The following is a 57,671-nucleotide window of genomic DNA, read 5'->3' as shown; positions in this document are numbered from 1 at the left end:
GGATCTTAAAGCCAAAGAATGGTGCAGTATTCTTAAGCGGTGAGGATATCCGTACCATGTCTACGAAAGGAATTGCTAAGAAAATGGCAATTCTTCCACAGACACCTACGGCTCCCAGCGGCCTTACAGTAAGTGAACTTATCGCATATGGACGATTTCCTCATCAGCGGGGGTTTGGAAAGATGACACCGGAGGATAAGAGAATTGTTGAGTGGGCTCTTACCGTCACCAAACTCACAGAATTTAAGTACCGGGAGGTTGATACTTTGTCCGGTGGCCAGCGTCAAAGGGTATGGATTGCGATGGCACTTGCCCAGCAAACCGATCTAATCCTGCTGGATGAGCCAACAACTTATCTGGATCTTGCCCATCAGCTTGAGGTGTTGGAACTTCTGCAGGATTTAAACAGGGAGCAGGGGTGTACCATTGCTATGGTACTTCACGATCTGAATCTGGCAGCCCGCTTCTCGGATTATATGATAGCAATCCGGGATGGACAGATCATTAAATGCGGGACTCCTGAGCAGGTAATGACACCTGCCGTACTTCAAAGAACATTTTCTATTGATGCAGAAATTGTCAGGGATCCCCGTGGAGGTCATCCGGTATGTATCACCTACGACATAATTCAGACCGGGGCAGTAAAAGACAGAGAGGTGATTGCCATATGAAGACAATACTGCGGGTTTTAAAAGGTGCGAGACGGTATCACATGCTTCTCATTCTGGGTTTTTTGGCAATCGTTGTGTCTACTCTTGCAGGCTTGTATACACCCTGGGCTCTCAGAGAATTGACCGATCTTGTAATATCAGGTAAGGATAATGTTGCCGGAGAAGCATTACATATCGGACTCCTGTTGCTGGGAGCAACAGCCCTGCAGGCATTGGGGAGTTCAGCCTCCGGTTATCTGAATCATTACGGTGCATTGCATTATGTGGCAGACTTAAGGACCTTGCTCTATGGAAAGATGCAGCATATGAGTCTTCGGTATTTTAACAAAAGCCGGACCGGTGATTTAACGGGACGAGTGGTGAATGATGCTATGGAAGCAGAAGTACTGATAGCCCATGTACTGCCGGATTTTGTGGTAAATATTCTGACCTTTGCCGGTGTGGGTATCCTTCTCTTTACTATTAATGTAAAGCTGGCATTGGTTAGTATTATTATGATTCCTTTTCTGGTCGCCATTACATTATGGCAGAGCAAAAAAATTGCACCTGTCTGGAAAGAGAATTCCAAGGTACGGGGTGAGCTATCCGGAACGGTGCAGGATAATCTGTCAGGCATCAAGGAAATTCAAATATTTAACCGGCAGGATTATGAAAGGGAACGGATTGCCCGACTGTCACTGAGACATACAAAAGCATATCTGCGTGCCAGCTTCTTTTTTGAAACAACCTATCCGCTTCTGGCCTTTATTACAGCACTGGGAACGGTAGTGGTTATTATTTATGGAGGAAAGCTGGTTGCAGTAGGAGAGGTAACGATTGCGGACATCGTTGGTTTTGTGATGTATCTGGGAATGTTTTATACTCCGGTGAAGACCTTTTCACGACTTGTGGAAATGGCTGGTGAAGCTTCCGCCGGATGCAGGCGTGTATTTGAGGTTCTGGATGAGACATCCGATGTAACAGAGAAACGAAATGCCATAACTCTTCCCCGAGTACGCGGAGAGATAGAGTTTCGAAATCTGTCCTTTGCGTATAATGAAGAGAATCAGGTATTGAAAGATATTAATTTGAAGATTCTTCCCGGGCAGACGGTGGCACTGGTAGGAACTACGGGAGTTGGAAAGACAACCTTTGCCAGTCTTCTTAACCGTTTCTATGATCCCCAGGAGGGAGCTGTGCTTATTGATGGAATCGATATCCGGGAAGTGACCCTGGCAAGCCTTCGTAATAATATTTCTATGGTATTACAGGATACCTTTCTTTTTAACGGAACGGTGTATGATAATCTGGTATATGGCTGGCAGGATGCGGACAGGGCAGCTGTGATAGGGGCGGCAAAGGCGGCAAAGGCCCACGAATTCATAGAAGAGTTGGAAGATGGTTACGATACGGTTATCGGCGAACGTGGAGTGCGTCTTTCCGGTGGACAGAAGCAGAGGCTATCTATTGCCCGGGCCATATTAAGGAACTCCCCAATACTGATTCTGGATGAAGCTACCTCTGCTCTTGATACTAAAACGGAGAAAGACATTCAGGAAGCCCTGGACGAGATATCCAGGGAACGTACCACACTTGTAATTGCTCATCGGCTTTCTACAATTCGTTCTGCAGACTTGATTGTGGTACTGGACGGCAACACAATTACGGAAATGGGTACCCATGAGGAACTGATCAGGCTTGGCAGAGTTTATGCAAGACTTCATGGGAAACAGGAAGCTTCTTAGTACAGACTATTTAGAGTGACTTATATTAGAAAGGCAGACAGCTGTGGTTGTCTGCCTTTTTCTGGATGTGTGGCTGTGCTAGACCACATTAACTAATGGGGTTTCCTAAGTGTATAAAATAAGAAATTACTGCATTACAGCTGGATATCATTCCTATTTCATTTAATGGTCGTTATGGGTAGAAAACCCTGTCTTAAAATGAAAATCAGAAATGTTATATATTATTATATTTTTTATTTGTTTACTATATGGTAAAATAGGATGATTTCTTAAACTCAAACACTTTAAGAATTTTAAGAAATAATAAAAACATGACGAAAAACGAGGGAAAAATTGAAAATGACAAAAACGAAAATGCGAAAGTTTATTCTCGCAGGGACTCTTTTATATACGGTGTTAGTTTTATATTTCTTGTTCTTTGCCTTTAACAGAGCAAATAATGCAACCAGTATCTATGGATACAAATTTATGCTGATTCCGGAAATGGTCCCCCTGAGATTTCCACAGCTTACTTTTTCATGGTTATATGACTTTGGGAACATAGCGGCGTTCATACCTTTCGGTATACTGATACCGATACTGTTTCGTATGGATTTTAAAAAATTCATAGCCTGTTTTATCCTGGTAATTCTCTTTTTGGAAACAGTGCAATCATTAACTTTTCTGGGTACCTTTGATATCGATGATATTATATCGAATGCATTAGGTGCAAGTATAGGATATGCTGGATATAAAATAGGCTTCTCTTCAAAAATTACTGCTAAAAAGCTAATTGCTTCTATGTTATCCATGTTTTTACTAATCATTGGTATTATAGTTTCCTCTGAAGCAATTCATTTTGTATTACAGAAAAGAGAAGGAGCAATTCAAACATTGACTGCCTTTGAAGAAGCAAATGATAGTATAGTGCCAGTTAATAATATTCCGGGTTTTACTGTATCAGGTAATAAGGTGGAGCCCGAATTGAACTTGTATAGTAGTGAAGATGGAAGAAGCAAAGAATATACCTATCAATTAGGAAATAGAAAAAATGCAACGTTTTATGCCTATTATGGCATACCTGACAAAGTCGATTTTAAAGGTGAGGTCTCTATCATAATAGACGGAAACTTGATATTTCAATCCAGCGAGGAATACGAGGATAATATAGCACCTGTACAGATGCAGATGGACCAAATAAATGAGGTTAAAATCATAGTAAGGGGAAATGCTAAAGTATGGGATGCCGGAATTACAGAGAATAAACACTGGTGGGAATGAATAAACACTGAGAATGAAAAATGTGTGATTTCTTAAGCTTAAAGCGGAGTACGGCTATTTAGGAGGCAAGATAAAATGGAAAATATGAAACAAGAAAATAGGAAAGATGAGCTTGTATATTTACAAAATCAGATATTACAGTGCCGGTTATGTCAGGATTCATTGGGATTTGAACCACGTCCTATTGTGCTGGGTAATCACAATGCAAAAATCATGCAAATTAGCCAGGCTCCGTCTAAAAGTGTACATGAAACAGGGAAGCCCTTTAATGATGCCAGTGGAAGAAAACTTCGCAGGGAATGGTATCAAATATCCGATGAGGATTTTTACAATCCGGCTAATTTTTATATTGTGTCAATGGCACATTGCTATCCCGGAAAAGCTCCCGGTGGAGGAGACCGCCGTCCACCTAAGATTTGTTCAAAACAATGGCTTCTAAAGGAAATGGAACTTATAGACAATGAAATTTACATTATAATTGGTGGGATAGCAGCAGAATTTTTCTTTCCGGGAGAGAAAATTACATCTTTAGCTTTTGAAGATAAACAAATAAATGGAAAACCTGCTTATATTCTACCTCATCCGTCACCATTAAATATGAAATGGTTTAAAGATTATCCACAGTTTACGGAAGAAAGGATTAAAAAAGTACAAAAGGAAGTTCATAAAGTATTAGGCCTTTGAGAGGTTTACTGCTCTTGCAGAGAAATGAGCAAAGACACACAATAAATACCAAGTTAGTACAATATTTTTTAGCAATCCGAACAATATGATTATAGTGAAATCCTTTCTGGGAACCAACTCTTTTATCTTACGTGCTGAACTTAATCTAGAATTTTTACATTTTATTTGACTAACATCAATTAAGAATCCTAAAAGTTTTAGAACAGGAGGTGAACCTAAATAAGGCTATAACTATATTTGCAGTGCAGATTGTCCATATAAAACCAGAAATTCAAGGCATTGGATTTAATCTTGATGTTATGTTGCACACGGATTAATTAAGGGTATGTTACCTTAATCAACCTTAATCAACCTAAATCAAGTATTTAAGGAGTTTAAGTGTATGAAGAAAGTATTGAAAAGAGTTTTACATGTTACTTAAATCTATGTCATTATATGGAGGTATTTATTGTGAAAGGTAAAAAAATACGGGCGTTTCTTTTAGTGTGTGTGATGATAGCGGTAACTATTGGAAGGGCTCCAGTTACTTCAAATGCAGCCAGTGGACTGCCCACTCATCTTCTGACCGGTTATTGGCATAACTTTAATAATGGTGCAAAATGTCTGCGTATTAGTGATGTTCCTGCTGCCTATGACATTATTGCGGTTGCATTTGCTGATGCTACAAGTACTCCGGGTACTGTGGATTTTACTTTAGATTCAGGGCTGTCATCAGCACTGGGTGGCTATACGGAATCTCAGTTTATATCTGATATAGCTGCAGCAAAAGGGCGTGGGCAGAAGGTTATTATTTCTGTTGGCGGTCAAAACGGTACTGTCAGAGTTGAGGATTCAAATTCTGCTACCAATTTTGCCAACAGCGTCTATTCACTGATGACAAAGTATGGTTTTGATGGAGTTGATATTGACTTAGAGAATGGAGTAAACTCAACCTATATGGCATCTGCTTTACGCTTACTATCGTCAAAAGCGGGATCCGGTCTGATCATTACCATGGCTCCGGAAACCATTCATATGCAGTCACCTAGCAGTTCTTATTTCCAATTGGCTTTGAATATTAAAGATATACTTACCATTGTTAATATGCAGTACTATAATTCCGGTACAATGCTTGGATATGATGGAAAGGTATACGCACAGGGAACGGAGGATTTTCTTACTGCACTTGCAACTATTCAGCTTGAGAATGGACTGCGTCCGGATCAGGTAGGTCTTGGTCTGCCTGCATCACCATCCGGAGCCGGTGGTGGATATGTATCGCCATCCGTTGTAAATGCAGCTCTAGATTGCCTGTATGATGGCTCCAATGCAGGAACATTTATGCCTCCTCATACTTATCCCACTATTCGTGGTGCTATGACTTGGTCAATTAACTGGGATGCTTCCAATGGCTATAATTTTGCCAATACTGTAAAACCACATCTTAACTCGCTAGGCGGCGGCGGTCAACAGCAGACGGCAGCAGCACCAACCTTTAGCCCGGCAGGTGGAACATATAATTCAGCCCAGAGTGTATCTATTTCCTGTGCTACCAATGGTGCAACCATCAGGTATACAACGGACGGAAGCACACCGAACGCCAGCTCACCTGTTTACTCAGGAGCAATCAATGTATCCTCAACCACTACTATTAAAGCATATGCTACGGCACCCGGAATGAATGCTTCGGCTGTTACCAGTGCTGCTTATGTTATTGATAATGGTGGCAATTACCAAACATGGGCTCCGAATACTGCATATAAAGCAGGAGATATGGTTTCCTACGGTGGTAAAAATTATAGATGTATTCAGTCACATACTTCACTGCCAGGCTGGGAGCCTTCCAATGTTCCTTCTCTTTGGCAAGTACAATAATGTGAATTTGGAGTTTGGTTAATGATGTAAATAATGTAAGAAGACCGCTTGTTTTCATATCATTGAAAGCAAGCGGTCTTCTTATGACTTGTTATAAGATAGGAATTCAAATAATTAAAACCAAGAGTCTGCTGCAATTGAGGAATTTGGTAATTAATTTTTGACTTATTGAAACACATGTTGATTGGCTTATTAAAACATATGTAGCTTAGTTGATTTGGCACCTAATCTGTGTTATACTGCATTCTAAATATAAAATTTTGGAGAAATCCACCATGTCTATTTCATCTTCAATTTCTCCGGCTTCCACAGCTATTGAATACTAAAATAGAAAGTAATAACCAGGAGTATTGTATGTATAAATATTATTATATATTCGATTTAATTTGTTTGGCACTATTATATTTCAGCTGCCTTTTACCAAGGTGGAAAAGTAATAAAAGATATTTATTCTTAAAATCAACCTTATATATTTATATTTGTTTTGTTCTATATTTTACTTTGATGCCATTTATCATACCAATTCCACTTATTAATTTTAATATGTCATCAGCAAATATAAATTTAGTTCCTTTTAATGACTTTCTCCAAGGACATGGTGGGGCAATGAGAGAATTTGTTTTGAATATTGTTATGATGATTCCTTTTGGTATAATGGTTCCCTTTATATTTGAGAAGAAATTTCTTACAAGTGTTAAATATGCCTTGTGCTTTAGTTTAACTATCGAACTTTTGCAGATATTTTCATACGGCGGGTCCAGAAGTTTTGATACTACAGATTTGATTTCCAATACTATTGGGGGCATTGCTGGCTATTGCTTATATCTGATATTTTGTCCATTAGCCACTTCCGTAATAAATAAAATATTTAAAGACAGCGAAAAGAGAAATAAGAAACCGGCAAGGGCAGTGAAAAGAGAAAAAATTGTATTTGGTATTATAATAATACAATTACTTGTGAGGTCAGTGTTGGTAAAGTATATATAATTTTTAACAGGTATGTTATTTCTACGACATAAAACTATGACCACCAGCTGGTGGTCATAAGTATAATATGCAATAATTAAGCTATTCAATAATAGTTATTCAATAACTAAGTTATTCTATAATAAAAGTTTCAGAACTAAAATTTGCATAATATCTGCCGGACTGTGCAGTGAATTTTAATACACAATAATCAGGGTCAGTAACACCCTTGTGGTAGTACATTGTGTCGCCCTCCTGCCAGATCATTTCTTTGCTTTTACTGTCTTCCAGTACTTCCATGGTACCTTTTAACATAATTCCACGAAAAAAACGTTTGTCACAAAAATAAATGCATGCCTTAGAATTTTTGCGGTATTGAGCTACACGCATAGAAGATGTGTTGGTGGTGAAATAAAAAGTCTTAATACCTTCACGTTTTCTTGGAGGCAGCATAGCTTTGGTATTGGGAAAGCCATCTTCATCTACCGAACTTACAAAAGATACGCTTTGCTTATCAATCAAGTTTCCAATGGTTTGTTCCGGGTTCCTTAACATGTTACATTCCTCCTAAATGGTAATGGTTTGTTTCTATATATTCCAATTGTAATATATTAAAGTCTTGGAGTAAATTACCCACTATTTTGTGGGTATTGGTTAATCAGGAAACCGCTGGCTTTTAGCACATCCTCCATACCGTTTTCTCTCATAAGTTCAATACCTACACTTTGCATAATTGTAACTGCTTCTAATAATTTTCTGCCCCGGTCGGTTAAGAAATATTCTACTTTTAAAGGGTATCCATCAAAAGTGGTTTTGGAAATCATTTTATAGTCAAGAAGCTCTTTAAGCTGTTCCAGCAGCATTTTCTGGCTGATACCTTTAATATCCCGTTCAAGTTGGGATAAAGACTTTTTCTCTTTCCCCAATTGCCATTGCCATAAAATAATTGGTTTCCATTTGCCCTTAGTAATATCGTGGGTTAACTCCAAAGGACAGGTATATTCTTCTCTTATTTTCATTCTTACCCCCATTATATATATGAAAATGATTCATATTCACACTTTCAGCTGCTAATATAAATAGTTCATATCTACATAAAACCACACCAATATTTGTTAAGAATTATTATAACATGGAACCTTGTTAAAGTGAATCATTTGTTTACAAACTATCACAATAGTAACTTTTCTATACCCTAACCAATTAAGGTTTATATAATATATCAGGGAATGTGTGGAAATAATGCTGGAATTTACATGATGAAAAAGTGGGTGATGCGTACCGTATTTTTCAGAGAGAAAGTTGCTGGAATCGACCAAATAATGCAGAATTTAGCGCAGTTGGCGTGGTTAGCTGCCGTTTTGTACTGATTTTTTGAGAGTTCGTTTTGCAGGATCAATACGTCAGAATTAACTGGTAAAAATTTGATAAAATATTATCCCTTTGCCTCAAAAGGACAGCAGTAATATTGAAATATCAAAATGAGAGCGTTAAAATTAATTAGAGAGCAAGGTGAAAAAATTTATATTTTAAAAGAAACTTAAAATAAATTTAAAGGAGGACTATTTATGACTTATTCAGATGTGATAATAAGAAGATCAACAGAATGATGTAATGAAAGAAATATAACTACTAAAGTTTGTCGTAAATCATTGTGATTACTTGTTGACAAAATGTAATGAACTGATTACAATACAAATGTAACTACTACATTACATTTTGGAAAGGAGCAATGATCTTGATATGGAATAGAATTAAAGTCTTGCGTGCTGAAAGAGACTGGACACAGGCTGATTTAGCAATGAAAGTTGGAATTTCACGACAAGCGGTTATATCAATAGAAAAATACAAATATACTCCATCACTAGAATTGGCATTTAAGATTGCGGAAACCTTTGGAGTTTCGATTGATAAAGTTTTTGAACATAGAGAGGACGAATAATATGAACGAACAAACTATTATCTTGATTTTTCTTATTTTAGGATTGGGAGCAACCCTTTGTCTTTATGTTTTGAAAGCCATGAAACAGGTAAAATATAAAGGTGATGAGCGTTGGAGACTGATACAATTAAAAGCAAATAACATTGCGAATATTACTAATTTCATTTTGATTATATTGTTGGTTATTATACCGCTTATTGCGGATGATCAAACCACATTTACACTTCAACGAGTAATTATTTTTGGTTTAATTTATATCGGGATTCGGAATTTGATTGAATTAATCGGAATTATATATTTTGACAGGCAATTATAAAATGTCAGTTTGCAGGGCGGTATTTTTATTTTAAATAATAATAAAGAGTTAAAGTGATAGTAAGAAAGAAGTGGTGATAAAAAAGAGAAAGTTGAAAGAAAATAACTTATAGAAAGAATGCCACAACGTGATTCTTTCAACTTGATTTTTTGTGGCGGTATCACATCTATAAAGCAGAGTGTCGTTTTAAGCAGTAATATATCTGCAAGCAGAATATTAGATTTACAGAAGAATATTATTTGTAAGCAGCATTTATCAATACCAGGTGTGAGTGGATAGGTAGAAATATGAAAAAAATTTATTTAACAGTCGTTTTGTTTACAGCTTTATGTATGCTTTCAGCATGTAATATTATTTCAAATCAACCTCAGGAACCTGACAGTTCAGTACAGCCAAGTAGTCCTGCTGAACCAGAACCAACTCAGCCAGAACCAACGGAACCAGAACCAACCCAGCCGGAATCAACGGAACCAGCGCAATCCGATCCAATTCCGTCGAATTCAGATGAGGAACTTCAATCGAAGGCGGAGCAATTGTTAAAAAATATGACATTGAAAGAAAAAATAGGACAACTACTGGTAATAAGACCGGAGGCTCTTAGTACGGAGTTAACCTTTGCGCAAATCAATGATACACGGGAATACGGAGCTACGGAATTCAATACCAAAATGGCTGAAACTTTGGATAAGTATCCTGTTGGCGGAGTTGCCCTTTTCGGAAAAAATATTCAGACCCCGTCTCAATTGAAAGATTTTATTAATGAGATGCAGCAAAATAGTGAAATCCCCCTGTTTGTGGGAATTGATGAAGAAGGTGGCAGTGTTTCAAGGGTTGCAAAGACCCCGGGATTTGACGTCCAAAAGTTTGAAAGTATGGAGGCAGTAGGGAAAACCAAAGATCCTGGAAAAGCGCGGGAAGTTGGTTCCGTGATTGGTTCTTATTTGAAAGAATATGGATTTAATTTGGATTTTGCTCCGGTTGCCGATGTGAACACAAACCCTGATAATATTGTAATAGGTAACAGGTCTTTTGGAAATGATCCGAATTTAGTTGCAGAGATGATTACTGCTGAAATTGAAGGCCTGCATAAGGCTGGTATAATGAGCAGTATAAAACATTTTCCCGGTCATGGTGATACAAAAGATGATACACATAGTGGTTTTGTATCAATCGAAAAGAACTGGGAGGAGCTTAAGGAATGTGAATTGATACCATTTAAAGCAGGTATTGATGCACAGACTGACATGATCATGATTTCCCATATTACAGCAGAAAATGTTACAGATGACGAGCTTCCCTCCTCTCTTTCTTATGAAATGATAGAAGGAAGATTACGTAAAGAGCTTAATTACGACGGAGTTGTTATTACGGATTCCATGTCTATGGGAGCTATTGAAAATCAATATTCCTCAGGTGAGGCCGCTGTTTTGGCAATTTCAGCAGGAGCAGACATTGTACTTATGCCGGGGGATTTTATAAAGGCTTTTGAAAGTATATATGATGCAGTAAACAATGGAACATTAAGTGAGGAACGAATTGATCAAAGTGTTTTGCGTATTTTAACTTTAAAGGAAAAATATGAAATTCTTAAGTAAATATATTTTTCTTAGTGATGGATACAGAATAAACAAGGTGTATAACAGCAAATTCGGAATGAAAAAATAGTAACTCAGTGTAAATACGCTATTGCAAAAGAAATTAAAAAGGATAAAAAATAAAAATTCTAAAAGAATAAAAAAATGATTGACAAAAATATTTTTTTGGAATATAGTGGTAGAAAGTAAAACCGTTGAGCAAGAGAAGTAAGAAAAATTGGGTGTATCCAGAGAATCGCTGATTGGTGAGAAAGCGGTAGCATAGATTTTTCTGAATGGACTTGTGAGGGCAGCCCGAAAAGATAGTTCTCAGATTCCTATTATAAGAATTCTGCTTACAGAACTAGGAAACAGGATACTTGGTAAATAAGAATCCTGTATAAGTAGGCGCTGACGGGAACCCTGTCCGTTATCAGTAGGGTGCATATGATGGTATGCAAAAGGAGTGGGCGTATAATACGCCAATTTGGGTGGTACCGCAGAAGTAATAAGCTTTTGTCCCTGTGTAGAACAGGGGCAGGAGCTTTTTTATTGCATAAATGACTAAAACATATGCAATAAAGGCGAAAAAGTGCCTAATGGAGTAATACAAAATATTGTCCCGCTCAATCAAATAAAAAGAAAGGAGTTTTTCATCCCATCTATAGATGAAAAAATGGTGAGAACTATGATAAAACCAAATTGTAATGAAATTGAAGCATTTGCAAAAGAGTACAGTGTTATTCCAATCTGTAAAGAAATTTACGCAGATATTATCACTCCAATTACACTACTTCGAAAAATCTCTCAGATCAGTAAGAAATATTATCTTCTTGAGAGTATTGAAGGCGGTGAGAAATGGGGAAGATACTCATTCCTTGGATTTAATCCTACCGTACATGTTACATGTAAAAACAATGAGATTACCATCCTGGATGGAGAAAAGAGAACTCTTTATTATGATAACCCTTTTGATGCGGTCAGAGACTTATTAAAAGAATATAAAGCACCCCAATTAGAAGGAATGCCTCCGTTTACAGGTGGATTTGTAGGGTACTTCGCCTATGAGATGATTGGATATTCAGAAAAAAGATTAAGGTTAAAAAGCAATGACTGTTATGATTTTGATCTTATGCTATTTGATAAAGTAATTGCTTATGATCACCTGAAACAAAAAATTAATATTGTGGTCAATATGCGGACGGATAAAGTTATGGAGAATTACGGAAAGGCAATTGGAGAGATTGAAGCGATTGTGCGGCTGATTCATGATCTGACCCCGCTTCCTAAGTCAGCTGCCAAAAGCAGTCCTCATTTTACCTGTAATGTAACCCGGGAAGAATATTGTACCATGGTGGAAAAGACCAAAGAGTACATAAGAAAGGGAGATATATTTCAAGGGGTAATCTCAAGGAGATTTGAAACAGAGTATAAAGACAGCCTGTTCAACGCCTATCGGGTGCTTAGAACCATCAATCCCTCTCCTTATATGGTATTTCTCCAAAGAGATGAAACTCAGATTATCAGCACCTCACCGGAGACTTTGGTAAAGCTAAAAGACGGCAATCTTTTTACATTTCCCATTGCAGGTTCCAGACCAAGGGGAGAAACTTCAAAGGAAGATAGGGAATTAGAGCAGGAGCTTTTACAAGACGAAAAAGAACTTTCAGAACACAATATGCTTGTTGACCTTGCAAGAAATGACATAGGAAAAGTTGCTAAAATCTCAAGCGTACAGGTGGCCGATTATAAAAAGATACAAAAATATTCAAAAATTATGCACATTACATCAGTGGTAGGAGGAAAAATACAGGACGGAAAAGATCCATGTGATGTTATTGAAGCAATTCTGCCGGCAGGCACTTTATCCGGGGCACCCAAGATAAGAGCATGTGAAATTATAGGAGAACTTGAAAAAGAACCCAGGGGAATCTATGGAGGTGCAATTGGCTATATTGATTTCTCTGGCAATATGGATACCTGCATTGCCATACGCATGGCGGTAAAAAAAGACAACAGGGTCTATGTACAGGCAGGAGCAGGAATTGTGGCGGACAGCATACCGGAGAAAGAATATGAAGAAAGCGAGAATAAGGCAAAAGCAATTATGGAAGCAATACTGAAGGCAAGGGAGGTGGATGAGATATGATATTAATCATAGATAATTACGATAGTTTTACTTATAACTTAGTACAGCTTGCAGGAAAGTTTCAAGATGATATCACAGTAATCCGCAATGATGAGATGACTGTTAAAGAGGTTAAGAATCAAAAACCAACTCATATTATCATATCTCCCGGTCCCGGGTATCCCAAAGAGGCGGGTATCTGTAAAGAGGTAATCTATGAGATGAGAGAGGCTGTTCCGATTCTGGGAGTATGCCTTGGGCATCAGGCTGTTTGTGAGACTTTCGGCGGGAATATATGTACAGCAAAAGTATTGATGCACGGAAAACAAAGTACCATTCATATTGCTAACGGCAGCCGCATATTCCATGGTTTACCTCCAATGATAGAGGCAGCAAGGTATCATTCTCTTATTGCAAAGAGAGATACTTTACCCGATGAACTACTGGTAATCGGAGAGGATGAAGAAGGAGAAGTTATGGCGGTAAAGCATAGGGATTATGAAATCTATGGTCTGCAATTTCATCCGGAATCCATCTTAACACCACAGGGAGAAATAATCATGAAAAATTTCTTAGAGATGGGAGGTGGGGCAGGATGATACAGGAAGCAATCTGTCAGTTGGTGAAGGGAGAAGATCTTGCGCTGAATGAGGCTGAAGCTGTTATGGATGAAATTATGAGGGGAGAAGCAACGAATTCACAGATATCTGCTTTTGTTACTGCAATGAGAATGAAAGGAGAAACCATTCCTGAGATTACGGCTTGTGCTCTTAGTATGAGAAAGCATGGAACGAAACTAAGCACAGATCAGGATGTACTTGAGATTGTAGGCACCGGAGGGGACGAAACATTTACATTTAATATCTCAACGGTATCCTCCTTTGTAGTATCTGCTGCCGGGATAACGATTGCAAAACATGGAAACCGGAGTGTCTCCAGTAAATGCGGAAGTGCAGATGTGTTAGAAGCATTGGGGGTTAACATCGACATTCCTGTTGAGAAGAGCCAACAGATATTAAAAGAGATTGGACTGTGTTTTTTGTTTGCACCCAGATATCATTCCTCTATGAAACATGCCGCACCGGTAAGAAAAGAACTGGGGATCAGAACTATATTCAATATTCTTGGTCCACTTGCCAGTCCTGCAAATGCCAGTCTGCAGCTATTAGGAGTATATGATGAAAATCTGGTGGAACCCCTTGCCCAGGTATTAGCTAATCTTGGTGTAAAGAAAGCAATGGTAGTGCATGGGCATGACGGAATGGATGAGATTACATTGACTTCATCTTCCACCGTATGTGAAGTAAATCAAGGAAGGCTGAATAGTTTCTTTTTAGATCCCCGCCGGCTGGGATTTGAATATTGCAGGGCCGAAGAGCTTGTGGGAGGTGATCCCTTGGAAAATGCACGAATTGCAAGAGGAATCTTAAATGGTGAGAAAGGGCCGAAGAGGGATATTGTATTGCTGAATTCAGCGGTATGTCTGTATCTGAATTACAATTATATGACTCTTAGGGAATGTGTCAAGATGGCGGCAGAAATCATTGACAGCCAAAAGGCGCTAAAGCAGCTGGAGCAGTTTGTGAAATTATCCAATGAGGTTATGAGCATGTAGCATAAATAGATTGCAAATATCCGCTTTGACTATAGTTTAAAAAGTGCCGAGCAGCAGGCTATCCTAAAAAAGAAGACTGAATCAGAGAAAGGGCGGTGCCAATATGATTCTTGATATGCTTGCAGAATCAAGCAGGAAACGGGTTAATGGATTAAAGATGAAGATATCCTTGGATGAACTGAAAGTCTGCATTTATGATGGGAATCAGGTCAAAAAGTTTCATCATAGAGAAGATTTTGCATTGGAACGTGCTTTTAAAGAGAACAGGGCAGTTCTTAAAGGAAAAAATGATCTGGGAGAACAAGGATTTTCATTAATTTGTGAAGTGAAAAAAGCCTCTCCTTCCAAAGGTGAGATTGCAAAGGACTTCCTATATATGAAAATAGCAAAAGAATACGAAGAAGGAGGGGCAGCAGCCATTTCTGTTCTGACAGAGCCGGAATATTTTAAAGGAAGCAATCAGTATTTAACCGAGATTAGTGGCTCAGTATCAATTCCGGTATTGCGAAAAGATTTTACTGTAGATGAATATCAAATCTATGAGGCAAAATACATTGGGGCAGATGCAGTGCTGTTAATCTGTGCTTTACTGGATAAAGATACTTTAAAGGAATATATAAGCATCTGTGATGAACTTGGTCTTTCTGCCCTGGTGGAGGTACATAGGGAAGAAGAAATTACCATGGCATTAGAAGCCGGAGCAAGAATTATAGGAGTGAACAATCGGAACCTGCAGACTTTTCAGGTGGATTTCAATCACAGCATAAAACTAAGGAAACTAATTCCGCCTGAAATTATTTTTATTGCCGAGAGTGGAATTAAAAATACGGAAGATATTGCAGCTTTAAAAGCCGCCGGAGCAGACGGAGCCTTAATTGGTGAAACATTAATGAGAAGCAGAGATAAGAAAGGGATGCTTGCTTATCTACAAGGCAAAACTCCGTCTTAAGGAAAACATACCCTATTACTGCTAAGGAGAGAGCAGAAAATAAGGGTAATTTATAGAAAGCAGCAGCCTGGAGGAAGAGAGATGACTAAGATTAAAATATGCGGTCTTACAAGGTTAGATGAGATCAAAGTAGTCAATGAAGTTTTTCCGGACTATGTTGGCTTCGTTTTTGCAAACAGCAGAAGAAGGGTAAGCTTTGATAGGGCGGTAGAATTAAAGGGAAACTTGAATCCTTTGATTAAGGCAGTAGGGGTTTTCGTAAATGAAGAACCGGAGAACATGATACGTTTATGTAAAGAGCAGGTGATTGATGTTATTCAGCTTCATGGAGACGAGAAAGAAAATGATATCTTAAAACTAAGACAATATCTGGAGAATGACATTATAAAGGCAGTCAGAGTCAAAGAAACGGAAGATATTATCAAAGTGGCAGGGTTACCATGCGATTATGTTTTATTAGATACTTACCTGGAAGGACAATATGGAGGAAGTGGAACTGCTTTTAGCTGGGATCTCATTCCCCAGGTAAGCAAGCCGTTTTTCCTTGCAGGAGGAATCCATTCCGGCAACATATTACAGGCTGTGAAACAATGCAATCCTTATTGTATTGATGTAAGCAGCGGGGTGGAGACGAATCATTTAAAAGATCCCTATAAGATAAGAAAGGTGATAGAAAAAATAAGAGGAATATAGGAAAGAAGCTATTGCCAGATTACTTTATTGTAATTAGGAGTGGAATCGCGTATCAATGAGAATTTGCTTGGAAGAAGTTTATTAAACGATTTAATCAGAAGAATAAGAAAAATTTTCTAAAGGAAGAAATGGAATAATCATAAAGGAGAGTGAAAGTTATGGCAGATGGAAGATTTGGAATACATGGAGGACAATATATTCCGGAGACACTGATGAATGCAGTAATTGAATTAGAGGATGCGTACAATTACTATAGAAAAGATGCAGAATTTTGCAGGGAATTAGCAGAGCTTTACAAAAACTATGCAGGGCGCCCTTCATTATTATACTATGCGGAAAAAATGACACAAGATCTTGGTGGAGCTAAGATTTATCTAAAGAGAGAAGATTTAAATCATACCGGTTCCCATAAAATCAACAATGTATTAGGTCAGATGCTTCTTGCAAAAAAAATGGGTAAAACAAGGGTAATTGCAGAGACCGGTGCCGGCCAGCATGGAGTTGCAACTGCTACAGCAGCGGCACTTATGGGAATGGAATGTGAGATATTTATGGGGAAAGAAGATACGGATCGACAGGCACTGAATGTATTTCGAATGGAACTCCTTGGTGCAAAGGTTCACACGGTAACCAGCGGTACGCAGACTCTAAAAGATGCTGTGAATGAAACTTTGAAAGAATGGACTGCCCGTGTGGAGGATACCCACTATGTACTTGGTTCCGTTATGGGGCCTCATCCCTTTCCGACCATTGTCCGTGACTTCCAAAGTATAATAGGCAAAGAAGTAAAAAAGCAGATTATGGAGTTAGAAGGAAAGCTTCCAGATGTGCTGCTTGCCTGTGTAGGGGGCGGAAGCAATGCCATGGGATTGTTTTATGAATTTATACAGGACCGGGAAGTCGCACTAATTGGCTGTGAGGCAGCAGGACATGGTGTGAACACTGATAAAAATGCAGCTACTATCACCAATGGAAGCCTGGGAATCTTCCACGGCATGAAATCTTATTTCTGTCAGGATGAATATGGGCAGATTGCCCCTGTTTACTCTGTTTCAGCAGGACTTGACTATCCGGGAATCGGGCCGGAACATGCATATCTTCATGATACAGGAAGAGCATCTTATGTTGCGGTTACAGACCAGGAAGCCATAGAAGCTTTTGAATACTTATCAAAAATGGAAGGAATTATCCCTGCAATTGAAAGTTCCCACGCAGTAGCTTATGCCAAAAAGATTGCTCCTGACATGGGAAATGATAAAATTATGGTAATTAATCTATCAGGCAGAGGAGACAAAGATGTAGCGGCCATAGCACGTTTTAAGGGGGTAGAGATTCATGAATAGAATTGAAAAAGTATTTGCCAAAGGAAAAGCCTTCATACCTTTTATAACAGCCGGTGACCCATCCCTGGACACTACAGGAAAGCTGATTATAGAAATGGCGAAAGCAGGTGCAGATCTGATTGAGATAGGGATTCCTTTTTCGGATCCTGTGGCAGAAGGAATTGTAATACAGCAGGCAGATGAAAGAGCTCTTGCAGGAGGCACCACTACAGATAAAATTTTTAAAATGGTGGAAGAAATAAGAAAACAATGTGACATTCCCCTGGCCTTTATGACCTATATTAATCCAATTTTTGCTTATGGCAGGGAAAAGTTCTTAAAAAATTGTCAAAGTTGCGGCATTGAGGCCATTATTGTTCCTGATCTTCCTTTTGAGGAAAAGGGGGAATTAAAACCTTATTGTGATAAATATGGGGTCGAACTAATCTCCTTTATTGCACCTACTTCTCAGGAACGCATCCGGAGGATTGCCAGAGAAGCCAGAGGTTTTGTGTATTGTGTTTCCTCAATGGGAGTTACCGGTGTAAGAAATGAACTTACTGATAATGCCCGTGAAATGATAAGACTGGTAAAAGCAGAACAGAATATTCCATGTACCATAGGATTTGGCATAGCCACACCGGAACAGGCAGAAGAGCTGGCTTTGTACGGAGATGGTATTATTGTAGGAAGTGCAATTGTTAAAATGGCAGGAGAATATGGAAACGACTGTGTAAAACCTATCTGTGAATATGTGAAAAGGATGAAAGAAGCAATTTGTTCTCATTAGAATAGTTATCTGTCGAACAAAGGGGCTGTGCACTATTTATCTAGTGCACAGCCCCATGTTGACAATTTATTTATAAATATGATAGTAATTCTTTAATACTCGTTTTGTTATATATATCTTACCAATCTTCTGGTTGCGATTTTGTGATTGTAAAAGCTGATGATGTTTTACAATGATTATAATCCTTTTTTTTACAATGGAACCATTTCTTCTTACATTTACAAACCCTTACATCTACTGTTGATGTGTTGTTGCATAAATCAGGATCCGGTGTAGTGGAAGAAATTTTCGCAGTATTAGATATAGTGCCCTTAGCAGATGAGGATACTGTTCCTCTAATTAAAATAGCTTTTGAAGTTCTGCTTGGCAAGGTACCTATGGTATAACTACCGGTCCAGGGATTCCAGATTGCTCCCCCGTCTGTAGAGAATTCTGCGCCTGTAATACTGGATGGAATAACATCTGTTAAAACAACATTTTGTGCATCGGATGGACCTGCATTGGATGCTACAATTGAATAAATTACGGTCTGCCCTTGCATTACCGGACTAGGAATTACCGATTTTGTAACTGAAACATCAGCAGATTCCGTCGGTTTCACTTTTGTAACTACGGTAGAGGTATTGTTGTTTTGGTTAGGATCCGGTGTAGTGGAAGTAACAGTTGCAGTATTTGTTATGCTGCCTTTACATGATGACGCTACGGTTCCTCTGATTAAAATAGTTCTGGAAGATCCGGCTGGTAAGGTACCTATCGTATAACTACCGGTCCAAGGATTCCAGGTTATGCCTCCGTCTGTAGAGAATTCTGCTCCTGTAATACCGGATGGAACAGCATCTGTTAGGACAACGTTTTCTGCATCGGATGGACCTGCATTTGATACGATAATTCTATAAGTTAATACCTGACCCTGTCCTACCGGATTAGGACTAGCCGATTTTACAACTGAAACATCAGCTGATTCAGCTGCTTCTACTGTAGTAATTGCTGTAAATGTGTTGTTACATAGATCAGGATCCGGTGTAGTGGAAGTTACCTCAGCAGTATTAAATATTTGTCCTCCTGCAAAAGATGCTGCCGTTCCTCTGATTAAAATAGTTCTGGAATCCCCATTTGGTAATGTGCCAATATCAAGAGCTCCATTCCAGGTATTCCAGGTTAAGCCACCATCTGTTGAGTATTCGGGGTTAAGGATCTCCGGTGGAATATTGTCTGTCAAAACAACATTTTGTGCATCGGATGGACCTGCATTGGATACGGTGATTGTATACGTTAAGGTCTGGCCTGGCTCTACCGGATTTGGAATTGCTGATTTTGTAACCGAAATATCAGCTGATTCAGTGGGTACCACATCCGTAACAGTTGTAGAGGTGTTGTTGTTTGGATTCGGATCCGGTGTTGAGGAAGTAACATTTGCAGTATTTGTTATAGTTCCTGTAGTATTTTGATTTACAGTTCCTCTAATGAAAATAGTTCTGGAATCTCCACTTGGTAATGTGCCAATATCAAAAGTTCCATTCCAGGTATTCCAGGTTACCCCACCGTCTGTAGAGAACTCTGCTCCTGAAAGTTCAGGTGGAACGTCATCTGTAATAACAACATTTTGTGCATCGGCTGGACCTGCATTTGACACTTGAAGTTGATAGAACAGCATATCTCCCGGTGCCACTGGATTTGGAGTTGAGGTTTTTATAATGGAAACATCTGCTTGTGCATTCACTTCTGTAGTTATTGTGGAACTATTATTGTCCGGATTTGGATCCGGTGTAGTGGAAGTAACATTTGCAGTATTGGTTATCGGACCTGTAACAGATGAATTAACAGTTCCTCTAATTAAAATAGTTGTGGTAGCTCCACTTGGTAATGTGCCAATTGCATAATTTCCGGTCCAAGGATTCCAGGTTACACCTCCGTCTGTAGAGAACTCTGCTCCTATAATTTCAGGTGGTATAGCATCCATTAAAAGAACATTTTGTGCGTCAGATGGCCCTGCATTTGTAATCTGAATCGGATAAACAATCATTTGCCCCGGTGCCACTGGATTTGGAATTGAGTCTTTTATTATGGAAACATCTGCTGATGGACTAACGTTTGTAATTACTGTGGATGTGTTGTTGTCTGGATTCGGATCCGGTGTAGTGGAAGTAACATCTGCAGTATTGGTTATCGGTCCTGTAGCGGATGGATTCACAGTTCCTCTAATTAATACAGTTGTGGAGGCTCCACTTGGTAATGTGCCGATAATATATTCTCCAATCCAAGGAATCCATGTTGTTCCGCCGTCCACAGAGTATTCTGCTCCTAAAAGTTCAGGTGGAACAGCATCTGTTAAAACAACATTTTGTGCATCTGATGGCCCAGCGTTTGATACTTTGACCTCATAAACCAGCATTTGTCCTGGTGATACAGGATTTGGGCTTGAAGTTTTTACAACAGAGACGTCTGCCAGTGCACTAACATCTGTAATTGCTGTAGATGTGTTATTGTCCGGATTCGGATCCGGTGTAGTGGAAGTTATATTTGCGGTATTAATTAAAGCCCCTTCTGCGGATGGATTCACAACTCCTCTGATTAAGATGGTTCTTAATTCACCACTTGCCAGTGTTCCTAAATTTAAACTGCCGGTCCAAGGGTTCCAGGTTATACCACCATCTGTAGAGTATTCCACACCTAAAAGTTCAGGGGGAACAGTATCTGTTAAAACAACATCTTGTGCTTCCGATGGTCCAAAATTAATAGCATCAATGGTGTAAACCAACATTTCTCCCGGATTTACAGGGTTTGGTACAGCTGTTTTCATTATGGCAACATCTGCTGAAGACACCACAACCAGTGGAACGGTATTGGAGTTCACGGTGAAATTATTTGCAATTCCTCCTTCAACAGGAGTATAGGAATAATCTATCGTTGCCGTATTCAGAGCAGGATTAGGAACCGGAATGGTATCAACTTTAGCGTCAAAGGTTATTGTAGTTGTGGAACCTCCCGGAATGTCAGGTACAGTAAATCCGGCATTAGGGTCTGCCCCTGAATCCGTTGCACCATTAACCGTTACGGTTCCAGGTACAAAGGATAAACCATTTGGTACAAAGTCCTGGAAAAATACATTTGTCAGCGGGCTGGTGCAGGTATTGCTTAGTGTTACTTTATAGGTTACTACCTGACCAACATTAGCAACAGGTGTACTAACCGTTTTAACAGGTGTAAATTCAGGCACCTGGATCTCTCTTAAGGATATATCATCGATGGCATAATCATTTCCAATAACAGCAGGTCCTTCACTTAAAAATTCTACTGTAAGATTTGTGTTGTTTTGTGAGTTGATTACAGTTCCTATTTCTTTCCATTCCGGAGCGTTTGTATTAACCGGAATTTGATTACCTAATGTAGCACTGTATATTACATTACCATTTTGATCTAATATTCGTACACCAAGTTCAGGATTGGGATAACCAGTTACTTTAAATAGATTTAGAATCCACGAACTAAACAAGTAGTTTGTATTTGGTTGTACCGTAACGATATCTCTGAAGAAAACAGCACCTGGATTAAAACCGTTTACAACCATCATTCTTCCTGTTTCGTTGCCTGTGGTGTGATCTGCAATACGCCACCAGGCTCCTATTGTATTGCTATATGCATCATTCATTATATTTTGCACCGTATATTCACCATCAGTAGGAGTATAGGTACTTGGATCGGGTAACACATAGGTAAAGTCGGGTGTTACACCTGGATAAGGCTCAACCGGAGCACCGGTATTGGCAGGGGTGCCGGGAGGGAAGGAACCGAAAGTTCCATTATCGGCAACATTAATAAGATTCGTATCGGAAACGGACGCACATTGATCTAGTATACTTTCTATGGGAGTATATATAACTGGGCCATCTAAAAAGTCCTGATCCGTTATATTTTCTCCGGATACAGTTACAAAAAGGGTGTCCGGAGTAAGAGAATCTAAGTTAGTAGCCCCTGTGGGCGGATTTGTGGCAAAACTTATGGGTGGATCTTCCCCTGTAGGAACTGGTCCAACTGTCGCATTGTTAAAATCTCCCGGTGTGGAAACACCGCCGGTTGTTCCGTAGGATTCTACAATTCTATAATTACCATTTGGGACATTTATAAAGGAATAATTACCATTGGCATCGGTAAGAACAACAAGTCTGGCGTTTGTTGCAGTATTTTGCAATACTACCGGTACATTAGCCAGTCCAGTGTCTCCGCCATTAATTGTAGCACTTCTGTCTCGGTCGAATACAACCCGACCTGATATTGTAGCCATAACATCACTTCTTTCATGAAAATATTGTCATATAATTGGTTATTTTATGATTCACAATATAATATGCTGTATAAAAATTTTGGTTCACTTAGTCAGTCATATTGGGCAGATAAATGTAAATACACAGCCTATTATGTCATAGTCTGTCTATGGGATTTTTAAAATATTGCATGATAAGACGCTGTTCTTAATAATTCCTTGTAAAAACACAGTATTATTGAAAAGATTAGGCTTTGATAAAAAGGGATTCATTCTGTTCATAGATGAAAGCTATAAATAGTGATTCAATATTGATACTATTTATTAGACTATAAAAATAAATGCGGGTAAGATAAAGGTATATGGACGGAATATTAGATTTACATATAGAGTTTTACTGTAGGATTAATAGATAATAGCTGCTATTAATGCGGTTTTTATAATAATAAAATGGAGGTATTTTCAATGGGAGATTATTTACAGATGTGGAAGGACTTAGGAATGGATGTTGAAACACATGATCAATTATGTCAGGTGCTGCCACAGGCTTTTGGAGATGTGTATTTATCACAGGATAACCGTCCGGAGGCTATGGACTATTTTAATTTTGTAGTTTCTGAGATTCATGGAGTACGTCCTGCGGAACTGATTGAACATCAGAAAAAAGGTGGAAAAGTTTTGGGTACATTTTGCCTTTATGTACCGGAGGAAGTTGTATTTGCAGCAGGAGCCATTGCCACAGGTTTATGCGGTGGTTCTCAGTTTTGGGTACCCGGCGGCGAAAAGGTTTTGCCGGTTAATACATGTCCATTAATAAAAGCTTCCGTGGGAGCAAGATTAGACCGTACATGTCCATTCTTCCGTATTGCGGATATGTTTGTTGGGGAAACTACCTGTGACGGTAAAAAGAAGGCATATGAGATTTTAGGTGAAGATGTACCTCTCCATGTTATGGATTTACCACAGATGAAACGCCGTAAAGATATTCTGGCCTGGGCAGAAGAAATAAAAGAGTTTGTAAAGGTGGTTGAGGAGTTTACCGGCAATTCTATTACAGTGGAGTCTCTTCAAGAAAGCATTCAGCTGATTAATGAAAAGAGAAAGGCTTTGGCAAGATTATATGAATTGCGTAAAAATGAGAATGTTCCAATCAGCGGAAAGGACGTTCTACTGGTTTCTCAAATCGCTTTTTATGATGATCCGGCACGTTTCACTCAGATGACCAATAAATTATGTGATGAATTAGAAGAGCGTGTAAAAGAAGGCATCAGCGTATTCCCGAAAGGAACTAAGAGAATCCTTTTAACCGGCACACCGTTAGCTATTCCAAACTGGAAGATTCATCATATTATTGAAACTTCTGGCGCAGCTGTTGTTGGTGAAGAAATGTGTACTGGAATTCGTTATTTTGAGAATCCGGTGGATGATTCTGCTAAAACCATCGACGGACAGGTTGAAGCTCTGGCTGAGCGCTATATGAAGATTAATTGTGCCTGTTTTACACCAAATGATGCTCGTATTGACGATATCCTCCGTCTTGCAAAAGAGTATCATGCAGATGGTGTTATCGATCTTAATCTTAAGTTCTGTAATCTCTACGATACGGAAGGATACAAAGTTGAACGTGCATTAAAAGAAGCAGGAATCCCGGTTCTTGGCATTGAAACAGACTATACTGACAGCGATACACAGCAACTAAGTACAAGAATCGGTGCATTTATCGAAATGTTGGGTTAATAAAATGGAATTAAAGCATTACATATTATTTCATAATCATACCAGTGGTATGGCTTTGTATCAGGGATTAAAAGAAGAGAATATTAAGACGGTTATTTCACCGGCACCCCGCAGCGTTAGTACTTGCTGCGGGATGTCATTAATTTTTTTAAAAGAAGACGAAGAAAGAATCCGAAACTATATTGCACTACATCATATAGAAGTACTTGATATAGTCCATATTGAGCAGAACTTTGATATAAACAGACATAGGTTTTGCTGAGCAGACGCAGCATGCAAAGGGAGATAGTATGTATTATATTGGAATAGATATAGGATCCACTGCATCAAAAATTGCAGTTTTACAGAATGACTTCACCAACTTTTCCATACCAACGGGTTGGAATAGCAAAGAAACTGCAAAAGTCATTCAAAAAAAATTAATGGAAGATGGAATTGATGTTTTTAGTAATAATGTATCTGTGGTAGCTACCGGTTATGGGAGAATTTCTGTTTCCTATGCAAATGCAATTGTTACAGAAATATCCTGTCATGGAAAAGGCGGTATATACCTTTTTGGGCAGGACTGTAGTGTAATAGATGTGGGAGGGCAGGACACCAAGGTAATTACCATGGAACAGGGAGTAGTATCAGATTTTCTTATGAATGATAAATGTTCTGCAGGTACAGGTAAGTTTTTGGAGATAATGGCAAACCGCCTGGGAATTACCATTGATGAGTTATTTGATATGGCACAAAAAGGCAAGGTGATACCAATTAGTTCTTTATGTACCGTATTTGCAGAGTCTGAGATTATAAATTATATGGGAGAAGGACGGGATAAAGAAGATATTGCTGCTGGCGTAGTAGATTCCGTTGCAAATAAAGTTGCCTCTTTGTGTCAGAGACATAGGCTTTCTAAGAATGTAATAATCACAGGGGGTATAAGTCATTGTATATATTTTGCTAAACTTTTATCTCAGAAATTAAAGAAAGATGTGATTCCAATGGATCAAGGCCGTTATGCAGGTGCTATTGGTGCGGCTTTAATAGCACGAGAGAAGTTTTCAAACCCTTCCTTAATGTGAAAGATAAAGGAAGGGCTTGGGCAATTCTATTGAGTCCTTAATAATGATCGGACTTTAATAATACCTATTATATCCGCAAGTCCCCAGCCAATGGGGATTGCCCACCATATACCTGCAATTCCTATTGAAGATACAGGGGAAAGGGCATAAGCTAATATTACTCTGGTTCCAAGGCTGACAATAGTAAGTACTATAGAAATTCCGCTTTTTCCTATTCCCCGGAATAAACCATAGAACATAAACAAGTAGCCAATTAAGCAATAAAAGCTTGCTACAATGAAAAGATATTGTCTTCCAATATGTAAGATTTCTGTTTCCTTTGCATCAATAAAAATATGCAGGAGAGGTTTGGCAAATGCTAATACCAGAACGGAGATTATGACACAATAAATGGTAATAATTTTAACTGCCGAGCGTATTCCCCTGCGAATACGCTCATTCTTTTCTGCCCCTTTGTTTTGTGCAATGAAAGTGGAAAATGCATTACCAAAATCCTGTACAGGCATATATGCAAAATTATCGATCTTAACTGCTGCTGCAAATGCAGCCATTACCGAAACTCCAAAGCTATTTACTAATCCCTGTATCATTAAAATACCAAAATTCATAATGGACTGTTGAATACTGGAGAGTACCGAGTAATTTGCAATCTTTTTTATCATATTTTTATCTAAATATATATGTTTTCTATTCAGACGTATCTGAGGAACCTTTGCGAAGGAATAAACAGCTATGCCCACACCAGAAAAACATTGAGCAATAATAGTTGCATAAGCAGCACCTTTAACCCCCATATCAAGTGGTACTACAAATATAATGTCCAGTACAATATTAATTACAGTTGAAATAATAAGAAATATAAGAGGCATTATAGAATTACCCATACTTCGAACCACTGCTGCAAAATAATTATAAATAGAAGTAAATGTAATACCATAAAAGATAATCTGTATATAAGCTTTGGTATCAACTAAAACTTCTGCAGGTATATGTATAAAAGAGAGAATCTCATCAATAAATATCAATGCACATATGTTAATAATCAATGAGATTATTCCTATAAAACAAAAAGAAGTAAACAAACTATTTTTTAGGTTGTCTGTTTCTTTAGCACCATAAAAAAAGGAAAACACAGCACCGCTTCCCATACAAAGACCAAGTATAATAGACGTTAAAAACACCATAACTGTAAAAGAACTCCCTACCGCAGCAAGTGCACTGGGTCCGATAAATCTTCCCACAATAATCGAATCTGCTACGTTATATAATTGTTGGAACAGGTTTCCGATAATCATCGGTATGGCGAAACTAAGCATTGCTTTGGTTTCATTTCCATATATTAAATCATTGGTTGTTTTCATAATTAACCCCGTTGTATCCCACATCTGCAAGCAGATATCATATTCTGTTTCCAGATGTGATACAGCCACATAAAAATCAAGTTGAAAGAGTCATTTTGTGGCATCCTCTCCATATCCTTATTTTCTTTCAACCTTATTTCTTATCTTTTCAAAACTTATGAATTGGATTATTTAAAGTATGTATATTCATAAGTTTCATAATGCAATGGTAAACTTTACTTATGTAACTTCATCTAGGGTACCATTATACTTACCTTTTGTCAATATAAACATAACAACAGCCCCATGTAAACAGATTGATTACATGGGGCTGTAGGAGTTCAGAACATTTATTTCTTTTTCACTTTAATTTTAATAAAATCAAGAATATCTTCCTGATCCTTTGTTTTTAATTTATCAAAATAATAAAGCAATTCTTTTTCTTTTACACTAAGAAGCTTTAATTTCTTTTCATTTTCAGGGGCGTTTATATATTCTAAAAAGTCAGACACCTCATTTACTACAGAAGCATGGTCAGTGGACATCTGATAGGAAAAAGGGTGGTCACCGGTCATTATTAATTCAAATAAACTTTGATATGGTATGCCATAAAAGGCTGCAATATTATAAAGGGTATCCGTACTTGGTGTATTTCTGCCCGTCTCATAATGAGAATATGCCTGACGTCCGATATTCAAATAAGAAGCAACATATTCCTGAGTATAATTATTTGCTTTTCTCAATTCTTTTAATCTCTTGGCTAAAAGTTCATTTTTCATCATTTCACCACCTATTCATAGTAAAGTATAGATAAAAAATGTCTGCCTGTGGATATTTGTAATAGCATTTATAGTAGAAATGTGCTATTATATAATAGCAAACAAGTAAAGGGGGTGTTAAAAGTTGAACCATAAATCAGAACTTGAAAATAAAGGGAAAGAACATAGTGATCATCCGTAATTTGCCGACTTAAAATATTAATATATGGAAAGTGAAGAAGTAATATGCAAAAATTATCTGAACGAAAGCCGATATTATATGTATGCAGTCCGCTTACCTCTCTGTGATATTAAAAAATTATCATCGGGGGAACTTAGTAATAAGATGCTATGGCTCTAAGTATTTTATTTACTTTGTGCCCTAAGTAAAGCGAAAGGAATGGATAACAAAGTGAATGAGCGAAAGATAATTGCACAAATGGAACACAAATGGAGAACTTTTCGAATCTTGCGGAAGATACTGCACTGGATGATAAGATATAGGGTAAAGTATACATCACCTGGTGTTTGTTATATCAGTAAAATTATAAGTAACTATTATGTGGATCTGATAGAACTTCAACAAAAATATGAAAGATGTACCGGTAGTTCAATACGATATTATAAAAAATATGAGATATAAACAAAGGAGAAATAAAATAAAACTATAAGCCTGTTAAAAGCAACAGGCTTATAGTAAAATAGCTTTTCCTTATCGAAGAGAAGGATTTAAGATAGCTTTTTTATCAGTTTTCACGGTTTCTCTTGCCGATATTTCCCTGGCCTTTAAATGTTTTGAAAAGACAAGTAAAAATACGGTGCTTGTAATGCAGGCGCAAATTATATCGGACAAAGGTTCCGCATAGAATGCATGTTTTGCTGTAAATAATGTAGGAAGCAAAACAGTAAAAGCAACATAAGAAGATTTTCTGAAAATGGATAGAGCCAAAGCTGTTTTGGTACGTCCCAGGGCAGTTAATCCATCTACAAATACATACTGCAGGCTTAATGGAATAATTCCAAGGGTAAAAGTTTTAATTCCCCAAATAGATAAATTTATATGAGCTTGTCCTCTTGTAAATATCTTAACAAAGTATAATGGGAAGATACGTGACACAAGGAACATACAGCTTGTAAATACAAGGCTTAGAAGCAAAATAAGACGTTCCGCCTGTTTCACCCTTGCAGAATTTGCTGCACCATAGTTATAACTAATAATAGTTTGTGTTCCGCCGGTAATCCCAATCAATGGACCTGTGATAAGCATCATATAGCTTTGAACAATGGTAGCGCAGGAAATAAGCAGATCCCCTTGGGAAGGACCGCCATATTTTTGCAGTACTGCATTCAATATAATAATAATCAGGCTATCTGTTGAAAGAATAATAAAAGGACATAAACCGATGAATAAAATTTTCTTCATAACAGAGATGGAATAATTTCCAAAAGTAATGCGAATAGGAACTCTTTTACCGAATAGGAAGGATACAGCAAAAGCACAGGAAAGCATTTGCGCTATAACAGTTGCCCAGGCAGCTCCTGCAATACCGGTATGAAATATAAAGATAAATACAAAGTCCAATATAATATTGGTAACTGCTCCAATTAATACAGTAGACATGCTAATTAGGGAAAATCCCTGGCAAGTAATAAAATAGTTCAACCCAATACTTAGTAAAGCAAAGAAAGTTCCAAGTGTGTAAATGGTCATATAGGTGTTGGCATAGGTAAATGTAACTTCACTGGCACCAAATTTTATTAACAGATAATCTTTTATTAATAAGAAAAAAACGGTTAACGCAAGAGAAAATAGGACAAGCAGTAAGAAACTGTTGGATAGTATTTGTTCTGCCTCCTTCTTTTTCTTTTCACCTAAACGCATAGCCATTAAAATGGAACCGCCCAGACCAACTAAAGTACCAAAAGAGGAAAGGAGAGTGACAATGGGACCGCATACCCCTGCTCCAGCCAAAGCTACATCACCAATTTCCGGAATATTTCCTATGTACATGCGGTCAATAATACTGTAAAGAACGTTTACCAGTTGTGCAATCATAGAAGGAATTGCCAGTCTTATTACTAAAGAACGAATAGAATCATGTCTTAAATCATTAACTTTTTTCATAGTTATTTAAGTCCTCTGAATGTATAATGTTTGTATTTTTAGCTTAACTATATAGTATAATAAATTTTATGAATACAACATCATTCAGGGTACCATTGCACTTTATTTTTGTCAATATAAACAGGACAAAAAATCAGTATTCTTGTCTTTTTTTATTATAGGTGATATGATTAAAAAAATAATATATTTATGGGGGATGATTTATGTACCTAAAAGGATTGGATGAAATTGATAGAACGATTATTACGTTACTAACAAAAAATGCCCGAATGAGTTACGTAGATATTGGTGAAGCAGTAGGACTTTCTCGAGTTGCTGTTAAATCACGGATTTGTTCATTAGAGAATAGGGGTATCATTGAAGAATATACAACCATTATCAATCCCCAAAAAATCAGCAGTACAGTATCCTCTTATTATGAGATTGAAATAGAGCCCAGCAGCTATAAAAAGGTAGTTGATATTCTGAATTCCAATGATACAGTAACCCAAATTTATCAGGTATCCGGTAAAAACAAGCTTCATGTTCATGCGGTGACTGAGGATAGTAAAGGAATGGAAGCATTTCTAAATGATATAATGTATAAATTGCCGGGGATTTTATCTCTGGACTGTAATATTATTATTTCAAGAATTAAAGATATTAAAGGCTTAAGATTATAAAGAGCAATAAGCTTATAAAGAGTAATAAGATTATAAAGGGCAATAGGAGAAAGAATGAAGAATAAATATGAATTTTCGATTCGGCAACCGGAACTTATTGGTGAAGAACAGTTCAGAAAATATGCAGTACTGGCACCCCTTATAAAGACTCCGGAAGGAATTTTTATGTTATTCGAGAAGAGATCGGATAAATTGCGCCATCAACCCGGTGAAATATGTTTCCCGGGTGGTAAACTGGAGCTGGATGAATCCTTACAGGAATGCGCTGTACGTGAAACAGTGGAAGAATTACTTATTCAAAAGGAGCAGATTGAGATAATAGGCCCGGGCGATATTTTTGTATCTCCTTTTAACTTAATGGTGTATCCTTTTTTAGGAGTTATTAAAGAGTATAATAATACCTTTAGTACAGATGAAGTGGAGGAAATCATTAAGATACCTTTGGAGTTTTTCCGTAATCAACAACCGGCTCATTTTGAAAGCAGACTAATTAACAAGCTGTCTGAAGATTTTCCTTATGAATGGATTCCTGAAGGTGAAAAATATCCATGGGCACAAGGAAGTTATGATATATTATTTTACCGGTATGAAAAGCATGTAATATGGGGAATGACAGCACGCATGGTTGAATCCATTGTTAAACTGATTGATCAATATAGCTTATATTAATAGGCTAACGTACTAGGAAGATATAGGTTGAAAAAATAATTTGTCAACTGGAGATTTGTGGGGCACAATTGTGAGGCGCAGTTGTGCCTGCGTACAAAGAATGGTTTCGTTATTAAATGGTGTTAAAGCACCGGAATTGAGGTTAATATGACAACTTGTGATGAACGTAGATTAAAAGATAAAATAGATACTTTTGCAACCTTTGGAGCAGTGGGTAATGGGGGGATTACCAGATTATCCTTATCACTGGCTGCACTGGAGGCAAGAGAAGAATTTTGCAGAAGATGCAAAGCTCTTGGAATGGAAATTAAAACCGATGATATGGCTAATATCTACGCCACTTTAAAAGGAACGGAAGATATTCCTGCAATTATGATGGGCTCCCATATGGATTCGGTGGTACAGGGTGGAAATTATGATGGTATATTAGGAGTATTAACTGCACTGGAAGCAGTGGAGACAATTGTAACGGAGAATATTCCCCACCGCCATCCAATTACAGTAGTTGTTTGGACTAATGAGGAGGGGGCAAGATTTGACCCCGCCATGATGTCCTCTGGTGTTATAGCTGGTAAATTTGATAAAGAACTTATGTTGGAATCAAAAGATACAGAAGGAGTAACCTTTAGAGAAGCGTTGGAAGCCAGCGGATACAAGGGTGAAATTACAAATCGTTTGAACGCAGAGGATTATGGGGCATTGGTTGAATTGCATGTGGAACAAGGACCCGTATTAGAAGCAGAGAATAAGAATATTGGCGTTGTCGAAGGAGTTGTAGGAATGGTAAATTATGAATTTACCATTTTGGGGCAGGCAGATCATGCAGGGACAACTCCTATGAAATATAGGAAAGATGCATTGTTTGCGGCTTCTAATGTAATACGGTATTTACATGATGGACTGGATAAATTGGATAGTAAGCTAGTCTATACAACTGGAAGAATGAATGTTTCCCCTAATATTCATACCGTAATCCCTGATCTTGTTAAATTCACTTTGGACGTGAGACACCAAGATTCTAAAGTTATAGACCAGGCAGTTAAAATCATCAAAAATGTTCCTGGGGAAGTTGACAGATGCAGCGTAAGTTACAAGGAATTATGGTCCCGTAAAACAGTTGCATTTTGCAAAGAATATGTAGATTTTGTGGAAAAGAATGCAGATAATTACGGCTATTCTTCCATGAGAATGTATAGTGGTCCAGGGCATGATGCACAGTTTATTGCTGATATGATACCAACCACAATGATATTTGTTCCAAGCCGGAATGGACACAGTCATTGCGAAAAGGAATTTACGCCTTTAGAAAATTGCCTTAAAGGTGCTAATGTACTATTACAAACCATATTAGATATTGATAAGAAGGAGATATAGGAGGGAAATCATGATTGCACAATTTATATGGTATTCAAAATGCAGTACTTGTATCAAAGCAAAAAAGTGGTTGCAGAATAACAATATTCCGTTTGAAGAAAGAGCAATAAAAGAAAACAACCCACAGGAAAGTGAATTAACGGAATGGATATCAAAAAGCGGATTACCAATTAAAAAATTCTTTAATACAAGCGGTAATTTATATAAAGAACTGAATCTAAAAGATAAGCTGGCCTCAATGTCAGAAGAGGAACAGATTAAACTTTTGGCATCGGATGGGATGCTTGTTAAAAGACCAATTATAATAAGGGATGATGTAATTCTGGTGGGATTTAAGGAAGCAGAGTGGGATGTATTAAAGTAATAATCATAATAAAAGAATATTAAAAGCCTTTTATTAAAAGCAGGCTAATGAGATTAAAAAGTGAAGAGTAAGGAGCCGTTTTTACATGCAATTTTATTTTGCACCATTGGAAGGTATTACCGGATACATGTATAGAAACAGTTATAGTACCTTTTTTCCTAATGTAAACAAATACTTTGCCCCATTTATTGTACCCAGTACAAGGGGAGAGTTTAAAAATAGAGATTTAAATGATATTTTACCGGAAAACAATCAAGGTCTTGTTTTAATACCGCAGTTATTAACCAATCAAGGAAAAGATTTTATTCTTGCTTCAAAGAAAATAAAGGAGTTGGGATATAAGGAAATAAATTTAAACCTCGGATGTCCTTCTGGAACGGTTGTTTCAAAGAACAGAGGCTCTGGATTTCTTGCTAAAAAAGAAGAACTGGATGCATTCTTAGACGAAATTTTTTCCGCTTCCATAACCAAAATATCAATAAAAACAAGGATAGGAAAAGACAGTCCGGAGGAGTTTTATGAATTAATCGAAATATTTAATAAATACCCTTTGGAGGAGCTTATCATACATCCCAGAATTCAAAAGGATTTTTATAAAAATCATCCGAATCTGAAGGTTTTTAAAGATGCCCTGAGTTTAAGTAAGAATCCTGTTTGTTATAATGGTGATATTTTTACAGAGAAAGATTATAGAACTTTTACAGAAGAATTCTCCGTTGTAGATAAGATAATGTTAGGCAGAGGACTTATTGCAAATCCGGGATTGTTAATGGAGATAACAGAACATAAAAAATTGAATAAGAAATTATTAAAAGACTTCCATGATAAAATATATGAAGAATATCAAAGAATTTTATTCGGAGACAGGAATGTTTTGTTCAAAATGAAAGAATTGTGGTTATATTTGATTACGCTGTTTCCGGATAACGAAAAATATGCAAAGAGAATAAAAAAAGCCGAAAGATTAAGGGATTACGATGAAGTGGTTTCCAGTTTATTCAGGGAACGTGAAATAAAGGAATAAAAAGTCCTAAACTTTTGATTATGAATTTATTGTACTATATGATACAATAAATACGGAATGGGAAAATGTTTTTAAACAGCTATTATTTCGTGTAAATGGGGTGTTATCTTGCGTGTCTTTGATTCAATAAGTTTTTTTATACTATTCCTTGTTGCAGTTATTTCCGTATATGAATATATACTGCTTTTAAACCATAAGAAACTTTTGAATAGATATGAAAAAATGAGAAGAAAGCTATACGAAACCAGTGATAGAATATCAAAAACAAATGATGAAAATGAGATTTATTCTATTGTTTTAGACACTATTATCGAATTAATCCCAAATGCAACCAATGGCAGTGTACTTTTAATTAATGAAGATGGCGATTTTAATTTTAAGGTAGTGAAAGGATTCCAAAAAGAATTAAAAAGAATTTCTCTTAAAAGAGATGAGACATATTTATATAGAATAAACAGGTTTGAAAAGACAGCCATCATAAATAACCCGGAAGAATTTGATAGAAAACATGCCAGTAAGGATACTATCGAAGGATTTGAAAGATTAAATGCGTTGGATATCAGCTGTACTATATCCGCACCAATTTACATTGATAATAAGTTAATAGGATTAATCAATGTGGATTCCAATAAAACAAATCATATATTTACTCAAAAAGATTTAGATTTAATGGATCAAATTAAGTGTGAATTGGAATTGGCAATTAAGAATGCTCTTGCACAAAATAAATTAAAATACCTTGCGAATTATGACGAACTTACCGGAGTCATGAACAGGAGAACCTTAAAAAAAGAATATGATAATGAAATAGCAAAGATGAAATACAATAGAAAAAGTATGACTTTGATTATGATTGATGTAGATAATTTCAAATGTTTCAATGATACATACGGTCATTTTTTTGGGGATATGGTGTTGAAGCACTTTTCCGAGGTTTTAAGTAATTCAGTTGGCGCTTCTGATATAGTAGCAAGATTTGCCGGAGATGAATTCATTATTTTACTGAAAGGATTGGACTTAGCCGGTGCAGAAAATAAAATGAAGTCAATTGAAGAAAGATTATTATCAGAAAAGCTGGATGGAATCATTTTAAAATTCAGCTATGGAATATGTGAAATTGGACCGGATGCTAATATGAATTTCGAGAAAGCATTAACACTTGCAGATGAAAAAATGTATGAATACAAGAAAAGGGAAGTCTGTGATCAGGAAATGCAGGAGATATAATATATAAATCAAGGGCTGTTGCTTAACTAAGAATAAAAGTTTTGCAGCAGCCCATTTATTATATTAATTTAGGACATATCTTAATTTGATTACAGTATGCATGTGAATATAGAACAGTTAATAAGGTCAATGTTTGTGTTTTTCAGCTGCTTCTGCATCCGCTTTCGTTCTATGAACGGTACCATGTGGATGCTGGGGCGGTGCATAAATAGAATATAATTTAAGTGGTTTATCCCCTGTATTAACCAGGTTGTGCCATTTACCTGCCGGTATAATGAATGCATAATCTTCGCGAACCCGTTCCTGAAAATCCAATCTATCCCTTCTGTCACCCATTTGAACAAGACCCTGGCCTTCTTCAATGCGTATAAATTGATCATTATCGGGGTGAATTTCAAGTCCAATATCTTCCCCTGGGTTAAGGCTCATTAAGGTTACTTGTAAATGCTTACCGGTCCATAAAGCAGTACGGAAGTTGTTGTTAGTTTCTGTGGCTTTTTCTATATCAATTGCGAATGGTTCCGGGCCATAATCTCTTTGTCGGGTATTTTGTCCTCTATAGGAAGAACCATAAACATATGAATTCTTGTAATACATAGTAATTATTCCTTCTTTATTTTCTTATATTAAGATATGCTTTTTGTATACAAAAAGTGACATAAATATGGGATGCAGAAAAGGGGAAGCAGATAAATCTTTAAAGGATGGCATTCTGCATATTTACATTCGTTAAAGGAAGTGATACATTACAATTATATACCATATCTTATAAAGTATCTGCAGCGGAGGTGTAAGAAATGTCTATCCGTATTATTTTAATTATATTTATGTATCCTGTATTACCAATTATATATTTTTTGCTGAAAAATGAGGTAAAACCAAAAAAGAACATAGTACTTGGAGTAACGCTGCCTTATTCTAAAATAAACGATCCCAGGGTGGATGAATTATTAGCAGCTTATAAAAAGGAACTGAACATATTAACTATAATACTTGCTCCAATACCAATTTTACCAATTTTTATTAAATGGTTTTCAATTTATTATGGGATCATGATTCTATGGATTTTGTTGGTTATTTTGGTACCTTATATTCCTTATATAAGATATCACCATAGATTGAAAAGCATGAAAGACGAAACAGATAATATAAAGGGAGTATTAGAGGAAGCGTCGGAAAATGCTAATATAAATGAATTTTCTAAAAGAGCATTAAAAGAAACAACTGAATTAATGAAATCAGAAAAAATGGTGAATCATTATTGGTTTCTTCCCCCAATTATAATTAGTTTATTTCCCCTTGCATATGAAGCGTTTACGTCCATTGGACAGCCGGAATACTTAGGGATATTACTAGGGTGTGGTACATTTACTATAATTACACTTTTAGGGGCCATATTCCAAAAGGTTATCTATAAGCAGGAAGCAGAAATCGTGGATGAAGATTGGAATATCAATGTAAGGATTACACGAATCCGCAGACAGTGCTGGAGAAAGTTTTGGTTGGAAATGACATGGGCTTCAGGTATATTCACCGTTGTTTTTTGGATGTTTATAACCAGTAAGATATCATATTTTGCAGGTATGATTTTAACACTGATTTATTCGGGGATTATTATATATATTGCGGTGAAAGCGGAGTTTACCACACGATATGTTCAGGAAAAATTATCAGAAGAAAGTAAGCGGCCTATATATCTGGATGAAGATGATCACTGGATATATGGATTATTTTATTATAACCCTGATGATAAAAAGATATTGGTCAACGACAGGGTTGGTATTGGAACGACAATGAATCTGGCACATAAGACCGGTAAAATCGTTACGCTTATAGCAATAGTATGTATGCTGACATTGCCAATATCTGTAATATATGTAATAAAAGAAGAGTTTACCCCCTTAACAACAAAAATTTTAGATAATCGCATTGTTGTAACTCATATAGCAGAAGAACTTGACCTACCTACAGAAGAAATCAGATCCGTAGAGGTTGTAGAACATTTACCGTCAACCGTAAAAGTAGTTGGAACCGGTATGGAACACCTGCTAAAAGGGACATTTAATGTATCAGGATATGGGCGATGTAAGCTTTATTTAAATCCTGAGAAGCCTCCATTTCTGGTTATGACAACAGAGGATGAAAGGATTATAATTAATGGAAATGATAATTTAATTGAAGAAATGGCGGAGAAGAATTTATTGAACCGATAGTAAAAAAGTAATTGGACGTTAATATTTTTAAAACTATATGCCTTTGTAGAAAATAATGATTCTACAAAGGCATTTTTATGTATGAAGAAAGTATAATCTAGCAGTAAGGATTACGAAATTTGGAAAACCTATAGCTTACATATAAATAAATATTTGAGAAAAATGCTATAGAAGTGGTTCATTAGATAACGTTGTAATAATTTTTTTATTACATAATTGACAGGGATAAAATATCTGTGTTATTATACAATCAAGAGCAATTTAGCTTGATAAACTGTTAGAGTGCTAATAAGGTAGAGGAGGAAAGTATGAAAAGATACATAATACTATTTGTAACATTAATTTTATTTGCCGGTACTTTTGCCGCATGTGGCGGGAAACATAAAGAATCTGGAAAAGAAAAATTTGTAGTGGGCTTTGATGCTGAATTTGAACCCTATGGGTTTAAAAATGAAAAGGGAGAATATGTAGGATTCGATTTGGATTTAGCACAAGAAGTCAGCAGCCGCAACAATTGGGAGTTGGTTAAGCAGCCAATAGACTGGGATGCTAAGGATATGGAACTATCCTCCGGTGCTATTGATTGCATTTGGAATGGATTTACCATCAATGACCGTGAAGAACAATATACCTGGAGTTCTCCTTATGTAAACAATAGCCAGGTATTTGTAACTGCAAGTACCTCCGGAATTAAAAATCAGGCAGATTTAGCGGGAAAACTTGTGGCAGTTCAAAAAGATTCCTCTGCTTTGTCTGCATTAAATAGCGATGAGAATGAGCAATTAAAAAGCTCATTGTCTGAACTTTTAGAGTTTGGTGATTATAATACTGCGTTCATGGAATTAGAAATGGGAACAGTAGATGCTATAGCAATGGATATCGGTGTTGCAAAAGCGCAAATGTCTTCCCGTAATCAGGATAAATTTACTATTCTGGATGAATATCTTTCCGGCGAGCAGTATGGTGTGGGATTTTTATTGGGTAATGAAGAACTTAGGGATAAAGTAGAAAAAACTTTAATGGATATGATGGAAGACGGAACATTTATGGAGATAGCAAAGAAATGGGATTTAGAGGACAGCGTTTGTTTCGGCAAGAAGGATTAAGTCTGATAGTATGCGTGTTATCTATTTACTCTGTTATCTCATTGAATTCGTGGTAATAGACTATTAATAACCGGGATAAATGGAGGAATTATATGAATATAGCGGTTATGTTTTTTGAATTAGGGAAGGGATTTATTACAACGGTTGAAATATTTGTGCTAACCTTAATTTTTTCTCTTCCTTTAGGGTTAATTATATCATTTGGCAGAATGTCTAAAAATAGTATTCTTCGTACCATTACGAAGTTCTATATTTCTGTTATGCGTGGAACACCTTTAATGTTGCAGCTTATTGTAGTATATTTTGGACCGTTCTATGTTTTCGGTCTTCAATTAGGCCGTTCCTATCGTTTTATAGCAGTAATTTTGGCATTTGTATTAAATTATGCAGCTTATTTTGCAGAAATATACCGTTCCGGAATAGAATCCATGCCAAAAGGACAGTATGAAGCTGCTAAGGTACTGGGATATACAAAGGGACAGACTTTCTTTAAGATTATTCTGCCGCAGGTCATTAAACGTGTTATGCCTTCTATAACCAATGAGACTATTACATTGGTGAAAGACACTTCTTTGGCATTTGTATTATCCATTGTAGAGATGTTTACAACAGCGAAACAGATTGCGGCTTCCGAAACCACGATTATACCTCTTATGGTGGCAGGTTTATATTACTACATATTTAATTTGGCTGTCGCACTGGGAATGGAGCAGATTGAGCGAAAATTAAACTATTATAGATAAAAATGTGAAGAAAGGCATCTTCACAGATGCAAGAAATGGTCTCCATTATTATTACAGGAAAGGACACAATATAAAGTGAAAGAATATAAATTATGAAAGAATGCCATCAACTGATTCTTTCACTTATTTTTATTTGTGGCAGTATTCCAGGCCCGCCTGGGATATGCAATGGGTGTGAATATGAAAATATTAGAGATTAATCATATGAAAAAATCCTTTGATGATTTGGAAGTAATCAAAGATATATCTTTAGCTGTAAATGAAGGTGAAGTACTGTCTATTATCGGTCCTTCCGGTTCTGGAAAATCTACTGTACTTCGTTGTGCAGCTATGCTGGAAAAAATGGACAGCGGAGAGTTGATTTATCTGGGTGAATATGCTGCCCATAATACAGAGGGTAAAAGTACCTATATATCAAAAAAAGAATTAAGAAGGTTTCATAAATACTATGGGCTGGTCTTTCAAAACTTTAACCTGTTCCCACATTATACAGTACTGAAAAATATTACAGATGCCCCTATGACGGTAGAAAAAGTCAGTAAAAAGGCAGCAGAAGAACGGGCTATGGTATTGCTTAAGAAATTAGGTTTAGAAGATAAAAGGGATGCATACCCCTATCAATTATCCGGCGGGCAGCAGCAGCGTGTATCCATAGCGCGGGCTTTAGCCCTCCAGCCTAAAATACTGTTTTTTGACGAACCTACTTCAGCCCTGGATCCGGAATTAACAGGCGAAGTGCTAAAGGTTATTAAAGAACTGGCGAAAGAAAAAATGACTATGATTATAGTTACTCATGAAATGCAATTTGCTAAAGAGCTATCAGATCGCATTATTTTTATGGAAAATGGAAGAATTCAGGAAGAAGGTACACCGGAACAGCTATTTTCTACAGAAAATACCCGTGTAAAAGATTTTATCGGTAAATTTGCAATGTAAAGATTCGTGCAGTTATTTCTTCTGATAGAAGTGGTAATGTAAGGATTCATATAGTCATTTCTTCTGGTAGAAGTTGCAATGTAAAATTCATACAGTCATTCCTTATAGTAGTAGTTGCGCTGTAAAAATTCATACAGCCATTCCTATAGTAGAAGTTGCAATGTAAAATTCATACAGCTATTCCTTGCAGTAGAAGTTATATTGTAATAACTTCTACTGCAAAAAAATATATAAGAGGAATTGAAGATTATATATGCTTATTGTCAAAGGTATTCTAGTTATACTTCCACTTCCACATTGTAAATCTTTTTGTTTTCTATTAATGGTACAAGAGTACCTGTAATCTTTTCTCCGTCGGCCACAATCTGTACTTTACCTGTTTTATTATTATGGATATGTATGTTAAACAGAGCATTTCTGAATTTACGAATAATAGTAATCTTATTTAATTCATCCGGCAGACATGGTTCTATTCTCAACCCATCATAGTCTGCACGTATTCCCAGGATATATTGGCTTACATTGACAAAGGACCAGGACGCAGTTCCGGTTAACCAGCTGTTTTTGGCTTCGCCATAATTCGGGGCTTCTTTTCCCGCAATCATCTGGCTGTACACATAGGGCTCTGTTTTATGTATATCACTGATTTCTTCTGTAAAAGCTGGTGAAATACGCCTGTAGCTTTCGAATGCTTCATTTCCCTGACCAATTACAGTATGGGCAATACTGATCCAGGGATTATTGTGGCAAAAGATACCGCCATTTTCTTTATATCCCGGAGGATAGCTGGAGATTTCTCCTAAGTTAATATGGTATTTTGTATAGCAGGGATTTAGCAACTGAATACCGTAGGTTGTTGTAAGGCGCTTCTCAACACTGTCAAGAGCTTTTTTAGCATTTCCGTTCTGAACCCCGATACCTGCCATAACACAAAAACCCTGAGGTTCAATATAAATCTGACCTTCTTCGCATATATGGCTTCCAACCGGGTCACTAAAGCTGTCATATGCACGTAGAAACCAGGAACCATCCCAGCCGGAGGTTTCTATAGCTTCTGTCATTTTTTGAATCTCTGTGTATACATAAGCTGCTTCTTCTACATCACCTAACCGGCTGCATAGTTCCGCATATTCGCCGGCATACTTAACAAACATAGCCCCAATAAATACACTTTCAGCTTTTTTACTGTCCATATTTTCGCAGGTTTGAAAACTTTCCCCCGGTTCCTCTGAAAAACAATTCAGATTTAAGCAGTCATTCCAGTCTGCACGTCCAATTAAAGGAAGGTTGTGAGGACCTTTATGATTTATGGTGTAATAAACACTTCTTTTTAAATGTTCCAGTAATGGTTTCTCTGTACCTTCCACATTATTAAAAGGTACCATTTCATCTAAAATAGACATATCCCCTGTTTCACGGATATATGCAGTTGTACAGCCAATCAGCCATAAAGGATCATCATTAAAACCGCCGCCGATATCCCCATTCCCCTTTTTCGTTAAAGGCTGGTACTGGTGATAAGTACTTCCATCCTCGAATTGAATAGAAGCAATATCAATAATCCGTTCTCTGGCATGTTCAGGAATCATATGAACAAATCCAAGTAAATCCTGACAGCTGTCTCGAAATCCCATACCACGTCCTGTTCCGGTTTCATAATAACTGGCACTTCTGCTCATGTTAAAGGTTGCCATACACTGATATTGATTCCATATATTCACCATTCGGTCCACTTGAGGAAGAGCAGAATGAATCTGATAATTACTTAATAACCCCTCCCAATATTGAGCTAATTCTGAAAAGGCTGCATTTACAGAAGAAATAGTTTCATATTTTGAAATCATCTCTTTTGCTTTCACCTTATTGATTGTATTAGGCGATTCCCATTTATCATTTTTCACGTTCTCTATATATCCTAAAACAAATACCAGTTCCTTAGTTTCTCCCGGTTCCAAAGAAATGGAAAGCTGGTGCGAAGCTATGGGATACCAGCCGCTTGCTATGCTGTCTGCTGATTTACCGAGTCTTACACCGTCGGGTAAGGACCAGTCATTATCTGCACCAAGAAATGTCTTACGATCGGTATCAAAGCCACAGGTACCGCCATTAACACTGTAAAAGGCATAATGGTTGCGGCGTTCCCTGTATTCTGTCTTATGGTATATCACAGAATTTTCCACTTCCACTTCCCCGATACTTAGATTTCGTTGATAATTCGTGGTATCATCAACGGTATTCCAAAGACACCATTCCACTACACCAAAAAAATCAAGATTTTTTTTACAATCGCCTTCATTTATTAAGGTAACATGCTGCAATTCACAGTTATCCTCCAAAGGAACGAAAAAAGTGATGGAAGCTCGTATCGAATTACGGCTTCCTGAAATAGTACTATAACCCATACCATGCCTGCAGCTGTAAGAATCCAGTTTTGATTTAACTGGTTTATAACAAGGACTCCATATATCCTCCTGATCCTTAATATAAAAAAAACGGCTTCCAATATCATTTGGAACGTTGTTATAACGGTATCTGGTAATGCGTCTGAGTTTCGCATCACGGTAGAAAGAATAACCGCCCCCTGTATTAGATAGAAGACTAAAAAATTGATTGCTGCCCAGATAATTAATCCAAGGCAGGGGAGTATCCGGTGTTTGGATCACATATTCTCTTCTCCTATCATCAAAATATCCATACTTCATATGTATTCCTCGCTTCCTGTTATTTACCATAGGGTACTAAAACGATTAAGTTACGAATATAATACTATTATATGAGAAAAAAAGCAATATATAATCCAAAATTTAGTAATTTAAGTAGATGTTACTAAAAAAAGAGATAGTAAATATGCATATTAAACAAAAATAAATAAAAGTATTGCAATTTGTTGTATATTATTTTATAATAAATACGAAAACGATTAAGTAAAGCCTCAAATACTTAATCTAAACTATATAAATAGAGAGGAAGAAGATGAAGAATGGCTTCTTTAAAAGATATAGCAGCTAAATGTAAAGTGTCCGTTGCAACCGTAAGCAAAGCATTGAATGATCAAAGTGACATCGGAAAAGAAACAAAAGAAAATATTAGAAAAGCAGCAGAAGAGATGGGGTATTTTCCAAACTCGGCGGCAAGAATGTTAAAGACGAAGCGAAGTAACAATATTGGAATCCTTTTTATTGATAAAATGCACAGTGGGTTGGCACATGAGTATTTCTCATCTGTTTTAGAAAACTTAAAGGCTGAGGCTGAAAAAAGAGGATATGATATAACTTTTATTTCTCAAAACATAGGACAACAGAAAGTAAGTTATCTGGAGCATTGCAGATACCGTAATTACGATGGTGTAGTGATTGCCAGTGTAGATTATACAGATCCTATGGTTGTTGAGCTGGTAAGCAGTGAACTGCCAGTTGTGACCATTGACCATGTCTATAATGGTAAGACAGCAATTCTTTCAGATAATGTAAAAGCGGTGGAGGACTTGGTAAATTACATATATCAGAGAGGCCACAGAAAGATAGCCTTTATTCACGGTGAAGATACTTCTGTTACTCGAAAACGTTTGGCCAGTTTTTATAAAACCTGTATGAATCTTGGAATAAAAGTTCCGGAGGAATATGTAAGAGCCTCTTATTACCATGATCCCAAAACAACAGGCAAGCTTACAAGAGAGTTATTGGAATGTGGGGACCCGCCTACTTGTATTATGTTTCCTGATGATTTTTCCTTCATTGGAGGAATGAATGTAATAGATGAAAAAGGTTTAAGGATTCCGGAAGATATTAGTGTAGCAGGATTTGACGGCATTCTTTTATCCCAGGTGCTAAAACCTAAACTAACTACAATAAAACAGGATTCAGAATCTATAGGCAGAGAAGCGGCAGGTAAACTAATTGATTGGATTGAAAATCCAAAGACTAGTTTAGCTACACAGGTATTAATTCAAGGTAAGTTATTAGAAGGAAAAACTGTGAAAATGATAACTGTTAATTAATTATGATGCAATGCTGGAAATTCCAGTAGAACATAAAAAAATTATTTAAGGAGGGAGTGTTTTATATGAAAAAGAAATTTATAGCAGCTTTGTTAATTGGCAGTATGGCAATATCCACGCTGGTTGGATGTGCAGGAAAAGGTAAGGATGAAACAAAAGATCCTGACAAGGAAGTAGCAAAGGAGGTAACGGAAGCTCCAAAAACAGAAGATAATAAGGAGAAAGAGAATGCTTCCGGTGATACGGTTTCTCAAGGTAAAGTACTTAACATCTATTGCTGGAATGAAGAATTCAAAAGCCGTTATACGGATTATTTTGAAAAAGCAGGAAAGCTGCCGGAAGGTATTGAAGTGAATTTCGTTATTACGCCAAATGAAAATAATGCTTATCAAAATGCATTAGACCAGGCATTATTAAACCAGGAATCAGCAGCAGATGATGACAAAGTTGATATCTTTTTGGTAGAGGCTGATTATGCCTTGAAATATGTTGATACAGATTATGCTTTGGATGTAAAAGCAGATGTAGGCTTAACCGATGAAGATCTGGCGGAGCAGTATCAATATACAAAAGATATCGTTACGGATTCCAATGGTGTTCAAAAAGGTACCACATGGCAGGCTACACCAGGATTATTTGCTTACAGACGTTCCATTGCTAAAGATGTACTTGGAACAGATGATCCTGTAGAAGTACAGGCAGCTTTAAGCGACTGGAACAAATTTGATGAAGTTGCAGCAAAAGCAGCTGAAAAAGGATATAAGATGTTATCCGGTTATGATGATGCCTATCGTACTTTCTCCAATAATGTTTCAACGCCTTGGGTGGATGGTACTAAGATAGTAATTGATGACAATATCATGAGATGGGTAGATCAGACAAAAGCTTATACAGATAAAGCCTATAACAATAAAACCTCTCTATGGGCTCCTGAATGGTCTGCAGATCAAGGTCCGGAAGGAAAGGTATTTGGCTTCTTTTACTCTACATGGGGCATTAACTTTACTTTATTAGGAAATGCATTGGCAACACCTGTATCAGAAGGCGGAAAAGAAGAAGTAGGTAATGGTATTTATGGTGATTACGCGGTTTGTCAGGGACCTGAAAGCTATTACTGGGGTGGTACCTGGATCTGTGCAGCAGCAGGGACAGATAACCTTCCATTAATTAAAGAGATAATGAAGACATTAACATGTGATGCAGATACGATGAAGAAGATAACAGAAGATACGCAGGATTACACTAATAATATGAAAGCTATGAATGAACTTGCAAACAGCGATTTCCAATCTGCTTTCTTAGGCGGACAAAATCATATTAAATTATTTGCAGAAGCTGCTCCAAAGATTGATATGAGCAACATTTCCCAGTATGACCAAGGTTTAAATGAATCTTTCCAGGGAGCTTTTAAAGATTACTTTGATGGTTCAGTAGATAAAGATACGGCATTAGAGAATTTCTACACATCAGCTATAGAAAAATATCCGGAATTAACCAAATAGACACTGGGTTACAATAGAAGCTGATTAAACTTTCTATTGTCATGAATAAGGAGGTTGTTGTAAAACAATAAACACACTTGTGAGCAGTCGAAGAAGTTGGGACTAGTAGATTGGTTACAAAATATGGACGGTTTTGCAGCAGCCTCATTTTTAAAATTCTAAAAGGGTATTTTATAGGGAGGAAAATCCATGAAAGCAGAAGGAAATCAAGCAGTAAAGCATAAAGGAGTTAGTTATGCCAAATGGGGTTATATCTTTTTAATTCCCTTTTTTGTGGTTTATTTCATATTTTCATTTGTTCCATTAATATCAACGTTTTATTACAGCTTTTTTGAAAACTATATGTCAGGCCTTAAACACATTGGGCCAAGTTTTGTCGGATTTGAAAACTTCAAGACCATATTCAATGGTGATTTGTTAAAATATATTAGCAATACAATTATTATCTGGCTTATGGGCTTTATTCCACAGATTCTTTTTTCACTTTTATTAGCGGTTTGGTTTACGGATTTACGTTTGCGGTTAAAAGCAACCGGATTTTTCAAAACAATCATTTATATGCCTAATTTAATAATGGCAGCAGCTTTTGCCATGTTATTCTATGCTTTGTTTTCAGACCGGGGGCCTATTAATAACATATTGATGAATACTGGAATTCTAAAAGAAGAATTCCGCTTCATGACCTCTGTGTGGGCAACAAGAGGATTAATTTCAGGAATGAACTTTCTAATGTGGTTTGGTAACACAACAATTATTCTAATGGCAGGTATGATGGGTGTTGACACAGCACTTTTTGAATCAGCAGCAATAGATGGTGCAAATACATTAAAAATATTCACAAAGATAACCATACCTATCATTCGGCCCATCCTTGTATATGTATTTATCACCTCCCTGATAGGCGGCATCCAGATGTTTGATATTCCGCAGATTTTAACAAACGGAAAGGGAACACCTAATAGAAGCAGCATGACATTGATTATGTATTTAAACAATCATCTCTTTAGTAAGAATTATGGCATGGCCGGTGCTTTATCTGTTATTTTGTTTATTATTACAACTATATTAAGTATTGCGGTATTTGCAACTATGACAAAAGGTATTATGAAAAAGAAAGGGGGAAAATAACATGGATAAAAAAGATAAAAAAGCAAAATTAATTCTTAAATCAGAGCGGATTATCAGCTACATTGTATTGTTACTTTTAACATTTCTATGTTTATTGCCTTTCTACATATTACTAATCAATGCAACCCGTTCTCATCCAGATATACAAAAAGGTTTTTCTTTCTTACCAGGAAAATCTTTTATTACAAATCTAAAGAATGTACTTAGTAATGAGAATCTTCCAGTTATCAATGGTATTGCCAATAGTTTATTTATATCCGGATGCAACGCGATCCTTACTACATATTTTTCATCTCTTACGGCATATGCAATACATGCTTATGAATTTAAGTTTAAAAGAGCTTTGTTTCTATTTATACTGATGATCATGATGGTACCTGTACAAGTGTCTACTTTGGGATTTATTGATTTAATGCAAAAATTAAAATTGCTGGACAGCTTTATACCTTTAATTGCTCCGTCCATAGCAGCACCGGTGGTATTCTTTTTTATGAAGCAATATATGGAGAGCAACCTTGCAATTGAGATTATAGAAGCTGCACGAATTGACGGTTCTGGGGAATTTAGAACATTTAATAATATTGTGCTGCCGATTATAAAACCTGCAATAGCAGTACAGGCGATCTTTGCTTTCGTAAATACCTGGAACAATTATTTTGTTCCTTCTCTGATTATTAAAACCAATACAAAGAAAACCCTGCCCATATTAATTGCCCAGCTTCGAAGTGCCGACTTTTTAAAATTCGATATGGGTCAGTTATATATGCTTATAGCTATTGCGATTTTTCCGGTTATAATTGTATATATATGTTTGTCCAAATTCATTGTTCGAGGTGTGACTGCCGGAAGTATAAAAGGATAAAGTGGGAAACAGAAAGTTGTTTTGCACAGTATTATATTGGTTTATAGATTTGACATGCAATTCCTATTACACAAAAGTGTATTATGAATTGCATTTTTTTTGGTAATATATAGTTGAACAATTGGGGGTGTTAGTATAAAATATACTTACGTTATATTGTTAATAATATAACGAAAAAGTTTTGGAGATCAGTCTGCTTATTTAGCCAGGGAGGAGGCAAGCGTGGCGGCGGTTCTTATATAACAGAAGAGGCAAAGGAGTTAATAGATAAATATGACCAATTCATTAGACGATCAAATCAGACAATTGAAGCAATTTATCATGACATCTTTTTGTGAAAGCGGGAAAAAGCATCTGTTGATTACAGGCAATAGAAAGAGCGGGAAAACTACAGTTCTAAAAGAGATTTTAAAAGATTTGGTTCCTATAGAGAAGCTTCAGCTTGAAAATCCTTTAAATGAAGAAAGTATTTATGAGAAAAAATCAACACAGAAAGAGGATTTTTTTTATAAAGACAATCATATGATGGAAGAAGAGACCAACCTTGGTGGAATCATTACCTATGCTGTCCGAGATGATGCTTATATGCCCAAATATGTAGTACTTCGTGATATCAATAATCCGGATATAAAGGGATTGATAGCGAAAAGAGATATAGAAACGAATTCATTTCGTCCTATTCCCGAAACTTTTGAGCATTTAGGAGTTAATATACTAAGGGCATATAATAATAGCGGGGTTGATCTTATTGTTATAGATGAAATTGGGTATTTGGAAGTTAACTGCCTACAGTATCAAAAGGAAATAATCAGATGTTTTGATAGAAAAGTTATTGCGGTTATTCGAAAAGAACTAAATCCATTTACGGAAATATTAACTCGAAGACAGGATGTTTTCTTAATTGATATAGATACTAAAAATAAATAAATCAAGAAGTAGAAATGGAATACAAGCTTACTACATTAAAAAGCAATTAAAAATTTGGTTCTTTTATTACGGGATTTTAACGGAAAGTTAAGAAAATCTTAAAGTTTAATACAGAAGAATTTGGTAGAATATAGCATGTTAAGCTTTACATTTAAATTATACTACATGCAAAGGGGCAATAAAAATTAAGAAAGAAGGGCAATTATGAAGAAAAGAGTTTTATTTCTAGTTACTGCAGTGTGTTTATTTTTAACAACTGTTTTAGGATCATCCCAAATGGTATCTGCAGCAACTACTGGGGAACCAAAGACTGGTGATGTAATTCATGGCTTTAAAGTAAAACAAACTGCTTATGATTCATCAACTAAATCAAATGAAATGTTATTTGAACATGTTAAGACAGGAGCAAAATTACTGGTTATTAAGAACAGCGATATAAACCGCGGATTCTCAATTAAATTTAATACTCCTGCTGACAATGATAAGGGTATTAATCATATTATTGAACATTCTGTTCTGGGGGGAAGTAAAAAATATCCCAGCAGTAACATCATTTTTGATGTAATGAATACTACATATGTTTCTTTTGCCAACGCATTTACATTCCAGAACATGACTATGTATCCAATCTGTTCTGCCAATGAAAAGCAGCTTTTTAAATCAGCGGATATTTATTTAGATGCTGTATTTAATCCATTGTTATTATCAGATTCAAGAATATTTGAAAGAGAAGGTTTGCGTACGGAATTAAAGGATGCAAAGTCTGATTTAGCTTATAATGGTATTGTATATAGTGAAATGCAGGGAAGTATGAGCAGCATTGAGGCTCAATCTATGAGTAATGCTAAAAAAGCTGTTTTCCCTAACAGCAATCAGGGTAATATTTCCGGAGGTAATCCAAGCGATATCCGTACTTTAACTTATAAGGAAGTAATTAATACATATAAAAAGAATTATCATCCATCCAACAGTTTTATGGTTCTATATGGTGATGTAAATTATGAAGCATTTTTGAAAATGGTAGATGAGAATTATTTATCCTCATACAGTAAGAAAAAAGTAACCATAGACAGAGGAACTCAGAAACCGTTTAAAAAATTGTCTAAAAAATCCTATACAGTACCGGTTGCAGCAGGAACAGATACAAAAAATAAATCGGTTATTGATCTTGTATTTGCAACCAGTGATATAAAAGAATTAGGAATGGATAATTACGTCGCACTTAGTACGGCCATAGCCTTATTAAACATGGATAATTCCAGTTTTAAGCAGGCACTGATGAAAAGTAAAATAGGTGAATCTTATAGTGTATCATTTGATTCCACCACATATCAGCCATCTATTCATTTTATGGCTAATAACGCAGATCCTTCTAAGAGTAATGAGTTTTATCAATTGGTACTAAAAGAATTAAAAAATACAGTAAAAGAAGGATTAGATACTGAACTGATAAAATCCTCCGTACGCTCCATGGAGTTTGAGGAAGCATTAGGAAGTGATCAAAACAGTGCATTAAACAAAATGATGACAGCAAGTTTGTTCGACAACCTGATGGGTAATCCTTTGGTGGATGTTAGCAGCTATTATAGAAAATTGATTAATAAGCTGGATGATAAAGTTTTAGAAAAATTAATTGAGAAACAAATCATTAAAAATAAATTAGCTGCTCTTACTGTATCAACTCCAAAAGCAGGATTACTTGAGAAAAATCAAAAAGCTGTAGCCAAAGTTCTTGCTGATAAAAAAGCTTCTATGGCAAAAAAAGATATTAACGCACTTGTGAAAAAAACAGCAGCATTTCAGGAGTGGAACAGTAAGGAAACTCCGGCGGAAGTAATAAAATCCTTAAGAGCGGTATCTTTAAAAGATATTAATGTAGAATTAAAGGACAGAGAAATTAAAGAAACAAAAGTGGATGGAGCAAATCTGTTAACTGTAAAAGCAGATGTTGACAGGATTAGTTCCATAGACTTAAGGTTTGATTTAAGCCATCTGACACCGGAAGAACTTTTATATTTAAACTTCTATAGCGATATGATAGGAAATGGAATGGCAACATCCAATAAAACGGAAAGTCAGGTTTTAAATGAAATGGCCCTTAAGACCAATACCATTTCAACCTCTGTTTCAGCAATTATGGGTAATGAGGATGATTCTTCAGCACATCCGGTATTTTCAGTAAATTACTATGGCTTTAAAGATGAATATGCAGATACCTTTGCTCTGGTATCCGATGTACTTTTGAATTCTAAAGTTGAAGATGTTGCCATGTATGGTACCCGTACCATAGCTAATTTAAAAGCTGATTATCAGAGTCAATTTGCAGAGCCATTAAATATTGCCACATTAAGAAGCATGGCATATACAAGTCAATTATACAGATATGCTAATTATTTAACCGGACTGGATTATTATAAGTTTATATTAGATATAGAAAAGCAAATAGCAAATAATCCTGCTGAAGTAGTGAAAAAAATTACAGAAGTTCGTACAAAAGCATTTAACAAGAACAATTTAGACATATTATTTGCCGGAGATGAAAGTGCACAAAGCTTATTCAAATCCTCTATAACAGATTTAACTGGTAAACTGCCGGATACTAAATATGAAAAAGCGGTATATTCCTTACCAAAGCCGGCTAAGAGAGAAGCACTGGTAATTAATTCAACCGTTCAATACGTTTGTGTGAATGCCTCTTTATCAGAGAGTAAGGTTCCTCAAAGCGGTAAAGGAAATGTAATTATGAACCTGTTAAACAATTTATTACTAACTCCTGAAATCCGTTTAAAGGGAGGCGCATATGGTGCTTCTGCAGCTATAATGGATGATACTTATCTTGCTTATACCTTCAGAGATAATAATTATGTGAATTCTATGAAGATTATAGGAGCAACAGATGAATTCCTGAAAGCCTTAACACCATACATGACAGATGAAACATTAGAAAGTTATAAACTTTCCACATATGCAGCTGCAAGTCCAATTGTCGGCGAATTAGACGATGCTTATATGCAACTGCTTTATCATGTACAGGGTATCAGCACTCAGGACAGGATAAACGGATTAACAGAAATCAAAGAATCAGGTATTGCAGATATAGAAACTTTCGCAGGATATATGGGTAAATTAAATGACAACCAGAATTATGTTATAGTTGCCCCATCAAGTGAAATTAATGCAAATAAGGATATGTTTGATTCTATTATAACTTTACAGTAATTAAACTCAATAATTATTATTAAAACTAATAAAGAAACAGCCTGGAGTATTATGCTTGCAGGCTGTTTCTTTTTCTTTAGAAACTTTTTTAATAATGATATTCACAGCTATTAATGTTATACCTATCTACATACTTATAATGTTAAAATAATGGAAAGCAAATAAAAGGTTTATTTTTTCTTAGCTTTTCCAAGATAAGCAGCCTTAACAGTTTCATCATTTAACAATTCCATACCAGTACCTTCCATGGTAATGTTACCGGTTTCGCATACATAACCATGATGGGCAATTCTTAATGCAAGGTTGGCATTTTGCTCTACCAGAAGGATGGTTACACCTTCCTTATTAATTGTTTTAATAATGTTCATGATTTCATTTACAATTATGGGTGCAAGTCCCAGGGAAGGTTCATCCATCATAATTAGTTTTGGTCTGCTCATCAGCGCACGGCCTACAGCTAACATCTGCTGTTCACCACCGGAAAGGGTTCCTGCAAGTTGCCAGGAACGTTCCTCCAGTCTGGGAAAAAGTTTATAAACTCTATGAATATCCTCCTCCAGATTGTCTTTACGTAAATAAGCGCCAATCTTTAGGTTTTCTAAAACGGTAAGATTAGGGAATACCCGACGTCCTTCCGGTACTAAAGTGATACCTTTTTCTACAAGAGTGGTAGTTTGTGCACCGGTTATATCTTCTCCGTTATAAGTGATTTTACCGCTTTCTGATTTTACAAGACCGGATATGGTTCGAAGAATGGTACTTTTTCCGGCACCGTTTGCACCGATTAAGGTAACAATATCACCTTCCGGTACAACAAGACTAATACCTTTCACCGCTTTAATACCACCATAGGATACACATAGATTTTCAATTGTTAATAAATTATTCTTCGCCATCTTCCTGTACCCCCAAATATGCGTCAATGACCCGCTGATTGTTCTGAACTTCCTCTGGAATTCCGGAAGCTATTAATTTGCCAAAGTCTAAAACATAGATACGGTCTGAAATCTCCATAACCAGATCCATGTGGTGTTCAATCATGAATACAGTTAAATTGAATTTGGAGCGTATATCATGTATGAAAGCCGTTAATTCCGCAGTTTCTTGTGGATTCATTCCGGCAGCAGGTTCATCCAGTAATAGAAGTTCCGGTTTTGTAGCAAGGGCACGGGCAATTTCCAGATGTCTTTGCTGTCCATAAGGAAGGGAACTTGCTTTTTCATCTTTTACATCGGTTAGGCCAAGGATGTTAAGCAGTTCTAAGGTTTCCTCTCTCATAGTATCTTCCTCTTTGTGATTCAGACAAAGTGTGGCTGAAAGGAAATTGGCTTTTGCACGCATATGTTTGGCAATAAGGACATTTTCAAAAGCCGTCAGTTCTTTAAAGAGCCTGATATTTTGAAAAGTACGGGCTACACCAAGTTTTGTGATTTGATCCGGTGTCTTTTCTACTCTGGAAGTGTATTTGCCATTATTTTGTCCGGCATACAGTTTCTTCATAGAACCTTTTGGATAATTACTGGTTATTATATTATCCTTAAAATAAATGGCTCCGTTGGTGGGTGCATAAACACCGGTTACAACATTAAATGCGGTGGTTTTTCCAGCACCGTTTGGACCGATTAGAGAAACAATTTCATTCTGGTTTACTTCCAGAGACAAATTATCTACAGCTACAACACCGCCAAACTGCATGGTGATATCTTCTAATCTTAATATATTATTTGACATGACCAGAACCTCCTTTAGAGGTTTTTTTTACAATAAAACCTTTTAATCTTGAAGCACCTTTTCCAATTTTCTCCCAGGAAAATTCACTCTTACCCATAAGCCCTCTCTGATAGAAAAGTACCACAACCAGCAGAATCACAGAGAAGATTACCATACGGAATCCCGTACGGAAAAATGGAACCTGAAAATTACCGATATGAAGGGGGTTATCAAAGAAACGTAACCACCATTCCTTACTTACGGTTACTAAAAGAGCTGATATTACGCTGCCTGTTACACTGCCGATTCCTCCAATAACAACAATTAGCAGAATGTCATAGGTTAAGGAAACACTGAAAGTTTTGGAATCGATGGAACGCATAAACATGGCAAGCATTCCTCCGCTGACACCTGAGAAAAAAGAACCCACCACAAAGGATAATTGTTTATGTTTGAACAAATTAATACCCATAGCTTCTGCGGCTGTTTCGTCTTCCCGAATGGCTTTAAATGCTCTTCCATAAGTACTGCGGATTAATAATATCATAAAAGTGATACAAACGGCAGCAATGGCAAAGGTCTGTATAATGGAGGAAAATCCATGTATTTTCTTCAAACCATAAGAACCATTTGTAATGGTATCTAATTGAGGACTGGATATAATGGCACGCATGATTTCAGAGAAACCAAGTGTTGCTATGGCAAGGTAATCGCTTTTTAATCTAAGGACCGGAATACCAATTAAGGCTGCAAACAATGCAGCTGCCAAACCACCGGCAATTAATGCAATATAGGGAATAAGCATCTGTATCCAGCCGGGAGTAGAATCGAAAAAGTTTTTGAAATTCATAATTACCGGTGATACGCCGCTTATGTAATATACGTCCTGTATAGTATCTGTGGGAATTAAGAATATAGCTGTAATATATGCACCGATTGCCATAAATCCTGCCTGCCCTAAGGAAAATAAACCGGTAAATCCGGTTACTAAATTCATAGAAACTGCAACAACTGCTAAAATAGCACCCTTAGTAAGTACAGTATGTGCCATGCCGTAGTTAGTCTTATTGACTTCTAAAAAGAATAGGAAGGCAAGAATGGCTGCTGCTAAAATTATAGAATAAGTAATCTTTTTTGAATTTTTCATACAAGCTCCTCCTTTCCTAAACTTTGTCAATATTTTTCTCACCAAACAAACCTGTGGGGCGGAACAACAGAATAACGATTAATAATGCAAATGTAAAAGCATCACTAAAAGTAGAATATCCAAGAGCAACCAAAAGGGTTTCGCTGATACCGATTACAAAGCCACCTACTACTGCACCGGGAATACTGCCGATTCCCCCAAGAACTGCTGCAACAAAACATTTTAATCCCGGTAAAGTTCCGCTAAACGGTGTTACTGACATACGATCTGTAAAATATAAAATGGAACCAATGGCGGCAAGGAAAGAACCTATTATAAAGATAACGCTGATTACTTTGTTAATACGAATCCCCATTAACTGTGCAGTTTCAAAATCTTTTGATACTCCCCGAATGGCTATACCAATCTTAGTATGGTTAATCAGAAACATTAAAGCTATAACCAGAAGAATGGTAAGCACCGGTGTTATAAAAGTAACCAAAGAGGCAGAAACCGTACCGAATCGGAATATTCTCTTAAGGAAAGGTATTTCCGGATAAGCCCTGGGAAGTGCGGTAAATAAATAGGTAGCAAGATTTTGTAACAGATAGGAAACAGCAATGGCTGAAATCATAATTGACATACGAGGGGCTGTCCGCAGAGGCTTATAAGCCACGCGTTCTATTACAACACCCAATATAATTGTTACAATACATACGATAGGGATTGCAATCTGCCATGGTAGACTTGCCATTGAAAATATCATGAAATAACCTGCCATCATGAATATGTCACCATGAGCAAAGTTTATCAGGCGGAGAATACCATATACCATTGTATATCCGATGGCAATTAAAGCGTAAGCACCGCCAAGGGATATCCCTGTTAAAATATGCTGAAATAATGTGGATAAAGTCATGTGATGTCCTCCAATATTTTATCTTTTCCTCTAAAACAGCTAAGGCTGCCGCAAGTAGCAGGCAGCCTCATAAATATACTTTAATAACAAATAGAGACTATTTTGCAACGGTTATTGTCTTTAAGAATTCAAAACCGCCATCCTTAACAGCTTTTATAAAAGCAATATCTTTTTTCGCATCACCATTATTATCAAAGGAAATATGACCGGTAACGGCATCTTTTTCTACTTTTGCTAATGCGTCACGGATGGCAGCTGGATCGGTGGAATCTGCTTGTTTGATTGCTTCAAGAGCAACTATGTAAGCATCATAACCAAGTGCAGACACTGCGGGAATAATCTCTGATTGTTTTTTCTCTTTTAAGTATTCTTTAAAGCCTTTTACAAAAGAACTTGCTTCATCGGTTGCCGGATCTGCTTCATCATAGAAAGTGGAAAGGACAACACCTTCTGCATATTCTCCTGCATTTTCAATAATAGATGAGTTCTCCCAAGTATCACCAGCCATAATGGTTGCTGTAATTCCAAGTTCGCGGGCCTGCTTGATAATAAGGGGAGCAGTAGCAATGGAAGAAGGAGCAAATATTACATCCGGGTTTGCCGCTTTCACATTGGTTAAGATTGCTTTAAAGTCGTTCTGATTTGTCTGGAATTGTTCTTCGCTGACAATGGCACCGTCACCGGCTAGTTCTTTAAAAGCTGTTACGAAATAGCTTCCAAGACCGGAGGAATAATCATCGCCAAGCTGTGTAATAACCGCTGCTGTTTTTGCACCTTCCTGAAATGCATAATTAGCCATAACAGTACCCTGGAATGGGTCTAAGAAACATACACGGAAGTAATAGTCATTACCAAGTGTAACCTGTGGATTTGTACAGGAAGCGCCAATAGCAGGAACTTTAGCTTCTGCAAAAATCTCGCCGGCTGCAATAGATACACCGGAACCGTAAGAACCAAGTACAACGCTGACACCGGAACTGATTAAATTCTGTGCGGCACTGACGGCCTCTGTTTTATCACTTTTGTTATCTACTTCAACTAATTCGATTCGATAAGTTTCCCCACCAATTTCCACAGTTGGATATACTTTGTTTGCATAGTGCATTCCCAGAGCTTCCTGGAAACCACCTCCGCCATTTTCTCCTGTAAGAGGCTCAAACACACCAATTTTAATAACTTTGCCTCCATCTGTACTGGTTGGCTTACTGCTACAGGCAGTAAACATGCTTACAACTAAGCTTAAGCAAAGTGCAACAGCAAATACTTTGCGTTTCATAAAATACCTCCTCTTGTTTGTCTTTCTGTGAAAGACATTTGTTCTTTATACTTTAGTAGTATACCACCTTAAATAACTAAATTCAAGAGAATGTTAAAAAAGTATAAACATTTTTAATTGATATTTATATATGGAATTCATTAGTAGATGTTTGACGTACGCTTTGCCCACTTCCATTTATGAATTTATCGGATATTCCCATAGAAGAGGCTAAAAAGATACTTAATGAGTTTAAACAAAGAAAACCCAGTGTTCAATGTGCAGGAAGACATGATGAATATATGGAAACAAGATTATATTATGAAGAACTTGTAAGGAAGCTATTTATTCAAAAAGGTGGAATAGTCACAAGAAATGCGCCGCATTATATGGTTGTAGAACATAGCCCATGGCTTTCTACCTGGTATGAGAATAGTGCATATATTAAAATACCTATTGAAGAATTTGATTTAAGAACAATATCCTTTACATACGGGGACTCACATCCAACATTTAGCCCAAAAGTAAATGATACAAAAGAATATCGAAAAAAGATATATATGTATGACGAAATTCTTGGAATAATAAAAAAATATGGACTCCCCCAAGATTGGAATAATGACGGAAAATTCGGACCAGAAAGATATATTGAAGTACAAATCTGGAGTGATAACCCCATTAACAAATATAAAAGATAAAAATAGTAAACCATCATTTGGTTTTACTACTTCTAAAGATTAATTAGGGGAAGTATACTTCCCCTAAATTTCCTATATTTCAAAACTGCCCTAAACATAGCTCAATTCAAAAAACAGCTTTGCCCTCATAACCTCCCTTGACCTTCGTGAGTAGGGGCGGCTGTGTGGTTCTTGTGACTTTGGGAAATTCGTTATGGTTCTTATACGATAGGAATCGCGCCAATATTTAAAAAT

General features: G+C 36.7%; 50 protein-coding genes and 1 other annotated feature (1 of these 51 running past the window's edge). Of the genes, 37 read left to right on the top strand and 13 right to left on the bottom strand.

The window, feature by feature from the left end:
- From RT261_RS15665 to RT261_RS15640, 6 genes are all read left to right on the top strand, one after another.
- Positions 1-671, top strand: partial view of an ABC transporter ATP-binding protein gene (locus RT261_RS15665; RefSeq protein WP_313133865.1) — the 3' portion only. 151 nt of this gene lie to the left of the window's left edge; only the last 671 of its 822 coding nucleotides appear in the window; its start codon lies off the left edge, out of view; its stop codon occupies positions 669-671.
- Complete coding sequence (locus tag RT261_RS15660; RefSeq protein ID WP_313133863.1) at positions 668-2,395, top strand: ABC transporter ATP-binding protein; 1,728 nt, start codon at positions 668-670, stop codon at positions 2,393-2,395. The genes RT261_RS15665 and RT261_RS15660 overlap by 4 nt, the downstream gene beginning before the upstream one ends.
- Positions 2,396-2,734: 339 nt before the next feature.
- Positions 2,735-3,655: a VanZ family protein gene (locus RT261_RS15655; protein ID WP_313133862.1), complete on the top strand. Its 921-nt coding sequence runs from the start codon at positions 2,735-2,737 to the stop codon at positions 3,653-3,655.
- 75 nt (positions 3,656-3,730) lie between these two features.
- Complete coding sequence (locus tag RT261_RS15650; RefSeq protein WP_313133861.1) at positions 3,731-4,339, top strand: uracil-DNA glycosylase family protein; 609 nt, start codon at positions 3,731-3,733, stop codon at positions 4,337-4,339.
- A gap of 450 nt (positions 4,340-4,789) precedes the next feature.
- Complete coding sequence (locus RT261_RS15645) at positions 4,790-6,193, top strand: chitobiase/beta-hexosaminidase C-terminal domain-containing protein (protein WP_313133859.1); 1,404 nt, start codon at positions 4,790-4,792, stop codon at positions 6,191-6,193.
- A 354-nt stretch (positions 6,194-6,547) separates the two neighbouring features.
- Positions 6,548-7,180: a VanZ family protein gene (locus RT261_RS15640; RefSeq protein ID WP_313133858.1), complete on the top strand. Its 633-nt coding sequence runs from the start codon at positions 6,548-6,550 to the stop codon at positions 7,178-7,180.
- Positions 7,181-7,291: 111 nt separating this feature from the next.
- On the opposite strand, the gene RT261_RS15635 is transcribed toward RT261_RS15640, so the two are convergent.
- Complete coding sequence (locus RT261_RS15635) at positions 7,292-7,714, bottom strand: pyridoxamine 5'-phosphate oxidase family protein (RefSeq protein ID WP_313133856.1); 423 nt, start codon at positions 7,712-7,714, stop codon at positions 7,292-7,294.
- Positions 7,715-7,788: 74 nt separating this feature from the next.
- Positions 7,789-8,178, bottom strand: a complete 390-nt coding sequence (locus RT261_RS15630; protein WP_313133854.1) for a winged helix-turn-helix transcriptional regulator — start codon at positions 8,176-8,178, stop codon at positions 7,789-7,791.
- Positions 8,179-8,891: 713 nt separating this feature from the next.
- Here RT261_RS15630 and RT261_RS15625 point away from each other — a divergent pair.
- The 10 genes from RT261_RS15625 (at position 8,892) to trpA (ending at position 18,488) form a co-directional block, all read left to right on the top strand.
- Positions 8,892-9,101, top strand: a complete 210-nt coding sequence (locus RT261_RS15625; protein ID WP_442871780.1) for a helix-turn-helix transcriptional regulator — start codon at positions 8,892-8,894, stop codon at positions 9,099-9,101.
- A 1-nt stretch (position 9,102) separates the two neighbouring features.
- Positions 9,103-9,417, top strand: coding sequence for a DUF2178 domain-containing protein (locus RT261_RS15620; RefSeq protein ID WP_313133851.1), 315 nt, complete (start codon positions 9,103-9,105; stop codon positions 9,415-9,417).
- A 287-nt stretch (positions 9,418-9,704) separates the two neighbouring features.
- A complete protein-coding gene (locus tag RT261_RS15615) occupies positions 9,705-11,012 on the top strand; it encodes a glycoside hydrolase family 3 N-terminal domain-containing protein (protein WP_313133850.1) in 1,308 nt (435 codons plus the stop codon).
- 185 nt (positions 11,013-11,197) lie between these two features.
- Positions 11,198-11,518: a binding site (T-box leader), on the top strand.
- 161 nt (positions 11,519-11,679) lie between these two features.
- A complete protein-coding gene (trpE, locus tag RT261_RS15610; RefSeq protein ID WP_313133848.1) occupies positions 11,680-13,140 on the top strand; it encodes an anthranilate synthase component I in 1,461 nt (486 codons plus the stop codon).
- Positions 13,137-13,718, top strand: a complete 582-nt coding sequence (locus RT261_RS15605) for an anthranilate synthase component II (protein WP_313133846.1) — start codon at positions 13,137-13,139, stop codon at positions 13,716-13,718. The genes trpE and RT261_RS15605 overlap by 4 nt, the downstream gene beginning before the upstream one ends.
- The gene (gene trpD / locus RT261_RS15600; RefSeq protein WP_313133845.1) at positions 13,715-14,734 is read left to right on the top strand and encodes an anthranilate phosphoribosyltransferase; all 1,020 of its coding nucleotides are present in this window, start codon (positions 13,715-13,717) and stop codon (positions 14,732-14,734) included. The genes RT261_RS15605 and trpD overlap by 4 nt, the downstream gene beginning before the upstream one ends.
- A 103-nt stretch (positions 14,735-14,837) precedes the next feature.
- Complete coding sequence (gene trpC / locus RT261_RS15595) at positions 14,838-15,683, top strand: indole-3-glycerol phosphate synthase TrpC (RefSeq protein ID WP_313133844.1); 846 nt, start codon at positions 14,838-14,840, stop codon at positions 15,681-15,683.
- An 81-nt stretch (positions 15,684-15,764) separates the two neighbouring features.
- Complete coding sequence (locus RT261_RS15590) at positions 15,765-16,376, top strand: phosphoribosylanthranilate isomerase (RefSeq protein WP_313133843.1); 612 nt, start codon at positions 15,765-15,767, stop codon at positions 16,374-16,376.
- A 158-nt stretch (positions 16,377-16,534) separates the two neighbouring features.
- Entirely contained in the window at positions 16,535-17,719 is a 1,185-nt protein-coding gene (gene trpB / locus RT261_RS15585) for a tryptophan synthase subunit beta (protein ID WP_313133842.1), read from the top strand.
- Positions 17,712-18,488, top strand: coding sequence for a tryptophan synthase subunit alpha (gene trpA / locus RT261_RS15580; RefSeq protein WP_313133841.1), 777 nt, complete (start codon positions 17,712-17,714; stop codon positions 18,486-18,488). Before trpB ends, trpA begins: the two co-directional genes overlap by 8 nt.
- A 118-nt stretch (positions 18,489-18,606) precedes the next feature.
- Here trpA and RT261_RS15575 read toward each other — a convergent pair whose 3' ends face one another.
- Positions 18,607-22,770, bottom strand: coding sequence for an SdrD B-like domain-containing protein (locus RT261_RS15575; protein ID WP_313133840.1), 4,164 nt, complete (start codon positions 22,768-22,770; stop codon positions 18,607-18,609).
- 444 nt (positions 22,771-23,214) lie between these two features.
- On the opposite strand from RT261_RS15575, the gene RT261_RS15570 reads away from it, so the two are divergent.
- Genes RT261_RS15570 through RT261_RS15560 form a run of 3 tightly spaced genes read left to right on the top strand, consistent with a single transcriptional unit; the run spans position 23,215 to position 25,553 of the window.
- A complete protein-coding gene (locus RT261_RS15570) occupies positions 23,215-24,486 on the top strand; it encodes a double-cubane-cluster-containing anaerobic reductase (RefSeq protein WP_313133839.1) in 1,272 nt (423 codons plus the stop codon).
- A 4-nt stretch (positions 24,487-24,490) separates the two neighbouring features.
- Positions 24,491-24,748, top strand: coding sequence for a DUF3343 domain-containing protein (locus RT261_RS15565; protein WP_313133838.1), 258 nt, complete (start codon positions 24,491-24,493; stop codon positions 24,746-24,748).
- A gap of 28 nt (positions 24,749-24,776) precedes the next feature.
- Complete coding sequence (locus tag RT261_RS15560; RefSeq protein WP_313133837.1) at positions 24,777-25,553, top strand: acyl-CoA dehydratase activase; 777 nt, start codon at positions 24,777-24,779, stop codon at positions 25,551-25,553.
- 26 nt (positions 25,554-25,579) lie between these two features.
- On the opposite strand, the gene RT261_RS15555 is transcribed toward RT261_RS15560, so the two are convergent.
- Together RT261_RS15555 and RT261_RS15550 are read right to left on the bottom strand one after the other, a co-directional pair.
- Positions 25,580-26,914, bottom strand: a complete 1,335-nt coding sequence (locus tag RT261_RS15555) for an MATE family efflux transporter (RefSeq protein WP_442871781.1) — start codon at positions 26,912-26,914, stop codon at positions 25,580-25,582.
- 329 nt (positions 26,915-27,243) lie between these two features.
- A complete protein-coding gene (locus tag RT261_RS15550) occupies positions 27,244-27,675 on the bottom strand; it encodes a helix-turn-helix transcriptional regulator (RefSeq protein ID WP_313133835.1) in 432 nt (143 codons plus the stop codon).
- A gap of 376 nt (positions 27,676-28,051) precedes the next feature.
- On the opposite strand from RT261_RS15550, the gene RT261_RS15545 reads away from it, so the two are divergent.
- Positions 28,052-28,294: a hypothetical protein gene (locus RT261_RS15545; protein ID WP_313133834.1), complete on the top strand. Its 243-nt coding sequence runs from the start codon at positions 28,052-28,054 to the stop codon at positions 28,292-28,294.
- Between the two features lie 69 nt (positions 28,295-28,363).
- Here RT261_RS15545 and RT261_RS15540 read toward each other — a convergent pair whose 3' ends face one another.
- The gene (locus RT261_RS15540; RefSeq protein ID WP_313133833.1) at positions 28,364-29,776 is read right to left on the bottom strand and encodes an MATE family efflux transporter; all 1,413 of its coding nucleotides are present in this window, start codon (positions 29,774-29,776) and stop codon (positions 28,364-28,366) included.
- Positions 29,777-29,979: 203 nt separating this feature from the next.
- Here RT261_RS15540 and RT261_RS15535 point away from each other — a divergent pair, with 203 nt between their 5' ends.
- The 6 genes from RT261_RS15535 to RT261_RS15510 all read left to right on the top strand — a co-directional run bounded on the left by RT261_RS15535 (position 29,980) and on the right by RT261_RS15510 (position 35,096).
- Positions 29,980-30,438, top strand: a complete 459-nt coding sequence (locus RT261_RS15535; protein ID WP_313133832.1) for an Lrp/AsnC family transcriptional regulator — start codon at positions 29,980-29,982, stop codon at positions 30,436-30,438.
- Positions 30,439-30,492: 54 nt separating this feature from the next.
- Entirely contained in the window at positions 30,493-31,107 is a 615-nt protein-coding gene (locus RT261_RS15530; RefSeq protein WP_313133831.1) for an NUDIX hydrolase, read from the top strand.
- 147 nt (positions 31,108-31,254) lie between these two features.
- Positions 31,255-32,481 carry a Zn-dependent hydrolase gene (locus RT261_RS15525; protein WP_313133829.1) on the top strand — a complete coding sequence of 409 codons (1,227 nt, stop codon included), beginning with the start codon at positions 31,255-31,257 and terminating at the stop codon, positions 32,479-32,481.
- 10 nt (positions 32,482-32,491) lie between these two features.
- On the top strand, positions 32,492-32,845 hold the full coding sequence (locus tag RT261_RS15520) for an arsenate reductase family protein (RefSeq protein ID WP_313133827.1): 354 nt from the start codon (positions 32,492-32,494) through the stop codon (positions 32,843-32,845).
- An 85-nt stretch (positions 32,846-32,930) separates the two neighbouring features.
- Entirely contained in the window at positions 32,931-33,869 is a 939-nt protein-coding gene (locus RT261_RS15515) for a tRNA dihydrouridine synthase (protein ID WP_313133826.1), read from the top strand.
- A 204-nt stretch (positions 33,870-34,073) separates the two neighbouring features.
- Positions 34,074-35,096, top strand: a complete 1,023-nt coding sequence (locus tag RT261_RS15510) for a sensor domain-containing diguanylate cyclase (protein WP_313133825.1) — start codon at positions 34,074-34,076, stop codon at positions 35,094-35,096.
- Between the two features lie 126 nt (positions 35,097-35,222).
- Here the strand turns inward: RT261_RS15510 and RT261_RS15505 are convergent, their stop codons facing one another.
- Positions 35,223-35,693 carry a cupin domain-containing protein gene (locus tag RT261_RS15505; RefSeq protein WP_313133824.1) on the bottom strand — a complete coding sequence of 157 codons (471 nt, stop codon included), beginning with the start codon at positions 35,691-35,693 and terminating at the stop codon, positions 35,223-35,225.
- A 200-nt stretch (positions 35,694-35,893) separates the two neighbouring features.
- On the opposite strand from RT261_RS15505, the gene RT261_RS15500 reads away from it, so the two are divergent.
- From RT261_RS15500 to RT261_RS15485, 4 genes are all read left to right on the top strand, one after another.
- Positions 35,894-37,309, top strand: coding sequence for a PH domain-containing protein (locus tag RT261_RS15500; RefSeq protein ID WP_313133822.1), 1,416 nt, complete (start codon positions 35,894-35,896; stop codon positions 37,307-37,309).
- A 308-nt stretch (positions 37,310-37,617) separates the two neighbouring features.
- Positions 37,618-38,415, top strand: a complete 798-nt coding sequence (locus RT261_RS15495; protein WP_313133821.1) for an amino acid ABC transporter substrate-binding protein — start codon at positions 37,618-37,620, stop codon at positions 38,413-38,415.
- A gap of 92 nt (positions 38,416-38,507) precedes the next feature.
- Positions 38,508-39,158: an amino acid ABC transporter permease gene (locus tag RT261_RS15490; protein ID WP_313133819.1), complete on the top strand. Its 651-nt coding sequence runs from the start codon at positions 38,508-38,510 to the stop codon at positions 39,156-39,158.
- Positions 39,159-39,338: 180 nt separating this feature from the next.
- Complete coding sequence (locus tag RT261_RS15485; protein ID WP_313133890.1) at positions 39,339-40,094, top strand: amino acid ABC transporter ATP-binding protein; 756 nt, start codon at positions 39,339-39,341, stop codon at positions 40,092-40,094.
- Between the two features lie 278 nt (positions 40,095-40,372).
- On the opposite strand, the gene RT261_RS15480 is transcribed toward RT261_RS15485, so the two are convergent.
- Positions 40,373-42,796, bottom strand: coding sequence for a GH36-type glycosyl hydrolase domain-containing protein (locus RT261_RS15480; RefSeq protein ID WP_313133817.1), 2,424 nt, complete (start codon positions 42,794-42,796; stop codon positions 40,373-40,375).
- Positions 42,797-43,074: 278 nt separating this feature from the next.
- Between RT261_RS15480 and RT261_RS15475 the strand changes: the two genes are divergently transcribed.
- The 6 genes from RT261_RS15475 (at position 43,075) to RT261_RS15450 (ending at position 51,729) form a co-directional block, all read left to right on the top strand.
- Entirely contained in the window at positions 43,075-44,091 is a 1,017-nt protein-coding gene (locus tag RT261_RS15475; RefSeq protein ID WP_313133816.1) for a LacI family DNA-binding transcriptional regulator, read from the top strand.
- Positions 44,092-44,156: 65 nt separating this feature from the next.
- Complete coding sequence (locus RT261_RS15470; RefSeq protein WP_313133814.1) at positions 44,157-45,593, top strand: carbohydrate ABC transporter substrate-binding protein; 1,437 nt, start codon at positions 44,157-44,159, stop codon at positions 45,591-45,593.
- Positions 45,594-45,782: 189 nt separating this feature from the next.
- A complete protein-coding gene (locus RT261_RS15465; protein ID WP_313133812.1) occupies positions 45,783-46,721 on the top strand; it encodes a carbohydrate ABC transporter permease in 939 nt (312 codons plus the stop codon).
- 1 nt (position 46,722) lies between these two features.
- Positions 46,723-47,583 (top strand): carbohydrate ABC transporter permease, encoded by an 861-nt coding sequence (locus RT261_RS15460; protein ID WP_313133811.1) that lies wholly within the window; start codon positions 46,723-46,725, stop codon positions 47,581-47,583.
- Positions 47,584-47,856: 273 nt separating this feature from the next.
- Complete coding sequence (locus RT261_RS15455; RefSeq protein WP_313133809.1) at positions 47,857-48,510, top strand: nucleoside-triphosphatase; 654 nt, start codon at positions 47,857-47,859, stop codon at positions 48,508-48,510.
- A gap of 204 nt (positions 48,511-48,714) precedes the next feature.
- Positions 48,715-51,729 (top strand): insulinase family protein, encoded by a 3,015-nt coding sequence (locus RT261_RS15450; protein ID WP_313133808.1) that lies wholly within the window; start codon positions 48,715-48,717, stop codon positions 51,727-51,729.
- 170 nt (positions 51,730-51,899) lie between these two features.
- On the opposite strand, the gene RT261_RS15445 is transcribed toward RT261_RS15450, so the two are convergent.
- The 5 genes from RT261_RS15445 to RT261_RS15425 all read right to left on the bottom strand — a co-directional run bounded on the left by RT261_RS15445 (position 51,900) and on the right by RT261_RS15425 (position 56,760).
- Positions 51,900-52,625: an ABC transporter ATP-binding protein gene (locus tag RT261_RS15445; RefSeq protein ID WP_313133807.1), complete on the bottom strand. Its 726-nt coding sequence runs from the start codon at positions 52,623-52,625 to the stop codon at positions 51,900-51,902.
- The gene (locus RT261_RS15440) at positions 52,612-53,460 is read right to left on the bottom strand and encodes an ABC transporter ATP-binding protein (RefSeq protein ID WP_313133805.1); all 849 of its coding nucleotides are present in this window, start codon (positions 53,458-53,460) and stop codon (positions 52,612-52,614) included. Before RT261_RS15440 ends, RT261_RS15445 begins: the two co-directional genes overlap by 14 nt.
- Entirely contained in the window at positions 53,450-54,586 is a 1,137-nt protein-coding gene (locus RT261_RS15435) for a branched-chain amino acid ABC transporter permease (protein WP_313133804.1), read from the bottom strand. Before RT261_RS15435 ends, RT261_RS15440 begins: the two co-directional genes overlap by 11 nt.
- 16 nt (positions 54,587-54,602) lie before the next feature.
- Entirely contained in the window at positions 54,603-55,484 is an 882-nt protein-coding gene (locus RT261_RS15430; RefSeq protein WP_313133802.1) for a branched-chain amino acid ABC transporter permease, read from the bottom strand.
- A gap of 97 nt (positions 55,485-55,581) precedes the next feature.
- Positions 55,582-56,760: an ABC transporter substrate-binding protein gene (locus tag RT261_RS15425; protein WP_331665499.1), complete on the bottom strand. Its 1,179-nt coding sequence runs from the start codon at positions 56,758-56,760 to the stop codon at positions 55,582-55,584.
- A gap of 179 nt (positions 56,761-56,939) precedes the next feature.
- On the opposite strand from RT261_RS15425, the gene RT261_RS15420 reads away from it, so the two are divergent.
- A complete protein-coding gene (locus RT261_RS15420) occupies positions 56,940-57,437 on the top strand; it encodes a hypothetical protein (protein WP_313133801.1) in 498 nt (165 codons plus the stop codon).
- Positions 57,438-57,671 lie beyond the last annotated feature (234 nt).

This window comes from Anaerocolumna sp., from assembly GCF_032079385.1.
Taxonomy (GTDB): Bacteria; Bacillota; Clostridia; order Lachnospirales; family Lachnospiraceae; genus Anaerocolumna.
The sequence above is the reverse complement of the archived record's forward strand: the minus strand, read 5'-3'. Positions and strand labels throughout refer to the sequence as shown.

Coding starts and splice junctions, on each gene's coding strand:
- RT261_RS15615 (WP_313133850.1), top strand. CDS start 9,705: ATGAAAAAAATTTATTTAACAGTCGTTTTGTTTACAGCTTTATGTATG.
- RT261_RS15660 (WP_313133863.1), top strand. CDS start 668: ATGAAGACAATACTGCGGGTTTTAAAAGGTGCGAGACGGTATCACATG.
- RT261_RS15495 (WP_313133821.1), top strand. CDS start 37,618: ATGAAAAGATACATAATACTATTTGTAACATTAATTTTATTTGCCGGT.
- RT261_RS15470 (WP_313133814.1), top strand. CDS start 44,157: ATGAAAAAGAAATTTATAGCAGCTTTGTTAATTGGCAGTATGGCAATA.
- RT261_RS15475 (WP_313133816.1), top strand. CDS start 43,075: ATGGCTTCTTTAAAAGATATAGCAGCTAAATGTAAAGTGTCCGTTGCA.
- RT261_RS15545 (WP_313133834.1), top strand. CDS start 28,052: ATGGATAACAAAGTGAATGAGCGAAAGATAATTGCACAAATGGAACAC.
- RT261_RS15555 (WP_442871781.1), bottom strand. CDS start 26,914: ATGAAAACAACCAATGATTTAATATATGGAAATGAAACCAAAGCAATG.
- RT261_RS15590 (WP_313133843.1), top strand. CDS start 15,765: ATGACTAAGATTAAAATATGCGGTCTTACAAGGTTAGATGAGATCAAA.
- RT261_RS15565 (WP_313133838.1), top strand. CDS start 24,491: ATGGAATTAAAGCATTACATATTATTTCATAATCATACCAGTGGTATG.
- RT261_RS15535 (WP_313133832.1), top strand. CDS start 29,980: ATGTACCTAAAAGGATTGGATGAAATTGATAGAACGATTATTACGTTA.
- RT261_RS15435 (WP_313133804.1), bottom strand. CDS start 54,586: ATGAAAAATTCAAAAAAGATTACTTATTCTATAATTTTAGCAGCAGCC.
- RT261_RS15505 (WP_313133824.1), bottom strand. CDS start 35,693: ATGTATTACAAGAATTCATATGTTTATGGTTCTTCCTATAGAGGACAA.
- RT261_RS15455 (WP_313133809.1), top strand. CDS start 47,857: ATGACCAATTCATTAGACGATCAAATCAGACAATTGAAGCAATTTATC.
- trpC (WP_313133844.1), top strand. CDS start 14,838: ATGATTCTTGATATGCTTGCAGAATCAAGCAGGAAACGGGTTAATGGA.
- RT261_RS15430 (WP_313133802.1), bottom strand. CDS start 55,484: ATGACTTTATCCACATTATTTCAGCATATTTTAACAGGGATATCCCTT.
- RT261_RS15460 (WP_313133811.1), top strand. CDS start 46,723: ATGGATAAAAAAGATAAAAAAGCAAAATTAATTCTTAAATCAGAGCGG.
- RT261_RS15480 (WP_313133817.1), bottom strand. CDS start 42,796: ATGAAGTATGGATATTTTGATGATAGGAGAAGAGAATATGTGATCCAA.
- RT261_RS15570 (WP_313133839.1), top strand. CDS start 23,215: ATGGGAGATTATTTACAGATGTGGAAGGACTTAGGAATGGATGTTGAA.
- trpE (WP_313133848.1), top strand. CDS start 11,680: ATGATAAAACCAAATTGTAATGAAATTGAAGCATTTGCAAAAGAGTAC.
- RT261_RS15440 (WP_313133805.1), bottom strand. CDS start 53,460: ATGTCAAATAATATATTAAGATTAGAAGATATCACCATGCAGTTTGGC.
- RT261_RS15625 (WP_442871780.1), top strand. CDS start 8,892: ATGATCTTGATATGGAATAGAATTAAAGTCTTGCGTGCTGAAAGAGAC.
- trpA (WP_313133841.1), top strand. CDS start 17,712: ATGAATAGAATTGAAAAAGTATTTGCCAAAGGAAAAGCCTTCATACCT.
- RT261_RS15655 (WP_313133862.1), top strand. CDS start 2,735: ATGACAAAAACGAAAATGCGAAAGTTTATTCTCGCAGGGACTCTTTTA.
- RT261_RS15500 (WP_313133822.1), top strand. CDS start 35,894: ATGTCTATCCGTATTATTTTAATTATATTTATGTATCCTGTATTACCA.
- RT261_RS15635 (WP_313133856.1), bottom strand. CDS start 7,714: ATGTTAAGGAACCCGGAACAAACCATTGGAAACTTGATTGATAAGCAA.
- RT261_RS15450 (WP_313133808.1), top strand. CDS start 48,715: ATGAAGAAAAGAGTTTTATTTCTAGTTACTGCAGTGTGTTTATTTTTA.
- RT261_RS15420 (WP_313133801.1), top strand. CDS start 56,940: ATGAATTTATCGGATATTCCCATAGAAGAGGCTAAAAAGATACTTAAT.
- RT261_RS15490 (WP_313133819.1), top strand. CDS start 38,508: ATGAATATAGCGGTTATGTTTTTTGAATTAGGGAAGGGATTTATTACA.
- RT261_RS15650 (WP_313133861.1), top strand. CDS start 3,731: ATGGAAAATATGAAACAAGAAAATAGGAAAGATGAGCTTGTATATTTA.
- RT261_RS15640 (WP_313133858.1), top strand. CDS start 6,548: ATGTATAAATATTATTATATATTCGATTTAATTTGTTTGGCACTATTA.
- RT261_RS15465 (WP_313133812.1), top strand. CDS start 45,783: ATGAAAGCAGAAGGAAATCAAGCAGTAAAGCATAAAGGAGTTAGTTAT.
- RT261_RS15560 (WP_313133837.1), top strand. CDS start 24,777: ATGTATTATATTGGAATAGATATAGGATCCACTGCATCAAAAATTGCA.
- RT261_RS15525 (WP_313133829.1), top strand. CDS start 31,255: ATGACAACTTGTGATGAACGTAGATTAAAAGATAAAATAGATACTTTT.
- RT261_RS15540 (WP_313133833.1), bottom strand. CDS start 29,776: ATGAAAAAAGTTAATGATTTAAGACATGATTCTATTCGTTCTTTAGTA.
- RT261_RS15485 (WP_313133890.1), top strand. CDS start 39,339: ATGAAAATATTAGAGATTAATCATATGAAAAAATCCTTTGATGATTTG.
- RT261_RS15550 (WP_313133835.1), bottom strand. CDS start 27,675: ATGATGAAAAATGAACTTTTAGCCAAGAGATTAAAAGAATTGAGAAAA.
- RT261_RS15630 (WP_313133854.1), bottom strand. CDS start 8,178: ATGAAAATAAGAGAAGAATATACCTGTCCTTTGGAGTTAACCCACGAT.
- RT261_RS15530 (WP_313133831.1), top strand. CDS start 30,493: ATGAAGAATAAATATGAATTTTCGATTCGGCAACCGGAACTTATTGGT.
- RT261_RS15520 (WP_313133827.1), top strand. CDS start 32,492: ATGATTGCACAATTTATATGGTATTCAAAATGCAGTACTTGTATCAAA.
- RT261_RS15620 (WP_313133851.1), top strand. CDS start 9,103: ATGAACGAACAAACTATTATCTTGATTTTTCTTATTTTAGGATTGGGA.
- RT261_RS15575 (WP_313133840.1), bottom strand. CDS start 22,770: ATGGCTACAATATCAGGTCGGGTTGTATTCGACCGAGACAGAAGTGCT.
- RT261_RS15605 (WP_313133846.1), top strand. CDS start 13,137: ATGATATTAATCATAGATAATTACGATAGTTTTACTTATAACTTAGTA.
- RT261_RS15515 (WP_313133826.1), top strand. CDS start 32,931: ATGCAATTTTATTTTGCACCATTGGAAGGTATTACCGGATACATGTAT.
- RT261_RS15445 (WP_313133807.1), bottom strand. CDS start 52,625: ATGGCGAAGAATAATTTATTAACAATTGAAAATCTATGTGTATCCTAT.
- trpD (WP_313133845.1), top strand. CDS start 13,715: ATGATACAGGAAGCAATCTGTCAGTTGGTGAAGGGAGAAGATCTTGCG.
- RT261_RS15425 (WP_331665499.1), bottom strand. CDS start 56,760: ATGAAACGCAAAGTATTTGCTGTTGCACTTTGCTTAAGCTTAGTTGTA.
- trpB (WP_313133842.1), top strand. CDS start 16,535: ATGGCAGATGGAAGATTTGGAATACATGGAGGACAATATATTCCGGAG.